Below are 57,671 nucleotides of genomic sequence, written 5' to 3' on the forward strand. Positions count from 1 at the left end.
GCAATCAGCTCATCAACTTGATTTCTTTAGAACGAAAGTCGTCGTCGCCAGCAGCGCCGCCGCCCTCGTTCAGTGAGCGGACTTATAAATCCATCACCTCAAACAAGTCAACAGCACAAATCGGAAATTTCAGAGAAATATTCCAATTAATTGATTTTCCTAAATAATTTCAATTTTCAGTGACGTTCCGCTGCAAAAGACGCCACATCGCTGCCGGTTTTGCACAGGAGAACGGAGCCCGCGACATCAAGTCGAGCCCCGCGCCTTCTTTTGGCCCGGTTCCTCGCTAATTGCTTTGCCAACGAAGCGTTAATGCGGGCATGCGTGCGCGTGTTCTTATGTAGGCTGTTGCGACATATCTTTCGATGCGTCGATCAATTTGACTCATGGCTTTGAAAGTTGCACACCTTCGCCTGAAGTTTCTGGAGAGCGCATGACCGACGGGGCACAGCTGGTATGACTGCGGATCGCAATGTGATCCGGTCGCTAGGCACGGAACCGCCAATTCTGGCGGAAGGGCGCCGTGCACCCGATCGTCGCGAAATTTCGCTGCGATGGCTCTCCGGTACATTTCTGACCGGCATCACTTCTTCCATATTGATGGGTGTGGCTCTGTTTGCAGCTCTGGACGGTCGTCAGCAGCTCGCCATTCCCGCCGAAGCCTTCGCGAAGGCGGACATGGGTAACAATGCGACGGAAGCCGCGCGCCGCGGCACGCGCCTTATCGCCCCGAATATCGCGGCCCGGCCATCCGACCGGTCGATCATGGAAGTCTCGACTGTCATCAATGAAGGCGACAAGGAAGTGGTCCGCAAGGTTCCCTTCTCTCACGTCAAAATTCCGCTGGCAGCGAATTATGCCAAGCAGGATGATTATCCCGCCTTCGATCCCTTAAACATTTTCGCGAGCAACGACGACAAGGACGCAGCCGCGCCTGCACCGAGCCGCACGGGAACGATCTACGGCTCCGAGGTTGAATCCGAAGTCAGCCTGAAGACTGTAGCCTTTCCGGTCCTGCACTCCAAATATGCCTTTGCCGGCTCCTTGAGCTTTGACGAGGTGGAGGAAGCGGTACGATCGAATGGCTCGATCCTGACGGATGGCAATGAGCAAGTTGCCGCGCTTTATTACATCGACCCGCGCCGCTTTGATAATGATGAAGGTGATGTCGATATCACGGCCGGCCTCGCCGCCCGTGTCGTTGAACAGAATATGTCGGTTTCAACCCCGCAATCGGCATCGGTGCCGGTCAAGGAATATGCCGACGACGTGATCCCTGCCCGCCAGACCGAGACCATCGAGGCTGCTTTGTTCGGCGCGGGTTACTCCAAGGTACAATCATCGGAAATCGCCGGGCTGCTGTCACCGCAACTCCAGTCGAACAATGTCGAAAGCGGTGATGTGCTGCGCGTCGGCATTATTCAGGAAGACGAAAAAAGCGACATCGTGCGCGTCAGCCTTTATCGCAAGGGCCGTCACATGGTCACCATGGCCGTCGATGACCGCAAAAACTTCATCAAGGCCAGCGAACCGCCGAAACTCGACGCTGTGGCGACCGCCTTCGACAGTACGCCGGCGCCTGCGGCTGGCCGCGACCTGCCCAGCGTCTATGACGGTGTCTACCGCGCGGCTCTCGCTTACGGCATGAACCAGAGCATGGTTTCCCAGCTTATCAAGCTTCTGGCCAGCAGCGTCGATTTTCAGGCGCAGCTCAAGCCGGCGGATACGCTGGAAGCATTCTTCTCCGTGGAAGACGCCGATGGCAAGGCCACCGACAAGTCGGAGCTGCTCTACGTCAACGCCAAGTTCGGCGACAACGAGACGCGGTTTTACCGGTTCCAGAACCCTGAAGACAACAGTATCGATTATTTCGACGAGAACGGCAAAAGCATACGGCAGTTCCTGTTGCGTAACCCCGTTCCGAACGGCCGCATGACATCCGGTTTCGGCATGCGCCGTCACCCGGTTCTGAAATTCAGCCGCATGCATACCGGCACCGACTGGGCCGCCGCCCGCGGCACGCCGATCATCGCAACCGGTAACGGCACTGTCGAAAAGGCCGGCTGGGCCTCTGGTTACGGCAACCAGACCCTGCTGCGCCATGCCAATGGCTATGTCTCTTCCTATAATCACCAGAGCGCCATCGCCAAAGGTGTCACCGAAGGCGCCAAGGTCCGACAGGGTCAGGTCATCGGTTATGTCGGATCGACCGGCCTTTCGACCGGCGCCCACCTGCATTACGAACTGATCGTCAACGGCACGAAAGTCGATGCGATGAAAGTGCGCCTGCCGGGCGGCAAATCGCTTTCCGGTGATGCGCTCGCACGTTTCTCCGATGAGAGAAAGCGCATCGACAACCTGCTCAACATCGAGGACAAACCAAATCAGGTGGCGAGCCGGTAATCCGCCGGCATTTTGCGGTCCGAAAAGCAGATCAAATGAAAAGGGCTCCGTTTCCGGAGCCCTTTAGTTTTATGCCGCATCGGCCGTTTCGGTTTCGGCCTCGCCCTTCGGAGGCTTGACCTTGAACAGCAGCCGGTCCGTGCCGGACGTCACCTTGACCCGCGAACCATCGGGGATTTCCCCGCCGAGGATCATTTCGGCAAGCCTGTCCTGAACCGACTTCTGGATCACCCGCTTCAGCGGACGTGCGCCGTAAGCGGGATCATAGCCCTTGTTGGCGAGCCAGCTGCGGGCATCCTCATCCAGTTCGAGCGAGATCTTGCGATCACCCAGCAGCGAGACGAGCCGCTTCAACTGAATTTCCACGATCGCACCCATTTCATCACGCCGCAGGCGGTGGAACAGGATGATATCGTCGATACGGTTGAGGAACTCCGGCCGGAAATGCGACCGGACCCGCTCCATCACCAGTTCACGAACCGAATCCACATCGTCATTGTCGCCCATCTGCGTCATGAATTCCGAACCGAGATTCGAGGTCATGATGATGATGGTGTTCTTGAAATCGACGGTGCGGCCCTGGCCATCCGTCAGGCGGCCATCATCCAGCACCTGCAACAGGACATTGAAGACGTCCGGATGCGCTTTCTCGATCTCGTCGAACAGCACGACCTGATAGGGCCGGCGGCGAACGGCTTCGGTCAGGGCACCACCCTCTTCGTAACCGACATAACCGGGAGGCGCACCGATGAGCCGGGCAACGGAGTGTTTCTCCATATATTCCGACATATCGAGGCGAACCATCGCGGTTTCGTCGTCGAACAGGAAGCGGGCGAGCGACTTCGTCAGCTCGGTCTTGCCCACACCGGTCGGGCCAAGGAAGATGAACGAGCCGATCGGGCGGTTCGGATCCTGAAGGCCGGCACGCGAACGGCGAACCGCCTTGGAAACTGCCTGAACGGCCTCGCCCTGCCCGACAACGGACTTGGCAAGCTCGTCTTCCATGCGCAGCAGCTTTTCGCGCTGACCTTCCAGCATCTTGTCGACGGGAATGCCGGTCCAGCGGGAAACGACATGGGCAATATTGTCCGGTGTCACCACCTCCTGAACCATCGAGCCGGCACCGCTGCTGTCACGCGCTTCCGCCGCAGCCAGTTCCTTTTCAAGGCCCGGAATAATGCCATAGGTCAACTCGCCGGCGCGCTGGAACTGGCCGTTGCGCTGGGCAATTGCCAGTTCGTTGCGGGCTTCGTCCAGCCGCTTTTTCAAATCGGCGGCATGGCCGAGCTTCTGCTTTTCCGCCTGCCAGCGTGCCGTCAGCGCATCTGCCTTTTCTTCCGTATCGGCCAACTCGTCTTCAAGCTTTTTAAGGCGATCGACGGAGGACTGGTCCGTCTCCTGCTTCAAGGCTTCGCGCTCGATCTTGAGCTGGATGATACGACGATCCAGTTCGTCCAGTTCTTCCGGCTTGGAATCCACCTGCATGCGAAGACGCGAAGCGGCCTCGTCCATCAGATCGATTGCCTTGTCGGGCAGGAACCGGTCGGTAATATAGCGGTTGGAAAGCGTTGCAGCCGCAACCAGGGCCGAATCCGAGATGCGGACCTTGTGATGCTGTTCGTATTTTTCCTTCAGACCACGCAGGATCGAGATCGTGTCTTCCACGGTCGGTTCATCCACCAGCACGGGCTGGAAACGGCGGGCAAGGGCCGGGTCCTTTTCCACGTGCTTGCGATATTCATCAAGCGTGGTGGCGCCAACGCAGTGCAGTTCACCACGGGCAAGCGCGGGCTTCAGCAGGTTGGACGCATCCATCGCGCCATCGGCCTTGCCGGCACCGACCAGCGTGTGCATCTCATCGATGAACAGGATGATGCCACCATTTTCGGCCTGCACCTCATTGAGTACGGCCTTCAGGCGCTCCTCGAATTCACCGCGATATTTCGCACCGGCGATCAGCGCGCCCATATCGAGCGCCATCAGCTTCTTGTCCTTGAGGCTTTCCGGCACGTCACCATTGACGATGCGCAGCGCAAGCCCTTCGGCAATTGCCGTTTTACCGACGCCCGGTTCACCGATCAGCACGGGGTTGTTCTTGGTGCGGCGCGAAAGGACCTGAATGGTACGGCGAATTTCGTCGTCGCGGCCGATGACAGGGTCGAGTTTACCCTCGCGGGCTTCCTCCGTCAGATCGCGCGCGTATTTCTTCAACGCGTCAAAACCCTGTTCGGCATTGGCGCTATCGGCCGTGCGGCCCTTGCGGATGTCGTTGATGACCTGGTTGAGAGCCTGCGCCGTTGCGCCTGCCTTTTTCAGCGAAGCCGAAGTGGAAGCAGAGCTTTCAATCGCCAACGCCTGCAAAAGGCGCTCGACGGTAACGAAGCTGTCGCCTGCCTTCTTTGCAAGATCTTCAGCAGTCGAAAACACCTTGGCAAGCGGCGCCGTCAGCGAAAGGCCGCCATTGCCGCCGGAAACCTTGGGCAATTTCGCCAACGCGGCATCATTGGCAAGACGCGCTTCTTTCGCGTCGCCACCAGCCCGCTCGATCAGCGATGCCGCCATGCCCTGCTCGTCATCGAGCAAAACCTTGAGAACATGTTCCGCAGAAAACTGCTGATGATTTTCGGCAAGCGCAAAGGTCTGTGCCGATTGCAGAAAACCGCGAACGCGTTCGGAGTATTTTTCAATATTCATAGTCGAACCTCCATTGACCGGCCCGCCCGCTTTCGGCACGGCTCCGGGTGTTAGGGTTGAGGCTCCCTCAAAAGGCAAGCCCCGCTACGACAGCCGTGTTTAAAGGATTTCACGATCGCCGCCTCTCGAATGACGGTTGCCGGCGAATGCGGCTTGCGTCCTTCCTGCACGAATATGGGAGGCATTTTCATCGGTTTAAAGGGGCGCAAAACCGCCATTCGGGAAATTTTCGCCTGTTTTGACAGACGTCAGTTTGCCGGCGCGCAACCACCCTCTTTGCCTGCCAACGGCTCCTGCCATCTGAACCCTAAAAACAAAAAACTCCGGCAAGCCGGAGTTTTTCAATTGCGTGGTTGGCCGCGTGTTTGACGCGGCCTGCCTGAAATCCCTGCTTATTCAGCAGCGTTTTCAAGAGTGGCCGGTGTTGCGTCTTCACCGGCGGGCGCGTCTTCACCTTCAGCACCTTCCGCCGCCGCGGCACGGCGCGGACGACGCGGGCGCGGGGTCGTGGCACGGCGGGTCTTTGGCGCACGTTCGGTTGCGGGTGCTTCCGCCTGCTGCTGCTCTTCCTCGACGGCCACTTCCATGGGCGTACCTTCGATGACGGGCTGCGGTGCCTGGCTGGCGTCATAAACCGGTGGCTGCTGCTCGGCCGAGACCTGCGGCTGGCGCGGCTGACGTTCCTGCCGTTCACGACGGTCGGGACGTTCGCGACGTTCCTGGCGTGGCTCGCTCCGCTCAGTGCGCTCCTGGCGCTCCGGCTGCTGGACGCGCTCTACCTGTTCGGAATGCTGCTGCGATGCAACGACGCCGTCGTCGCCATCGTTTCCATCCATATCGTCGGCATCCGTCTCGGCGGAATTATATTCACCGCGATCGTCGCGCTGGAAACGTTCCTGCATCTGGGCCTGAGCCGTGGCAATGATGCGGTTGTAGTGCTCAGCGTGTTGCAGATAGTTTTCCGCAATCACACGGTCGCCGGAACTCTGCGCGTCCCGGGCAAGGGCAGCGTATTTTTCCGCTATGTGCTGGGCTGTACCACGAATCTTAACATCGGGGCCGGAACTGTCATAAGTCCTGGTGAGCGGATTGCCGCCCTTGCGGTTGAAGTTGTTATTACCGCCACCATTGTTATTGTTGTTATTATTGTTGCTTCCACGCCCCCGGCCGCGCTTGTTTTGCTGTCCTGGCCTCATCAATTGCTCACCTGAATTCTGTTTTGCTGACAATCTGGTTATTTTCATGCAATTCCGGACGGAAAACCGCTGGAAATTTTTCCTGAAATTGTTCCGTCACGCGTCCTGCCGAAGATAACCCCGGACAAGACCTCGCGTGTGACGACCGGTCGCGCAAATGCTGCACCGAGCCGCCTGCGAACAAAGTTTACTGATTCACATGCCGGAAACGCCCAGCCTTTCAGGGCTCTCAAAAGAACCCGCTTCGGGACTGACCCATACCCTGACGAATCTGCGTTCGTCCTCAGCCACCCTGCATGTGGCCGCAAACTATCCCGCTTCCTGCGGAAATCCAAGCCTTTTCTTTTGCTGTGCAAAATATCTCTGCAAAAATCCGCCGCCATATCGCGAAGAACTATCTCCGGAAGATCAAAACTCTGTCGTTGCCGCCATAATCCTTCACGGCCTCCACAAGAGAGAAACCGTTAGAAGCAAATATCGTGGAAACATCAAGCCTTTGATCGAAACCGATCTCCACACCAACGATCCCGTTTTCCACAAGAAAGCAGCCTGCGTCGGCAGCAATAAGGCGGTACGGTGCAAGGCCGTCCTGACCTCCGTCCAGCGCCGCCATCGGATCATGATGACGAACCTCTCGGTCGAGCGTTGTAACGATATCGCTTCTTATATAAGGCGGATTCGACACAATTATGTCAAAGCGGCCGGAGATTTTTTCGAACCAGTCGCTCTGCATGATCTCAAAACGCGTTTCGAGCCCGTTTCTGGATGCGTTTTTCGCAGCCGTCTCCAAGGCACCAGTGGAAATATCGCTGCCGATACCCGTCGCGTCAGGGCATTCCTTCAAAAGCGCCAGACAGATCGCCCCCGTGCCCGTGCCCAGATCCAGAATGCGGGCGCTGCCCTTGTGGGAAACCGCCTCCTTTAACGCCGGCAACAGCGTATCAACCAGAACCTCCGTGTCCGGACGGGGTTCGAGCGTATCCTTCGACAGCAGAAGATCGAGGCCGTGAAATTCCCGGTGACCGAGGATGCGGTGGACGGGTTCTCCCCCGGCCCGCCTTTCGATCATGGAAGCGATGCGGGCCTGTTCTTCCTGCGTAAGGGGCCGATCCGGCTTCATTACGAAATCGGTCAGTGAAAAGGCAATAACCTCACCGATCAGCAGGCGCGCATCGAGAAGCGGATCGGCAACACCGGCCGCCTGCAGCCGTTTGCGGGCAGCGGCAAGTTCGGTCGAAACGGTCCCCTCAGCGCCGCTCAAAGCTGCTGTTCGCCAAGCAGTGCCAGCTGGCCGGCCTGATAATCGGCGATCAACGCATCCACGAGCTCATCAATCTCACCTTCGATCATTCTGTCGAGTTTATAGAGGGTGAGGTTGATGCGGTGATCGGTGACCCGCCCCTGCGGGAAGTTATAGGTGCGGATGCGCTCTGACCGGTCACCCGAACCGACCTGGCTTTTGCGGTCCGCCGAGCGTTCACTATCCACCTTCTGCCGCTCGATATCGTAAAGACGCGAACGCAGAACCTGCATGGCCTTGGCGCGGTTCTGGTGCTGGGATTTCTCCGAACTGGTGACGATCAATCCCGTCGGAAGATGGGTGATACGAACGGCAGAGTCGGTGGTATTGACGTGCTGACCGCCGGCGCCCGAGGCGCGCATCGTATCGATGCGAATATCTTCCGGGCGGATTTCGACGTCGATGTCCTCCGCTTCCGGCAGCACCGCGACGGTGGCAGCGGAGGTGTGAATACGGCCGCTCGCTTCCGTTTCCGGTACCCGCTGCACGCGATGCACACCGGATTCGAACTTCAGCTTGGAGAACACCCCTCGCCCGCTGATCGTGGCGATGATTTCCTTATAACCGCCCGCTTCACCTTCGCTGGCGGAAAGGACTTCGACTTTCCAGCCCTTGGTCGATGCGAAGCGCTCATACATGCGGAACAGATCGCCGGCAAACAGCGCCGCTTCGGAGCCGCCTGTGCCGGCACGGATTTCAAGGATCGCGCTTTTTTCATCCGCCGCATCCTTGGGAAGCAGCAGGACCTGCATGTCCTTCTCTAGCTCACCGATGCAGGCTTCGACCTCCGGCAGCTCCATTTCCGCCAGATCGCGCATGTCCCTGTCGGTCGTCCTGTCGGCGAGCAGCGCCTGGAGATCGGCAGCCTCGGCAATCGCCTTTTCGTAATCGCGGATCTTGTTCACGACCGGCTGCAGTTCGGAATATTCCGAAGCCAGCTTCACATAAACATCTGCCGCCGGGCCAGCCGACATCCGCGCTTCGATCTCTCCGAAACGCCTTTCCAACTCGCGCATTTTTTCGACGGGAAGCTTCGCCACCAGTCACTCCGATAATGAAATAAGTCTTTTAAATGGGAATGGAATGCGCTGCAGCAAAGCGTAACAACACCTCGCGCCCGCTTTCCAGCGAATTATGATCGTCAAGCGCGGCATTCAACTCGTCGGCAAGACGTGCCGCGTCCAGCCCGAGCAGCATGGCCTTGACCGGACCGATTGCCGTTGGCGACATGGAAATCGACCGGAAACCGAGACCGATCAGCGCCATGGCAGTCAGTGGCTTGCCCGCCATCTCGCCGCACAGCGTGACCGATGTGTGGTGCTTTTCGCCGGCGCGAACGATATCACGCAGAATGCGCAGGAATGGCTTGCCGAGATTGTCGAAACGATCCGAAACCCGGGCATTGCCACGATCGACCGCCATGGAGAACTGGAACAGGTCGTTTGAACCGACGGAAACGAAATCCACCTCCTGCATCAGCTCATCGAGCTGCCACATCAGCGACGGCACTTCCAGCATCGCGCCGAATTGCAGCTTTTTCGGCAGCGCATGGCTGAACTTCGAAAGATGCTGCACTTCCTTCTGCAGAAGATCGCGTGCCGCCCGTATTTCGGACACTTCCGTCACCATCGGCAACATCATGCGCAGCTCCGCACCGGACGCGGCGCGCAGCAGTGCGCGCATCTGCGTGCGCATCAGGCCCGGACGGTCAAGCGACAGGCGAATCGCGCGCCAGCCGAGTGCCGGATTTTCCTCTTCCTGGCCGCGCATATAGGAAACGACCTTGTCGCCGCCGATATCCAGCGTGCGGAAGGTGACGCTCTTGCCCTTGGCCTGCCGCAGAACGGAGCGATAGAAAGCCTCCTGCTCCTCGCCCTTCGGCATGTTGGAAGCGATCATGAATTGCAGCTCGGTGCGGAACAGGCCGATGCCGTCGGCGCCGGATTCCTCCAGCTGCGGCAAATCCACCAGCAGGCCCGCATTCATCTTCAGATTGACCTTCTGGCCATCCTTGGTGATCGGCTCGACATTGCGCAGCGCACGGAACTGCTCCTGCCGCTTGGCACGCAGGCGAACTTTTTCTTCATAGGCACGCTGCAGATCCGACATCGGGCGCAGATGCACCTGACCGTCATCACCATCGATGATGATCGGATCGTTGTTTTCCGCCAGCGCGACGATGCCGGCCGCTTGGCCGATGATCGGAATACCCATGGCGCGCGCCACGATAACGACGTGGCTCGTCACCGCGCCGTCTTCGAGCACCAGACCGCGCAGTTTTTCACGCGGGTAATCCAGCAATTCGGCAGCGCCCATGGCGCGTGCCAGAACGATGGCGTCGAGCGGGAAATCCTGCTCCGGTCCGCGCCCGCCAAAACCGATCAGCTGACGCAGCAGCCGGTTGGCAAGATCATCGAAGTCATGCATGCGCTCGCGCAGATAAGGATCGGTCAGGCGCATCATGCGCGCCTTGGTGTCGCTCTGCACTTTCTCGACCGCCGCTTCCGCCGTCAGGCCGTTGCGGATCGCCTCTTCCATGCGCCGCACCCAGCCCTGATCGTGGGCGAACATGCGATAGGTCTCCAGAACCTCGCGGTGCTCACCTTCGGTCGGCACGTCGCGGCGCTGCAACATGTCATCGATCGACAGGCGCAGCGAGCCGATAGCATCGGCAAGACGGCGGATTTCCGTATCCGCGTCCTCGTTCAGCAGGTTGGTGACGACAATGCGGGGATCGTGCAGCACGACGTGACCGAGACCGATGCCTTCGCCATAACCATCGCCATCGATGGTGACGGCGCGCGTCAGGTCCAGCTCCACACCGGGGCGGGTGATCTTTTTCAACTCGCCGCTCGCCACTATTTCAGCGATAAGCATCGCGGTTGTCTCAAGCGCTTCAACTTCATCCTCCCGGTATGTTCGGCTGGCCTTGTTCTGGACCACAAGAACGCCAAGAGTGCGACCGGAGCGCAAAATCGGCACGCCGAGGAAGGAATGATAAATTTCCTCACCGGTTTCAGGAAGATAGCGGAATGCGGGATGCGCCTGCGCATCGGAAAGATTGAGCGGTTGAGCGGAAGCGGCAATGGTGCCGACAAGACCTTGCCCCATTTTCAGCTGGGCAAGATGCACAGCATCCTTGTTAAGACCTTCGGTGGCGTAAAGCTCCAGCACGCTGTCGGAACGCAGCACGTAGACCGAGCAAACCTCCGCCACCATGTTGCTGGCAATCTGACGGACGATCTGGTCCAGACGATCCTGCGGTTCAAGGTGCTCCGCCATCATTTCGCGCAGCCGCTTGAGCAGGACGCGCGGACCTGCGGAAAGGTCTCTCATCGCGTTTGCTCCCCGACGCTTCCGATCCGAATGTCATAATATTCGAGAATCAAAACGTCATTTAAAAAATTTATAGCGCCAGAAGCGCGTCCCGCAAGGGACACGCTTTCAAGAAACGCCACATCGGAAGAACGCAACTCCGAAGAATCGGAGCATCGGGAACCGATGTCTCGGATTTAGCTCTTATCGAGACCGTAGGCCGAATGCAAAGTGCGAACGGCAAGTTCGGCATAGGCGCCGTCGATCAGGATCGAAATCTTGATCTCTGACGTGGTGATGGCCTTGATGTTGATGTTTTTCTCGGCAAGTGCCTTGAACGCGCTGGCGGCAACGCCGGCGTGGCTGCGCATGCCAATACCGATGACGGACACCTTGGCGAGACCCGTCTCGTTCTGGGCAACGTCGAAGCCGATCTGGGCCTTGTTGTCGTCGAGAACCTTGAGCGCCTTGGCAACGTCGCCCGAGGGAACGGTGAAGGTCATGTCGGTGCGCGAGCCATCTTCGGAGATGTTCTGCACGATCATGTCGACATTGATATGCGCTTCGGCCAGCGGACCGAAGATCGCGGCGGAAACGCCCGGACGGTCGGCCACGCGGCGCAGCGAAATCTGTGCTTCATCCTTGGCATAGGCGATGCCGGTTACGACTTCCTGTTCCACGATTTCATCCTCGTCACAAATCAAAGTACCGGGCGGGTTGATGAGGTCGCCCATGCCCGGCGCATCGGGATCCTCGAAACTGGAGCGAACGAAGGTGCGCACCTTGTGTACCATGGCAAGCTCGACGGAGCGAACCTGCAGAACCTTCGCGCCAAGAGACGCCATTTCGAGCATTTCCTCGAAAGCGATTTTCTTCATGCGGCGAGCCTTGGGCTCGATGCGCGGATCGGTCGTGTAAACGCCGTCGACATCGGTATAGATGTCACAACGATCCGCCTTGACGGCGGCGGCAATGGCCACAGCCGACGTGTCAGAGCCGCCGCGACCAAGCGTCGCGATGCGATTATCCGGGCCGATGCCCTGGAAACCGGCAACGACGGCAACCTGTCCTTCCCCCATGCGCTTGACGATGTCGGACCCGTCAATCTCCAGAATACGGGCGGCGCCATGCGCATTGTCGGTACGGATCGGGATCTGCCAGCCCTGCCAGGAGCGTGCATTGATGCCCATGGACTGCAGGGTGATCGCCAGCAGACCTGACGTCACCTGCTCGCCGGATGCGACAACCGCGTCATATTCGCGCGCATCATAGAAGGAGGCGGCGTTGGTGCCGGTCACCTTCGCGGCGTTCTGCACCCAGTCCACCAATTCGTTGGTTTTGCCGGACATGGCGGAAACGACCACGGCCACTTCATGGCCGGCATCCACTTCGCGTTTCACATGCCGTGCGACATTGTGAATGCGTTCGAGGTTCGCGACGGACGTGCCGCCGAATTTCATGACAATGCGAGCCATAGCCTTGACCAGTACATCCCTTTTTTCCGCCAGCCGGTTTTCACCCGGTGTGGACAAGAACAAACCCAGTCGGCCCTTCCTGACAAAGAGCCTCAAGTTGCGGGTCTCTTAGCGAAAAGGCGGGGGGCACGCAATGCCGTTTATGAACCATGCGGTACGCCTTTTGAATGGCGTTTGCGAAGGACGATGGCGGGCTGGAACACAGGGCAGGAGAAAATACCCGTAAAAGAGCGTACCGCAGTGCACTGTACAAACCGGCCTATTCGCAGTATGAGCGCGGGCAATGCAACCGGCCAGATGGCCGAAATGGCCTGTATCGGCTGCCCCGGAGACTTTAGGACCTATTGGTTTCGGGCGGATGCGGGCAGCTTCATATCCGAAAGACGGTAGATGACAGACACCCAGGGTATCGCCCCGGCGATCGCGCAGGCGTTGGAAAAACGCGGCTACAACGACTTGACCCCCGTGCAGAAGGCCATGCTTGCGCCGGAACTCGCCGATAAGGATGCGCTGGTTTCCGCGCAGACCGGTTCCGGCAAGACGGTTGCCTTCGGCATCGCGCTCGCAACCACGCTGCTGTCGGAAAATACCCGCTTCGGTCAGGCTTCCGCGCCGCTCGCTCTTGCCATTGCCCCAACCCGCGAACTGGCCATGCAGGTCAAGCGCGAGCTGGAATGGCTTTATGAATTTGCCGGCGTGTCGATCGCATCCTGTGTCGGCGGCATGGATATCCGCAATGAGCGCCGGGCGCTGGAACGCGGCGCCCATATCGTCGTTGGCACACCCGGCCGTCTCTGTGACCATATCAAGCGTGGCGCACTCGATCTGTCGTCCATCCGCGCCGTGGTGCTGGATGAGGCCGACGAGATGCTCGACCTCGGCTTCCGTGAGGATCTGGAATTCATTCTGGAAGAATCGCCCGAAGATCGCCGCACGCTGATGTTCTCGGCCACCGTGCCGCGCAGCATTGCCAAGCTGGCCGAAAGCTACCAGAAGAACGCAGTGCGCATCGCCACCGCTTCCGAACAGAAGCAGCATGTGGATATCGAATATCGCGCGCTTCTGGTGTCGCCGTCTGATCGCGAGAACGCCATCATCAACGCGCTGCGCTTTTACGAAGCCCGCAACGCCATCGTCTTCTGCTCGACCCGCGCCGCGGTCAACCATCTGACGGCCCGGTTGAACAATCGCGGCTTCTCCGTCGTCGCCCTCTCCGGCGAACTGACGCAGAACGAGCGCACGCACGCGCTGCAGGCCATGCGTGACGGCCGCGCCCGTGTTTGCGTGGCGACCGACGTTGCTGCCCGAGGCATCGACCTGCCCGGCCTGGAACTCGTTATCCATGCCGACCTGCCGACCAATTCCGAAACGCTTCTGCACCGTTCCGGCCGTACCGGCCGCGCCGGGCAGAAGGGCGTCAGCGCCATCATCGTGCCCGTGAGCCAGCGCCGCAAGGCCGAACGCCTTCTTGAAGGCGCCAAGGTCAGCCCCGCATGGGTTCGCCCGCCCTCCGTCGAAGAGATCGTCGAGCGCGACGGCGCAAGGCTTCTGGCAGATCCGACGCTCAGCGAAGCCGTGGCTGAGGACGAACGCGATTTCGTGACGAAGCTGCTGGAACAGCATGGCGCGGAAAAAGTCGCCGCCGCCTTCGTGCGCCTCTATCACGCCGGACGCTCGGCACCGGAAGATATTTTCGAAGTCGCGCTGGATAACACCCGCAAGCCGCGCCGCGACAGTTTCGAAACGGTCGAAAACAATGCACCGCGCCGCGAGCGCTCCGACTTCTCCGACAGCGCGTGGTTCTCGCTTTCCGTTGGCCGCAAGCAGAGCGCCGAGCCGCGCTGGCTCATCCCGATGCTGTGCCGTTTCGGCAAGATCACCCGTCAGGATATCGGCGCGATCCGCATGCAGCAAACCGAGACCTTCGTGGAACTGGCCGCCGATGCCGTCGACCGTTTCACCTCCGCCATCGGCAAGGACATGATGCTGGAGAAGGGCATTCGCCTGAAGGCGCTGGAAGGCAAGCCGGAAATGACCGGCAGTGCCCGTGAAGATACAAGGCCGGCAAAGGCCCAGCGGAAGTTCACCAAATCGGACAATGCAAGCGCCCCGCGCGATGACCGCAAGGGCGAAGACAAGCCCTGGAAAAAGAAAAAGCCCTTCGGCGACAAGCCGAAATACGAAGGCAAAAAGGACAAGCCGTTCGAGAAGCGTGGACCGAAGCCAACGAAGGGCTGAGGGTTACTCCGGTCCCGTTCAGGCGAGACTCTGGATCGCCGACAAAATTTCTGCCGTCATGCCGGCCTTGAGCCGGCATCCAGCCACGGTGCGTCTGCATCGCGAAAAGATTGTCTCGCGATCAAGGACTTGATCGCCCTGGACCCCGGATTAAATCCGCGGTGACAGTGAGAATGCTACGACTTCGCCAAACTGTTCGGTCGAAAAACTGGCCAGCAACAAAAAGCCCCGCTTTCGCGGGGCTTTTATTTTGTCTCAATTTCTCAAAACGTCTGCAATCAGAACTCCAGCGCGCGATCGCCGTTTTCATCCTTGATGCGGTTCGGCAAACCAATCTTGTTCAGAATGTTCAGGAACGGCTTCGGCGGCAGTTCTTCCACATTGGCCATCTGCTTCACGTCCCATTCGCCGGTGGCGATGAGCATGGCAGCGGCGACCGGGGGAACGCCGGCGGTGTAGGAAATGCCCTGCGAACCAACTTCTTCATAGGCGTCCTTATGGTCGGCCACGTTGTAGATGAAGACTTCGCGTTCCTTGCCGTCCTTGATGCCCTTGACGATATCGCCGATGCAGGTCTTGCCGACATAGTCAGGCGCCAGCGAAGACGGATCGGGCAGCACAGCCTTGACGACCTTCAGCGGCACGACTTCCAGACCCTCGGCCGTCTTGACCGGCTTTTCCGAAAGCAGGCCAAGGTTCTTCAGCACGGTGAAGACGTTGATGTAGTGATCGCCGAAGCCCATCCAGAAGCGCACATCGGCACCGTCCATGTTTTTGGACAGCGAATGCACTTCGTCATGGCCGGTCATGTAAGCCTTCTGCTTGCCGACGACAGGCAGATCGAATTCCTGACCGACTTCAAACATCTGGTTCGTCTGCCACTCACCCTTCTGCCAGGAATAGACAACGCCGGTGAATTCGCGGAAGTTGATTTCCGGATCGAAATTGGTCGAGAACCAGCGGCCATGGCTGCCGGCATTGATATCGACGATATCGACCGAGGTGACCTTGTCGAAATATTCGTCCTTGGCAAGGCGGGCATAGGCATTGACCACGCCGGGGTCGAAACCGACGCCGAGAATGGCGGTGACGCCCTTTTCCTTGCACTCAGCGGCGCGCTTCCACTCGTAGTTTCCATACCACGGCGGCGCTTCGCAAATCTTGGTGGGATCCTCATGGATCGCCGTGTCCATATAGGCAACACCTGCGTCCATGCAGGCACGAAGAACGGACATGTTAACGAAAGACGAACCGACATTGATGACGATTTCCACGCCGGTCTGTTTGATCAAGGCTTTCGTCGCCTCGATATCCATAGCGTCAAGCGCATGGGCCTCAAGTTTCACATCTGTCTTGAGGCTCTTCTTTTCGCGTACGGACTCGACAATCTTGCGGCACTTTTCCAAAGTCCGTGACGCAATATGAATGTCTCCCAATACATCGCTGTTCTGGGCGCATTTATGCGCCACGACCTGTGCTACGCCACCGGCGCCGATGATCAGAACGTTCTTCTTCATTTCAGGTGATGCCTCCTTTTCCCCGCAGGGATGAGCTTCGTTGGATGTTGAAACAGGGTTTAAGACAGGCTTTGCTCGAAATCGGCAAAGTCGAATTCACGAACGGCGCGGACCGTGCCGTCCAGTTCCTTGATGGCGATCGCCGGCATCTTCACGCCGTTGAACCAGTTCTTCTTGACCATGGTGTAACCGGCCGCGTCCTGGAAGGAGATGCGGTCACCGACCTTCAGCTCCTTGTCGAAGCGGAAATCGCCGAAAATATCGCCCGCCAGGCAGGACTTGCCGCAGACCATGTAGGGGTGCTCGCCCTCGTTCGGCGAAACCTTCGCGGTTTCGCGGTAGATCAGCAGATCGAGCATGTGGGCTTCGATGGAACTGTCGACGATGGCGAGGTTCTTGCCGTTGAATAGTGTGTCGAGCACCGTCACCTCAAGTGTGGTGCTTTTGGTGATCGAAGCTTCGCCGGGCTCCAGATAGACCTGCACGCCATATTTTTCCGAGAACGCCCGCAGACGCTCGCAGAACTGGTCGAGCGGGTAGTTGTCACCGGTGAAATGAATGCCGCCGCCGAGGCTGACCCATTCGGCACGTGACAGCAGCGATCCGAATTTCTCTTCGATCTGCGTCAACATCCGGTCAAACAGCGAGAAATCGCCATTTTCGCAATTGTTGTGGATCATGAAACCGGAAATACGGTCCATGACCTTGTCGACCTTGGCAACGTCCCATTCACCAAGACGGCTGAACGGGCGCGCGGGGTCGGCAAGATCGAAACTGGAAGAGCTGACCTGCGGATTGAGACGCAGGCCACGCGTTATGCCGGCGGCCTTGTCGGCGAAACGCTCCAGCTGACCGATCGAATTAAAGATGATCTTGTCGGCATTCGCAATCACCTCATCGATTTCGTAATCGGCATAGGCGACAGAATAGGCGTGGGTTTCGCCACCGAATTTCTCGCGGCCGAGACGCACCTCATAAAGTGAGGACGAGGTGGTGCCGTCCATATATTGCGACATGAAATCGAACACCGACCATGTGGCGAAGCACTTCAACGCCAGAAGCGCCTTGGCGCCGGATTTTTCCCGCACATAAGCAATCTTCTCCATGTTGCGAAGAAGTTTTGTCTTGTCGATGAGGTAATAAGGCGTTTGAAGCATGTCGTTTCACATATTGATTGAAGTCAAGGTACGTCTCGATGATGGGCCTTATATGATGCTTGTGACAGGAAAACAAATGTCCGGCACCGAATTCCCAGAAAATTGCCCCCAACCGGAAATGCCTGCGAAGAAAACACGTCACGTTGCGGAACCAAGCCTGCATCGGCGCGTTTGAATGGCGGACAGGCAGGTGTTTCGGTCACCGGAACGGAAGTTTTCGAGCGACAGAAATAGCCTGTAGCGGCAGTCGGGTTGGCCCGCCGCGATTTCCATCAACGATGTTCCAGGAAGGACTTCACCTATGGCAAGCGTGCGTAGCAGCGTTAATGACAAGATCCAGCAATCCCTCGAAAATGGTGATGCCGCCGACGTTGCGGCGCAGCTCGCCCAGCTTCGCGAAGATCTGGCAAATCTTGCCAAGAGCGTTAAGGCGCTGGGCGTCGGTGCCTCGCATGAGCTGAAGGCGCAGGCCGCCCGCGTGGCTGATGACGCGCTCACCGCTTCCGGCGAAATGGCCGACAGCGTCCGAAGCGAAATTTCGTCGCTGAACGACAATCTGACCGATCAGGTTCAGAGAAACCCGCTCCAGTCCCTCGGCATCGCCGTTGGCGTCGGCTTCGTGCTCGCTCTCCTTACACGTCGATAAGGCCGCATCATGCTTGAGGCATTGCTGGTCTATCTGGGAGACACCCAGCGCGAAGGACGCGTGGTGACGCGGCGTCTGCGTGCCACCATCATCCTGTGGGTGCTGACCGGTGTCTTTTTCCTGATCGCCTTCGTCGCCGCCGTGGTTGCAGGGTCGATCTATCTTGCCCGGCATGTCGGCGCGGGTCCCGCCGCGCTCGTCGTCGCGGGCACCGCGTTTCTGCTCGGCGTCATCATGCTGGTGGCGCTGGCAATCGTAAAAAGGCCCAGAGCCTATGCCGCCCGGCCGGTTGCACCCTTGGCGGCTGCTCCGCTGACGGCAGCCCCCCTCGCCTTGCAGTCACTGTTGACGCTGGCGATCCAGGCGCGGCCCTATGCGACACTCGCTGTTGCCATGGCCGCCGGTTTCCTGGCGACGAGAGCCAATACGAGGAAAAAGAAATAAACACGCCTTCGGGCGTGTTTTATGCACTTCCCCGGACCCTTATAAAAGCTGTGCATCCAGATGATGGATGCGCAGTTTTTTTTATGTTACGCGCAATGGATAGACTGGCAAATGGCGTCCCGCGCCATGCCGCCCTTATTTGAACAAAGTGACATACAGTCTCGGCGCGTCCGTATTTATTGAAAGGCGTTTGATGAAGAAGAAAGTCCTTGTCGTTGGCGGTGCCGGTTATATCGGTTCGCATACGTGCCTTCTCCTGTCGGAGCGAGGATATGAACCGGTTGTTTTCGACAATCTGTCCAATGGACATGAGGAATTCGTCCGCTGGGGACCCTTCGAACAGGGCGATATTCGCGACCGGGCGCGACTGGATGAAGTCTTTGCCAAGTACCAGCCGGAAGCCGTTCTGCATTTCGCGGCGTTGATCGAAGTCGGCGAATCCGTGAAGCAGCCCGTCGCCTTTTACGATAATAACGTCATCGGCTCGCTTAACCTGCTCTCCGCTGCGATTGATGCCGGCGTCACCGCCTTTGTTTTCTCCTCCACCTGCGCCACCTATGGACTGCCGGAACAGGTACCGATCGACGAGACGCACCGGCAAGCGCCCATCAACCCCTATGGCCGCACCAAATGGGTGGTGGAACAGGCGCTGAAGGATTACAGCACCTATAAGGGGCTGCGCTCGGTCATGCTGCGTTATTTCAATGCTGCTGGCGCGGATTTCGAGGGCCGTATCGGCGAGTGGCACAAGCCGGAAACCCACGCCATCCCGCTCGCCATCGAGGCCGCACTTGGACGGCGTCAAGGCTTCAAGGTGTTCGGCACGGATTACGACACCCGCGACGGCACCTGCGTGCGCGATTACATTCACATCCTCGATCTCGCCGATGCCCATGTGCGGGCGGTGGATTATCTGCTGGCGGGTGGCGAAACCGTCGAACTCAACCTCGGCACCGGCACCGGCACCACGGTGAAGGAATTGCTGGCGGCAATTTCCGAGGTCTCGGGCCGCCCCTTCCCGGTCGAATATACCGGCCGGCGCGACGGCGATTCCACCACATTGGTGGCCAATAACGACAAGGCCAAAGAAGTTCTCGGTTGGGAACCGCGTTATTCCCTCTCGGACATCATCAAATCCGCCTGGGCATGGCATTCCTCGCGCAACGCCGGGGATTGAGCGGCCCATAGGCCAAAACAAAAAAGACACCGGCCAATGGCCGGTGTCTCTCGCGGGACGGCGGATTTACGCCAGTGCCCGCTCCTGCCTCCCAGGTATGGGATTAAGGCTTGGTGGCAGATGTGGTTGTACTGTCAGGTGCCGCCGGGGTGGCCGCATTCTTTTCGCTGGTCTTCTGTTCCAGCGTCTTGAACTCGGGCGCCGCCTTCAGCGTTTCCGCCGTTTCGGTCGTCGTCAGACGAATGGTGCCGTCCTGCGCATTGCGCGTCATCGTCACCTTGTCCATGGGCACGGCTACGTCCTTCGCGCCGATGCCGAGGAAACCGCCAACGCCGATCACGGCTGCGACCAGACCACCATCTTCTTCCATGATGAGATTGGTGACGTTACCGATGCTCTCATCGGCTGCGGTGTAGACCGACTTGCCAATATAGTCATTGGCGCTGATCTGCGTTTCGCCCTGCTCGGTGATATAAGCACCGCCCGTGGTTGTGGCCGCGCTGTCATTGGCTACAGGAGCCGCAGGCGTCATCGGAGTGGCAGGCGGCGTTACCGGCTCAGTCTGCGCACCCGGATTTGCCGGTGCGGGCTGGGTGGTGCCCTGAGCGATGGCAAGCGGCGCGAAAGCCGTCGTGCCCATCAGGGCGGCGGTGACGAGTATCGTAAGTTTCTTTGCCATTTTCGTACCTTCCTTTCATCGTTCTCAACTGGCCGGGCGGTGATGAATTTCGCTTCCGCTCGCTGGCCGGTTCGTCTTGCAAACGGGCTGGTTGTTGAAATAGTTCCGTTTTTTTCGCGCAAAACGGTGCATTCGCCTGATGTCGCGACAACCGAGGGTAAAAATCAGGCATTGCTAAAGGGGGACAGCGCGGTATTATTCCTGCCGTAACAATGCCATAACTGCCGGAGTTTTTTGTATGCCTCAACCCGGCGACAGACTGAAAGACATGATCTCGACTTTACGTCGGCGCAGCGCGAATTTTTTCCCGACCGCCTCAATCGGCACCTATCTGGTGGTGATGGCAACCGTCATCACCCTGCCGCTCATCCTTTTTGTCGGCTACCTGATGTTGCGCCTCGAAGCCGAAAAACGCGACGACCTGCAAAGGGAAACCATCGAGGATGTCCGGGTCGTCAGTCGCAACATCGATCGCCGCCTGCAGGAAGTCGCCACCTCGCTCAATCTGCTGTCGCAGTTTCCCGAGCTTGAGAGCGGCAATCTCGCAGCGTTTCAGGGTCGCGTCGCCGAAAGCCTGAAGAAGGAGGGCCTCTACGCCCTGCTCGCCGCCAAGGATGGTCAGCAGCGTCTCAATACCCGGGTGCCCTATGGCCAGCCTCTCGGCAAGGTGCCGGCCGAGGCAAATCTGGCCAAGGCGATAGAATCCCGCCGCATCACCGTCTCGGATCTGTTTTTCGGCTCCACCAGCCATGAGTGGGTGTTCAACGTCACCATGCCGCTTGACCCGGAGCTGGGCCTTGCCGGGGACGCCCTGATCCTGACGCAGAATGCCAGCGATCTTGGCCGGCTTATTCCCACGGAAAACCTGCCGCGCAACTGGGCGGTCGCCATCATCGACGGCACCAACCGGGTTGTCGTTTCCAGCGCCCAGGATGAGGCCGAAGTTGGGAAACCCTTTGTCACCCCGGAAATATTGTCGGAAATGCAGGCCTTCAGTGGGAATTTCTTCGACGGCAAGGGCAATCTCTACGCCTATGCCCAATTGCCGGGCTGGCAATGGAAGACGGTGATGTGGGGACCGCTGGCCGCCAGCCAGGCGGCACTGATCGACACCTGGCGGCAGATGATGATCGGCAGCCTTGTGCTGGTGCTGATCGCCATCGGCGGCGCCTATCTGGTCGGCCGACAATTGCGCAGCTCCATTCGCGATCTGACCCATATGGCGGAGCGCATTGGCGAAGGCGAGATCGTCGCGCCGGTGGATACCAAGATAAAGGAAGCCAATCAGGTCGCCATCGCACTCTCCAACGCTTCCTTCGATAGAAGCCAGTCGGAAGAGCGGCTGCAATTGCTGCTGCACGAACTGGTTCACCGCTCCAAGAATATTCTGACGCTGGTTCAGGCGATGATACGGCAATTGGGCCGGGAAAATAAAAGCATTCCGGAGTTCCAGAAAGAGGTCGACCATCGCCTGCGCGGTCTCGGCATGTCGATCCGGGCGCTCGCGGAAGTTCAGTGGCAGGGGCTGCCGATCCGCAAGCTGATCGAGACCCACCTCGAAGTTTTCGGCACCGTATCGGAACGTGTGGTGCTGGCGGGCGACGATTTCATGCTGTCGCCGGAGGCGGCGCAGAATTTCGGGCTTGTGGTGCATGAGCTGACCACGAATTCCATTAAATATGGCGCGCTTTCGGCGCCGCTCGGGAAAATCACCGTCAGCTGGAAGCCGCTCGAAAAAGACGGTAGGCAAATGCTTCATCTGCTCTGGACCGAGACGGGCGGGCCACCGGCAAAGGAGCCGAGCCGCAAGGGTTTCGGCACCACCGTCATCAAACGACATGCGGAAGGCGCATTCGGCGGACATGTGACGACGGAGTACCGGCAAACCGGCTTCGAATGGTCTCTGGAAGCGCCGATACGGTATTTCACGCCGAAGCGGCCGGACCCGGCACACTGAACCGCATCGACGGTGAGAATGGCCACAAATCTGCCGATTGCTAAAAAAATGCATTTTCCGGGAACCGAATGCGGTTGCATGCATTAGTACTGCAGCCAAGCAATTCCCCCGTCCCCGCCTGAAGCTTGGCTGACTATAAACGGGTTTCGCCCCTGAAAACCCGTCATAAAAATAGCACGGCTCTCCTATGGGCCGTGCTTTTTTATTGCGCCTCCACAGAATGAAACAGCCTTTCGGCCTGACCTGCGGTTCGATAACTCTCAGGAATCCGTGCTGTCGCCCGAAGGGAACTTCAACCGGTAAACGATGCGCTCCGGCGTCAGCTGGTATTCGGCACTTCCTCCAAGAGCGGAAGGAACGACCTTTTCCAGCACGACGCTGCCGAAACTGCCGCGCCTTGCCTCTGCCGGCTCTTTCGAAGGCATCATCGGCTCGTTCCATTCAACGATATAAAAATCACCGTCCTGGCGACACTGCAGGGATATAGGCGGATGATCGGCAAGATTGCCGCTATGGCTCACCGTGTTGACGACCAGTTCGTGGAAGGCCAGCCCGATATAAAGCGCCCCGTTCGGGTTAAGCAGCAGGTTTTCCCCCTCCATGTGAATGAGGTTCGGATATTCCGGCACATAGAGATCGAATTGCTGGCGGAGAAGTTCGAATATGCGCGCGCCCCGCCAGTCCGAATCCGTGATGAGATCCTGGCTTTGGGCAAGCGCGTGCAGCCGTCCACGGAACTTGCGCAGAAAATCATCCTTGGTGAGGCTGAAACGGGCTGTCTGGCCCGCAAGGCTCTGGATGATCGCCAGCAGGTTCTTGGAACGGTGGCTGACCTCGCGCAGCAAGGAGCGCAACAGCTGCTCGCGCCGCCGTTCCGCCGTCACCTCGCGGATGGTGGTCTTCATCACCATCTGGTTCGACTGGTTGAAGGTGGAATGGACCTGAAACTGGAAGACCCGGTTCTGGCCGGCATTAACCTCCAGCATACCCCGGCTGCCAGCCGTCACCATGTCCTTTTTCAGCTCGGCCAGCCGGGTGGACAGGTCATTTCCAAACAGATTTTCATCCGTCGGGTGAGAATCCGCCGGCAATTTCCAGACATCCGGCAGATTGGCCACGAATATATATTCGCGCTTCCAGTCCTGCAGCATGACCGTCTCACCCGAATCGAGCAAGGCGAGAACGAGCGAATCGTGAAGCTCGCTCTCGTCCCTCTCCGCGTTATGCCATGCCAGCCGATGCAAATTCGTCTCCTTGCAGAAAGCCGCGGGTCAACCCCACGACCGTAACCGCCAACGCCCGGGCACCACACTGGTTCCCGGCTCGTCTGCGGTTTCGGCAAATTTCACGCCGCGACGCGAGAGCTTTCGTTGAAAAACAGGGCCTGGCTGATAAGCGCTTTCACCATGTCCGGGTTGAAAGGTTTCGTCACAAGGAAGGTCGGCTCAGGCCGCTCGCCCGTCAAAAGACGCTCGGGGAAAGCCGTGATGAAGATCACCGGGAGGGTGGTCATCTGCAGGATGTCCTTCATCGCATCCAGACCGGAGCTGCCGTCTGCAAGCTGGATATCGGCAAGGATCATTTTCGGCTGCGTGCGATGGAAAAGGTCGAGCGCCTCGGTATGCGTGCGGGCAATACCCGTGACGCGGTGACCGAGATCGGTGACCATCTGTTCGATATCCATGGCGATCAGAGGTTCGTCCTCGATGATCATGATATCGGTTGCGACCTGGCGGGCGATTTCGGAAGCCGCCTCATCGATCAGCCTGCCGACCTGGTCTTCAGACACTCTCAGAACCTCTGCGGCTTCCGAAGGTGTGAACTCTTCGACCGTCGTCAGCAGGAAAGCCTGACGGGCAAGCGGCGGCACGGCAGAAAGGTTCGCAGAAGCGCGCTTCTCCCATCCTGACAGGTTTTCATCCGCCTTAATATTGATCGTGACGGAACTAAAGATCGATACGAACAATTGATAGAGCGAAACGCGATCGCTGCTTGTCTGCGGGAAGATGCTGATATCGGCGATCAGAGCTTCGAGTGTTGCCGCAACATAGGCATCGCCCGTGGATTGTGAGCCGCAAACGGCACGCGCAAACCTGCGCAGATATGGCAGGTGCGGTGCGATGCGTGTAGAAACTGACATGGAATTCTCCCCGTTTATGCGGTTTGCAACGCAAACCCAAGATAGCAACGTGCGTATCGCAAAAAAAGTTCCCGAGGGCCGGAACTATTTTTTTCACCACGCATTATTTGCCACGACACAAAAGGAATACCGGACGTTATGAGCATGTTTCAATCGGACCAAGATTCGCCGGACAATTCGGCCGCCCCTCAGGTTCCACATTCCGGGCGGGCGGTGATTTCCCGCAAGCTCAGGGAGCTTTACGATGCCGTTCAGGATGAAGGCATCCCTGACAAATTCCTCGATCTTCTCGAAAAACTCGATGAAGCCGAAAGCAAAGCCAAAATAAAGGCTTCGGAGGAATGATGGCGAAAGAGCCGGAGCAGACAGAATACAATTTCAAGCGGGAAATGCTGGCGGCGCTGCCGAACCTGCGCGCCTTCGCCATTTCGCTCATCCGCTCGAGAGACCGTGCCGACGACCTCGTGCAGGACACGATCATGAAGGCCTGGGCGAAACAGGACAGCTACCAACCCGGCACCAACATGCGGGCATGGCTGGTGACGATCCTGCGCAACGAGTTTTACAGCCAGATCCGCAAATCCGGCCGTGAGGTGCAGGATACGGACGGGGTCTATACCTCGCGCCTCTCGGTGCCGCCCGAGCAGCACGGTTCGGTCGACCTTCAGGATTTCCGCTCAGCACTCGCAAAACTGCCTGATGACCAGCGTGAAGCCATCCTGCTGATTGGTGCCTCGGGCTTTGCCTATGAGGAAGCCGCTGAGATTTGCGGTTGCCCTGTCGGCACGATCAAGAGCCGTGTCAGCCGCGCAAGACTGCGTCTGCAGGAGCTTCTGGGTATCGAAAACGAAAATGAGTTCGGTCCGGATGCGCAGATGAGCGCGGTTACCGCCGCTGCCACGGCGCGCTGAAAGAACTGAATTTTTAAGAACAGCGAACGGGCAGGCTTACGTCTGCCCGTTTTTCCATGTCTGCCCGTGACTTTCATTGCCAGGCAGAAAGCGGGGCATCTCTAGATGCCGGTTTCCTTGACTGACTGCATGACCACGAAGGTCGAAGTATTGGCGACCGATGGCAGGCTCGAGATTTTCTCCCCCAGCACCCGCCGATATTTGCGAATGTCGCTGGTGCGTACCTTTAAAAGATAATCGAAGGCGCCGGCAATCATGTGGCATTCCTCGACTTCCTTGATCTTGCGAACCGCCGTGTTGAATTCCTCCAGTGCCTTTTCCCGTGTATCGGAAAGTTTGACTTCGGCAAAAGCAATGTGATCGACGCCGAGTTTGTGCGGATTGAGCACCGCCCGGAAGCCCAGAATGTAACCCTCATCTACCAACCGCTTCAGCCGCGTCTGGCACGGCGTCTTGGAAAGGCCCACCCTTTTCGACAGTTGCAGCACCGACATGCGGCCGTCTTCGCTCAAGGCCTCGAGGATCTTGAGATCGAAATGGTCCAGATCGTCTGTTTTGTGACTATTTGCCATGTTCTTTCACGCCAATTGAAGAAAACAAAAGTTCATATGGCCTGTTTTATTCCAAAAATAAGGCCATAGCAATTTTCTTGGTGATGGTATTGTCAGCGGCAGGATGAAAAGCGGCGGGCGGAGGACACGCTGCCGCCGACGGCCTTTCTTCAACAGCTTTTTCAGGATTTTCAGAATGGCCAATGGTGCAAGCAACGCCGGTGTAGCAATGAACGGTATTTTCCAGAATTTCGCGCCGCCGGTGCGTGACCAAAGCCCGCTGCGCAAGGCAATCACCGCCGCCTATCGCCGCCCCGAGGAAGAATGCCTGGCCCCATTGATTGAGGCGGCAACGGTGACACCGGAGCAGACGAAAGCCATCCGCACCACCGCCGGCAAGCTGATCGAGGCGCTGCGCGCCAAGACCAGGGGCACCGGCGTCGAAGGGCTGGTGCAGGAATATTCGCTCTCCAGCCATGAAGGCGTGGCGCTGATGTGCCTTGCCGAAGCGCTGCTGCGCATTCCCGACACCGCCACCCGCGATGCGCTGATCCGCGACAAGATCGCGCGCGGCGACTGGAAGTCGCATATTGGCGGCGGGCGCTCGCTTTTCGTCAACGCCGCCACCTGGGGTCTCGTCATCACCGGCAAACTGACCTCGACCGTCAATGACAGCGGCCTTTCCGCGGCCTTGACCAAGCTGATCGCGCGGGCCGGCGAACCCGTCATCCGCCGCGGCGTCGATATGGCGATGCGCATGATGGGCGAACAATTCGTGACCGGCGAAACGATCGGCGAAGCCATCAAACGCTCCAAGCCGCTGGAGGAGCAGGGCTTCCAGTATTCCTACGACATGCTGGGCGAAGCCGCGACCACCGCCAGGGATGCGGAGCGTTATTACAAGGATTATGAAAACGCCATCCACGCCATCGGCAAGGCCTCTGCCGGCCGCGGCATCTATGGCGGTCCAGGCATCTCCATCAAGCTTTCGGCGCTGCATCCGCGTTACGCCCGCGCGCAGGCCGAGCGGGTGATGGCCGAGCTTCTGCCGCGTGTCAAATCGCTGATGCTGCTCAGCAAGAAATACGATATCGGCCTCAATATCGACGCGGAAGAAGCAGACCGGCTGGAACTGTCGCTTGACCTTCTCGAAGAACTGGCGCTCGACAGGGACCTTGCCGGCTGGAACGGCCTCGGTTTTGTGGTGCAGGCCTATGGCCGCCGCTGCCCCTTCGTTCTGGATTACATCATCGATCTCGCCCGCCGTTCGGGCCGCCGCATCATGGTGCGCCTCGTCAAGGGCGCTTACTGGGATGCGGAAATCAAACGCGCGCAGGTGGATGGGCTGGAGGACTTTCCGGTCTTCACCCGCAAGGTGCACACCGACGTCTCCTACATTGCCTGCGCCCGCAAGCTGCTCGGCGCGCGCGACGTGATTTTCCCGCAGTTTGCGACCCACAATGCGCAGTCCATGGCGACCATCTATCATCTGGCCGGTTCCGAGTTCAAACTTGGCGATTATGAGTTCCAGTGCCTGCACGGCATGGGCGAACCGCTTTACAGCGAGGTCGTCGGCAAGAAAAAGCTCGACCGCCCCTGCCGCTTCTACGCCCCCGTCGGCACCCATGAGACGCTGCTTGCCTATCTGGTTCGCCGCCTGCTGGAAAACGGCGCGAACTCCTCCTTCGTCAACCGCATCGCCGATCCCGCCGTTCCGGTCGATTCCCTGCTGGAGGACCCGGTCACGGTGGTCAAGGCTTATGCCGTTCCCGGCGCACGGCACGACCGTATCGCCGCGCCGGAAGGTCTTTTCGGCCCGGACCGAAAGAATTCTGCCGGCCTCGATCTGTCCAGTGAAACAACGCTCTGCGCACTCGACAGCACCTTGAAGGCCGCTGCGGCAACCGAGTGGAAAGCCGCAGCGCCGCAGGCAAGCGGCCAGACACGGCCGGTGCTCAACCCCGGCGACCACACGGATATTGTCGGCCATGTGACCGAACCGACCGAAGCCGATGCCGAAGCGGCGATGCAGCGGGCGGCGGCCTCCACCTGGCCCTCCACCCCGGTTGAAGAGCGTGCCGCCTGCCTGGAGCGCGCCGCTGACGCAATGCAGGCCGAGATGCCTGATCTGCTCGGCCTCATCATGCGCGAGGCGGGAAAATCCATGCCCAACGCCATTGCCGAAGTGCGCGAGGCGATCGACTTCCTGCGTTATTACGCAGCGGAAGCCCGCAAGAATTTCAAGGCTGGCGAAACACCGCTTGGCCCGGTCGTCTGCATCAGCCCGTGGAACTTCCCGCTCGCCATCTTCATCGGTCAGGTGGCGGCGGCACTGGTTGCCGGCAATCCGGTTCTGGCAAAGCCCGCGGAAGAAACGCCGCTGATCGCGGCGCAGGGTGTACGCCTGCTGCATGAAGCCGGTGTTCCGCAGGATGCCGTGCAGCTTATGCCGGGCGACGGCAAGACGGGCGCGGCACTTGTCGGCTCACCGCTGACGGCGGGTGTGATGTTCACCGGTTCGACGGAAGTGGCGCGGCTCATTCAGGGCCAGCTGGCCGGCCGGGTTCTGACGAACGGTCAGCCGGTTCCGCTGATTGCCGAAACCGGCGGCCAGAATGCCATGATCGTCGATTCCTCCGCACTCGCCGAACAGGTTGTCGCTGATGTCATCGCATCGGCCTTCGACAGCGCCGGCCAGCGCTGCTCGGCGCTGCGCATTCTCTGCCTGCAGGAAGATGTGGCGGATCGCACGCTCACCATGCTCAAAGGTGCGCTGCATGAATTGCGCATCGGCCGCACCGACCGGCTTTCCATCGATATCGGCCCCGTCATCACCGCTGAGGCCAAGGGCATCATTGAAAAGCATGTTGATGGCATGCGCGCACTCGGCCACCGCATCGAACAGATCACGCTTGCGGGTGAAACCGGCAAGGGTACCTTCGTGCCGCCGACCATCATCGAGATGAAATCGCTCGCCGATCTGAAACGGGAAGTATTCGGCCCGGTGCTACATGTGATCCGCTTCAAGCGGGATAATCTCGACCGGCTGATCGACGAAATCAACGCCACCGGTTACGGCCTGACCTTCGGCCTGCATACGCGCCTCGACGATACGATCCAGCATGTGCTGTCGCGCGTCGCGGCCGGCAATCTTTATGTGAACCGCAACATCATCGGCGCGGTGGTCGGCGTGCAGCCCTTTGGCGGGCGCGGTCTTTCCGGCACCGGCCCCAAGGCCGGCGGCCCGCTCTATCTCGGCCGCATGACGCAGGCTGCGCCGAAGATCGACCGGGTTGCAAGCCAGCAGGATCAGGCCGCCGTCGATCTTGCCCGCTGGCTGGATGAAAACGGCGAAACCGTTGCGGCCGAAGCAGCACGGCAGGCGGCGGCGCTTTCCGGCCTCGGCTTCGAAACCGAGCTGGCAGGCCCCGTCGGCGAACGAAACGTCTATGCGCTTCATCCGCGCGGCAGCATCCTGCTGGTTCCGGCAACCGAACAGGGGCTTTACCGCCAGCTAGCGGCAGCACTTGCCACCGGAAACACGGCCGTCATCGACAATGCCTCTGGCCTCGAAAAATCGATCTACGGGCTGCCGGCAACCGTCACCTCGCGCATCGTCTGGGCGGATGACTGGGCAAAATCCGGCCCCTTTGCTGGCGCCTTGGTCGAGGGTGATGCAGAGCGTATCGTGACGACCAACAAAAAGATCGCCACCCTGCCCGGCCCACTGGTTCTCGTGCAGGCCGCAACCACGGAGGCGCTTTCCGGTGAAAGTCAGTCCTATAATCTCGACTGGCTGGTCGAAGAAGTCTCCGTCAGCGTCAACACGACCGCGGCCGGCGGCAATGCCAGCCTGATGAGCATCGGCTGAGCGGCACGATTGCCCAAAACAAAATCGGCGCGGAAAAATCCGCGCCGATAAAAGCAATACCACACATCATTATCGCTCCGGACGAGCGACAGGTCACAGATGTCATTCGATGTCGAAGGACACACCCTGCGCCAGCGGCAGCGATTTGGAATAATTGACGGTGTTGGTGGCGCGGCGCATATAGGCTTTCCACGCATCCGAACCGGATTCACGGCCGCCGCCGGTCTCCTTCTCGCCCCCGAAAGCGCCACCGATTTCTGCGCCCGAGGTGCCGATATTAACGTTGGCGATGCCGCAATCCGAGCCTTCCGACGACAGGAAACGTTCCGATTCCTGAATGTCGCGGGTGAAGATCGACGAGGAAAGACCAGCGGCGACAGCGTTATGCGCGTCGATTGCCTGATCGAGATCGCTGTATTTCATGACATAGAGGATCGGCGCGAAGGTCTCTTCGAGCACCGGGCCAACCTGTTCAGGCATTTCGACGAGCGCGGGCTTCACATAATAGGCATCCGCCGCACCGGTATCCACGCGGCCGCCGCCATTCACCACGCCGTCATGGGCTTTCGCCGCCTCGAGCGCCTTCTGCATGCCGTCAAACGCTGCCTTGTCGACCAGCGGGCCGACAAGTGCCGAGCTTTCCAGCGGGTTGCCGACGGAGACGGAGGCATAGGCCTTTTTCAGGCGCGGCACGAGCTGGTCGTAAACGCTGTCATGCACGAAGAGACGGCGAAGCGTGGTGCAGCGCTGGCCGGCCGTGCCCATGGCACCGAAGGCGATAGCGCGCAGCGCCATGTCGAGATCGGCGGACGGGCAGACGATACCGGCATTGTTGCCGCCGAGTTCCAGAATGGCGCGGGCAAAACGCTTTGCCAGGCGCGGGCCGACATCACGGCCCATGCGGGTGGAGCCGGTGGCAGAGACCAGCGGCACCTTGGGATTATCCACCAATGCTTCACCCACGGCACGATCGCCGATCAGCAGCTGTGAAAGACCTTCCGGCGCATCGCCGAAGCGGGCGGCGGCTCGTTCGAAGATGCCCTGAACGGCCAGCGCCGTCAGCGGCGTCTTTTCCGATGGCTTCCAGACCACCGAATTGCCGCAGACAATGGCAAGTGCGGCATTCCACGACCAGACGGCGACGGGGAAATTGAAGGCCGAGATGACGCCGACAACACCGAGCGGATGCCAGGTCTCCATCATGCGGTGGCCGGGACGTTCGGTGGCGATGGTGAGGCCATAAAGCTGGCGGGAAAGACCGACGGCGAAATCGCAGATATCGATCATTTCCTGCACTTCGCCGAGACCTTCGGACGGGATTTTGCCCGCTTCCAATGACACGAGACGGCCGAGATCGGCCTTGAAGGCGCGCAGCTCTTCGCCGAGCAACCGGATCAGCTCGCCACGACGGGGAGCCGGCACATTGCGCCATTGCTTGAAGGCGGCATCGGCCTTGTCGACCACCGCTGCCACGCCCTCGACCGAAACGGTCTTCAGGTTTGCCACCTGTTCACCCGTCACCGGGCTGAAGGACGCCATGTTGCCGCCGGTATAAAGATCGCGGGCAACACCCATCCTGTCGAGAAGGGCGGCTGCTTCCTGTTTCACGTCAAGCTTCGTGGTCGCATCCATGTCCAATTATCCTTTTTGGCTGAAAGGGGAGGAAAGGCCGTTTTTAATACGGCGCTTTCAACTCCCGTCGCTCTTCTTTCCCCGAATTTGTCAACGGTGCCGCCAAGCCGGCAAAACACCATTCCATTCTTTCCCGTAATCATATATGGGCATAGCAACCCTTTTCCAATGAGGAAAGCGGGTAAGTTGATGCGAGAATGGAATGGATCCGCGCAGAAGACTGGTCCCAGATATCGTCACCCTGCAGGCGTTTGAATGCGCGGCAAGGCACGGCAATTTTACCCGCGCGGCGGAAGAACTCAACCTCACGCAGAGCGCGGTGAGCCGGCAGATCGGCGAACTGGAAGCGCAGACGGGAATGCAGCTTTTCGAGCGCATCCGCAGGCGGGTCGTGCTTTCGGAAGCGGGCCGTAAATTCCTGCCCGATGTACGGCGCCTGTTGCAGCAATCCGAACAGCTGATGGTGCGTGCGGTTTCGGCCGGAACATCGCACGCATCGCTTTCCGTCGCAACGTTACCGACCTTTGGCAGCCGCTGGCTTATGCCACGCCTCTCCCGCTTCATCGATGCCAATCCGGATATGGCGATTACGATCGGCTCGCGCTCGCATCCATTCGATTTCGATGAGGAAGGTTTCGATCTCGCCATTCATTATGGCCAACCGGTCTGGGCGCATGGCACCTGCACGTTTTTATGCAACGAGGTGATCGTGCCCGTCGCCAGTCCCGCCCTGCTTGGCCGCGCCAAAGTGAACCGGGTGCAGGATTTGGCCGAACACCCATTGCTGCATGTGACGACGCGGCCGAAACTATGGACGGAATGGCTGGAGATGAACGGGGTGACGGCGGAAAATGCCTATCAGGGAAGCCGTTTCGACCAGTTCTCGATGATCATCGAAGCTGCCGCAAGCGGTATCGGTTTTGCCCTTCTGCCGAAATATCTCATCGAGGCGGAACTTGCCTCCGGCCGCCTCGAAATCGTCTTCGACATCCCCCTGCAGACCGACAAGAGCTATTACGTCGCCCTGCCGGAAGGGCGGCAGGACAATGCACTCGCCCGCGCCTTTCAGGCCTGGCTGCTCGAGCAGGTCGGCAAGCCTGTCTAGTCCGTTATCCGGTCACTTCGAGGACCGGAGGGAGACCTCATCAAGCCCCGGAAGATCGGGGCCGACCGGCACGATCCGGGTCGGGTTGAGCGCCTTGATGGAATAATAACCGCGCTTGATATGGTCGATATTGACCGTGTCGCGCACGCCTGGAACGTTCAGCACCCGTATCATATAGGCCTGCAGCGCGGGATAATCGGCGATGCGGCGAAGATTGCATTTGAACAGGCCGTAATAGGCGGCGTCAAAACGAACCAGCGTCACAAAAAGCCGGACATCCGTTTCGGTCAGAAGATCACCGAAGAGGAAAGGCCCGCCCGTCGCCAACCGCGTCTCAAGCTCATCGAGCGTTTCGAAAACCTCGGCAAAGGCTTCCTCATAAGCCACCTGCGTGGTGGCAAAACCGGTTCTGTAAACGCCGTTGTTGAGACGCGGATAGATATGCTCGTTGAGAGCGTCGATCCCGTCGCGCAGCGCCTCCGGATAAAGGTCGATCGCATTATCGGCGAGATCACCGAACCCGGAATTCAGCATGCGCAGAATATCGGCAGATTCATTGTTGACGATGGTTTTCGTCTTCCTGTCCCAAAGCACCGGGACGGTGGCACGACCGGTATAATGCGGGTCGGCGCTGGTATAGGCCTCATGCACATGGGTGAAACCGTTCAGCATGTCCCGATCCGAACCCGGATAGTCGCAGAATTTCCAGCCTTCGTCCGAAAGCGCCGGCTCGACCACGGAAACGGAAATCACCTCTTCAAGCTTCTTCAGCTTGCGGCCGATCAGCGTTCGCGATGCCCATGGGCAGATCAGCGCGACATAGAGGTGGTAGCGACCGGCCTCAGCCGCAAAACCGCCCTCGCCCGTTGGTCCCGCCGAGCCATCAGCCGTTACCCAGTTGCGGAAACCGGAGGTCTGGCGAACGAAGCCACCCTTTTTGTCGGTTGCCTGCACCGGATGCCATTCGGCGGTCCATTTTCCATCCACGAGCATTTGCGGCTCCCTGTTCATCTAAAGATGAAAGCCTTATGGGCCGGGTCGCCACCTCATCACAAGCCACGCTTCGGTTGACGCACTGTTTCTGATCGGCAGAAGGGTTCACAGGCGATTGCGGAAAAACGGGTTCCAGCGCACGGTGCCAAGCCTTACCTTTTCGCGGATCATCGTCAGAAGTCCCGATCCAGCGATGACCGCTAGACCCAGCACCGCAACGGCGTCAGGATATTCGTGAAAGAAGGTCATGCCGATCGCCACCGCCCAGAGGATTTGCGAATAATGCGAGGGCGCGATCTGGCTTGCCGGCGCGATGCGGGTCGCGACCAGAAGGGTTATCTGCCCCGTCGCCGTGCAAAGGCCGATGAAGGCGAAGGCCAGAAGCTGGTGCAGGTTGGGCATGACGAAATCGGGAATGGACGCGATGCCGTTAAAAGTCAGACCGTAAATCAACAGCACACCCATGATCGAGGTGCGCTTCTCCTTACCCGCCAGCGAGCGCAGCAGCACGATGGTCATCGCCGCCAGGAACGCCACGCCGATGGCGGCAAAATGCCCGAGTTCCAGCGACTTGAAGCCCGGCCGCACCACGAGAATGACGCCGACGATGCCGGCCAGAACCGCCGCCCAGCGCCACGGGCCGATATTCTCCTTCAGCACCACGGCGGAAAGCACGGTGACGAAAAGCGGCGACAGGAAGATCAGCGCATAGGCTTCCGCCAGCGGAATGGTGGTGAAGGCATAGATGCCGAAAATACCGGCGAAGAGGCCGGAAATCGCGCGGCCATGCACGGCGAATGGTCTGCTCATGCGCCAGAATTCACGCCACCTTTCCTCACGCGGCTTGCTGAAGAAGATGAAGATGCCGGAGAAGAGAATGCTGAAGAAGCCGATTTCGAAAACGCTGATCTGCGATCCAAGCGACTTGATGGTGGCATCGCCCATGGAAAAGGTCGCATAAGCGAACAGACCGAGCAGAAAACCCTTTTGCATTTGACTTCCCCGAACACCGACCGCAACGCAAAGCTTCTCCCGGTCGCGTTAAACGCGACCCGGACGCCCCTTTGTGGGACAGACAGTCTGGCAGATTTGATCCTCAGCCCTATGGCTAGACCCGGCTACCTATGAGTGCAAGCCGCAAAAGACGCAAAATTGCCCGATTGGACCCGGCCGGTGCAAATGGCTGCAAGGTGCGGCAAATTTGTCCCGCCGCCGCCATCACATCACCGTCATGGAAAGAGGTTAGCCGGTGTGCATCGTGGCGCTTGGCGACGGGCGTGAAGGCGGCTAAATATTATCGTGTAATTTTCGCCCGCCGATTTCCCCGGCTGGTATTGCCGCGTTAACATGGCCTCGCTAACCGAAAGGAAAAAGAATGCGGATAGTGATGATCGGTTCGGGTTATGTCGGCCTCGTGTCCGGCGCGTGTTTTGCAGATTTCGGCCACGATGTGGTCTGCGTCGACAAGATGCCGGAGAAGATCGAGGCCCTGAAAAACGGCCATATTCCGATCTTCGAACCGGGCCTGGAGACGATCGTCGCCAATAACGCCAGGGCCGGCCGGTTGAGTTTCACCACCGATCTTTCCGCTGCCGTCGCCAATGCCGAGGTCGTCTTCATCGCGGTCGGCACGCCCTCGCGGCGCGGCGATGGCCATGCGGATCTTGGTTATGTCTATGCGGCGGCAAAAGAGATCGCCCATGCGCTGGATGGTTTCACCGTCATCGTCACCAAATCGACCGTTCCGGTCGGCACCGGCGACGAGGTGGAGCGCATCATTCGCGAGGAAAACCCCTCCGCCGATTTCGCCGTGGTGTCCAACCCGGAATTCCTGCGCGAAGGTGCCGCCATCGAGGATTTCAAGCGGCCGGACCGTATCGTCGTTGGCCTTTCGGACGAGCGGGCCCGCCCTGTCATGACGGAGGTGTACCGTCCGCTCTACCTCAACCAGTCGCCGCTGCTCTTCACCACGCGACGCGCCTCGGAACTGATCAAATACGCCGCCAACGCCTTTCTGGCGATGAAGATCACCTTCATCAACGAAATGGCCGATCTCTGCGAAAAGGTCGGCGCCAATGTGCAGGACGTGTCGCGCGGCATCGGTCTCGATGGCCGCATCGGCTCGAAGTTCCTGCATGCAGGCCCCGGTTATGGTGGCTCCTGTTTCCCAAAGGATACGCTGGCGCTTGCCAAGACCGCGCAGGATTATGACGCGCCGGTGCGGCTGATCGAAACCACCATCGCCATCAACGACAACCGCAAGCGCGCCATGGGCCGCAAGGTTATCAACGCCGTGGGCGGCGACGTGCGTGGCAAGAAGATCGCCGTGCTTGGCCTGACCTTCAAGCCGAATACCGACGACATGCGCGACAGCCCGGCGATCGCCATCATCCAGACCCTGCAGGACGGTGGGGCGAAAGTGGTCGGTTACGATCCCGAAGGCATGGCGAATGCCCGCCATCTGATGGAGGATATCGAATACGCAACGGGCCCCTACGAGGCAGCGCAAGATGCCGATGCCGTGGTGATCGTGACGGAATGGAACCAGTTCCGCGCGCTTGATCTGCCGCGCCTGAAGGCGATCATGAAAAACCCTGTTCTGGTGGACCTGCGCAATATTTACCGCACCGATGAAGTTGCCGCGCATGGTTTCATCTATGCCGCCGTCGGCCGCCCGCATGAGGATACCGCCGGCAAGGAACTCTAGCGCTTCGTCGTCTGGAATTTCACTGAAACAATTTTCGCGCTTCGGTTTAACCGCAAACGCACCAACAGATTCGGGATATAGTCATCATGCGTTATCTGGTTACCGGCACGGCAGGCTTCATCGGCTTTTACGTCGCAAAGCGGCTGCTGGATGCGGGACACTTCGTGACCGGCTTCGACGGCATGACGAAATATTACGATGTCAGCCTGAAAGAAAAACGCCACGCCATCCTTTCCCGCTCCAACGGCTTCCGGGCCGAAATCGGCATGCTGGAAGATACCGATGCGCTGAAGCGGGCGGCGGAGGCCGCAGAACCTGAGATCATCATCCATCTCGCCGCCCAGGCCGGTGTTCGTTACAGCCTTGAAAATCCGCGCGCCTATATCGATTCCAATCTCATCGGCTCGTTCAACATGCTGGAGCTCGCGAGAAGCCTTGAGGTCAAGCACCTGATGCTGGCATCGACCTCCTCCATCTACGGCGCCAACGAAAAAATCCCCTTTGCGGAGAGTGACAAGGCCGACGAGCCAATGACGCTTTATGCCGCCACCAAAAAATCGATGGAGCTGATGGCGCATAGCTATGCCCATCTACACAAATTGCCCACCACCGCCTTCCGCTTCTTCACGGTTTACGGGCCGTGGGGACGGCCGGACATGGCGCCGATCAAATTCGTCGATGCCGTCTCCAACGGCCGGCCAATCGACATTTATGGCCAGGGCAATATGAGCCGCGACTTCACCTACATCGACGATCTGGTCGAAGGCATCGTCCGGCTGAGCCAGATCATCCCGTCCGAAGAAAACCGGGTTACGCAGAATGGTGTCATCGACACGCTCTCGCATCACGCGCCCTTCCGCGTCGTCAATATTGGCGGCGGCCAGCCGGTGGAGCTGATGCATTTCGTCGAAACGATCGAAAAGGCAGTCGGCAAGCCGGCAATCCGCAACATGCTGCCGATGCAGCAGGGCGACGTTCCCCGCACCTTTGCCTCACCCGATCTTCTGAGGGCACTGACCGGTTATGTGCCGCAGACCCCGGTCGAAGAGGGCATCAAGGCCCTCGTCGCCTGGTATCGGCAAATGCAATCAGCCGAGTTGCGGGAGTAGTTCAAAGCGTTGCGAGCAACCGGTTGGAGAGGGCCCCGCCCGATGCGGCCTGCATGGAGACTTTGGTTTCCACCGCGTCGATGATCGTATCGCTGAAATCGACATTGGTGAGTTCGAGGATATTCGACAAGCCACCGGGCGAAAACACATTCACTTCCAGTATCTTGTCACCGACGATATCGAGCCCGACCAGAAACATGCCGTCCTCCACGAGCTTCGGCCGCATCATTTCGGCAAGCGCCACGATGTCGTCCGTCACCTTCACGGCTTCTGCCGTGCCCTGGGCATGAATGTTGGAGCGCAGATCGCCTTTCGCCGGCACACGGCGGAGTGCGGCATATTTGCCGTCCCGCATCAGCGGTCGGCCATTCATCATGAAGAAGCGGATGTCCCCGTCCTTGGCGGCCGGCAGATAGGCCTGCGCGATCAGATAACCCTCGAGGCTCACCGCCTCGAAAATCTGGTTGAGATTGGCTTCCTTGCTGGAACCGATCTTGAAGACGTTCTTGCCGCCCGAACCCTGCAGCGGCTTGACGATGACGCCCTTGGGATGCGCATCGGCAAAGGCGCGGATCTCATCGACATTGCGCGAAATGATCGTGGTCGGCCGGACGATTTCCGGAAAGCTCTGGAAATAGAGCTTGTTCTGGGCGAGCGCCAGACCTTCCGGATCGTTCAGAACCACGACGCCGCGCTGTTCGGCAAGCCGCCCGAACAGGATGCCGGCATGCACCGCCCACGGCCGCGTCGTCTGGTCGAGCGACGGGTCGTTGCGCAGCATCAGTGCATCGATTTCCTCGATATCCATGGTCCGCCGCTCCAGCGCCTTATCCTGAAGCGTGGTGTGGAACGTCTCGCCCTTTTTGATTTTCGCCTTCGGCAGCACGGTGGCATGGATGGTCAGGCTGTCATCCGAGCGCAAAGTGAAGTCGCCGGGCGTCAGGTAGACTACCTCATGGCCGCGATTGAGCGCCGCCATGGCCAGCAGGCCGGTGGCGTAATTCGGTCCCTCGGTTTCGATTGAATTGACGAAAAATGCGATACGCATGAAGCCCCTCCTATAATGTTGCCAGTTCGGCAATGGATAATCCCGCCCGTATTTTTTCCAGCCGTTCATTGGCCTTGGCGGGCAGCAGAAATGCGGGTCTGACACCCGGCGGACGCAAAAGGCCGCGCAGGGCGAGTTCCTGCATGACCGGGAAATGTTGAGCGGCGATCTTGCCCATCCAGAATGGATCAAGCGCCCCGCCCCTGCGCAGATGCTCCAGCACCTCGGCCAGCCCGCGCAGATAAATGGCGTCCTTCGACAGGCCGCCGCCGCGATAGATGCGCAGCACCATATTGAAGGCGCCTGCCTCGTCGAAACCGTGATCACGGGTCATGATGCGGAAGGTCTCAACGAATGTCGCGCCATCAAGCATGGTGGCGCAGCCGACGACGCGGCCGGCAATCAGCCGCAGGCGCTCACGCGTCATGCCACCGGCCAGATGTTCCGCCAGCACCGCCAGCCCTTCCTGCACGCCCTCGTAACCGGAAAGGCCGGTGCGGAAGAGCCGCAGGCCCTGAAACGAACCGTTGAAATAGGTAAGAAGATGCACGCCGATCTCATGCGACAGCAGTGCTTCGACACGGCGCTGTTCCATGACGGTGTGGCGGGAAATCAAGAGCTTCTCGCCCGTCACCATCAGGCCGGGCGGCAGGTCGTCGCGGATTTCGACGCGAGCCTTGAATTCCGGCTCTTCCGCCAGATAGGTCTCGACCATCTCGCGCGATTTTCTGGCGACCGCGTAACAGTCCACCATGGCGATTTCGCCGCTTTCCTGGGCGCGTGGGCAATCCTCAAGCACACGAAGCGCCAGCGTCAGAAGAGCGGGTTCGACGGCGCCATAGAGGGCGCGTGAAAAATCGGTGAAGGTGCGATGATGCAGGTTCGCAAGCATCGTCAGTTGCAGGTCGATCTCCTGCTGTTTCTCCCGGTAGAGGTGATAGAGCACCGGGTCTTCCAGATGATCGAAAACGACGGAATAGAGCTTGCGTTTCTGCTCCTCGACATCAACGCCGAGCGGCCGGTAAAGCAGGCGTGGCGCAAACTGAAAGCTGCCATCGCGAAACTCCTCAAAGGCCCGGCGGGCATTGATCGGCGTAACCGACAGAAGAAAATCGAAGGATGAAACGATCTCATCCACCGAGCGGTCGGCACGCCGGACGGCATCGACAAAGGCCTTGCGGCCAAGCGCCCGGTGGCTGGTGACCTTCAGCGCATCCATACCGGCGGAAAATGACGAGAAGGCCTGCAAACCCGCATCGAAAAGATCGGCAATCATCGTTTCGCGCAGGCCGGGATAATCGGCACCGGATTCCGGCTGTCGATAGATCGGCGCGAAGCGCACGCTGATGCAGGGAAAATCCAGACCGGTATTCTGAAACCTGAGGATCGGATCGGCTTCCGGCTCCGGCCGGGTGATACGCGGCGTGCGAAACCGCACTTCGGCATCACAGACGGCCTTGATGAAGACCCGGCGGGCTTTCTGCGTTTCCGGTTCTGAAGTCGCTGAAACGGAAACCTCATAATGCGGCAGAAAGGGGGAGTCGTCGGCCAGTAGAATATCGTGTTCCAGTTCACCGATATCGAGGACTATGAAGGCGCCGAAACGCTGCAGCATGGCGGCGCCCACAGCCTCGATCAGCGGCGCGGCCTCCTGAATGGTGGAAGCGATGAGATAGGATGCATGGGCGGCGGCAATATCGCGCGCGGCAAGATCTTTCGTACCTCCCGTCAGATGCAGGCAGAGGAATGGCAGCGGCCGGTCGATGTGCAGCCTGCCGTTTTTTCCGACATCCCGGCGGATAGCCTTGCCGCCCTTCAGGCAGGCGACGACATCATCCACCAGGTCGACGATGGGAGAAGGCTCGCTGCGGGCCGAAGAAACGCTCATCGCCGCGACCCCAGGCATTTTTCGAGAACCGGCTGAAGGGCAGCGATCGTATCACGGATATCGGATATCACCCGTGTGTCCGGCTTTCCCGTCCACTCATCCATAAAGAATTTCTTGAACTCGATTGCGATCGCGCAGCCGTTTTCGGCAAAGCGTTCGTGGATAAAGCGGGTCTGTTCCCCTTTGCCCTGAAACGCCACGTTTTCGCGAACATCAAGGCGTCGACCGCCGATGGTCGCTGACGCGAAATGATGACCGACAGCGCTGACCACATCGCTCCAGCGGCTGCGATCCATGGAAAATGTACCGATATTGATATCGGGCGCTTCCGCCTGCGCCGTCGCAGGCGCGGCAGCGCCCTGCCGGCGATGATTATAGCTGTGCACGTCCAGCACCACGAAAGCACCATGCCGTCGCTCCACCGTCGACAGAACTGCCTCCAGCATCGCATAATAATCGTCGTGGAAATCGAGCGATTGCCGAAGCGCTAGTTCCGCCGGCTCCTCGTTCCAGACCTCAAGCCCCCAGGATTGTTCGGGCTTCAGGTAGATCGCCTGATCGGCAGCGCGGTTGAGATCGATTTCGAAGCGAGAATGATGAACGACGAGGCGACTTGTCAGCCCCGAAATCATCTCGCCGGTAAAGGGGTCTTCCTCGCGCAGCCTCTGCTCAGGTGAAAGAGCCATGAGCCCCGCCACTTCCGGGCGAATGAAATGACCGTCATGAATGGCCGTGCCGACAACGGGCGAGTTGCCGAAGTCGATCGACCAGAAACCCTTGTCTTGGTTATGACCGTAATGTTCGCCGTCGCTCTGTCTGGCTGCCATGCTGCCTCCCCTGCATCGGGTGTAAAACAACGCGACTTGGCCGTTTGTTCCGATAAAAATTGTGCACGATACATTTGCACCCGGCACAGACACCGCCCGAAAAACTGCGGAACCATACCGGAAAGCTCACGTTGTTCTGGCAGGAGGGCCGCCGTGTCAAACGGACGTGATGGTGCCGAAGAACATCGGGATTTTTCCGTTTTCTCCCGGTGGCCAACGAAGCGGCAGTCGAGCTTCTTACCCATCCGGCGTCCCTCCGTCCCCACTTTCCGCGCACAAGGAGCTGCGACATGGAAAAGACCGAAACGCGCAAACTTGCGGAAGAATATCTGCGACTTGGCGGCACACGTCAGGTGATGATCGACGACAACAAGACCTTCGTGCGCCAATGGGATCAGGAACCGGCAGACGCTGAGACATTCTGGCAAACGTACATCGAAAATCTCGAGGCCGAACGCCGCAAGGACGTGGAGTTTTTCCTGCCTTCCGTAAATTCGGACAAGGACGACTGAACACCGAAGGAGACAGACATGACTTCAATCAACGCTGCAAAAATCGTCATTCTCGCAACCGACGGCTATGAGCGCTCGGAACTCAGGGTGCCCTACGACCAGCTGAAGGCCAGAGGTGCCGATGTAAAGATCGCTTCGATCAAAACGGGCGAAATCAAGAGCTGGGATGAAAAGAACTGGGGCGACAGCATCGCGGTGGATCTTTCCGCCAAGACTGTCAAATCGGATGATTTCGACGCGCTGGTTCTTCCGGGCGGCCAGATCAACCCGGATATTCTGCGCCATGATGAGGATGCGATGCGCGTGGTTCGCGATTTCGTCAAATCCGGCAAGGTGGTGGCCGCCATCTGCCATGCGCCCTGGCTTCTGGTGGAAGCGGACGCCCTGCGCGGTCGTGACGCCACCTCTTACTGGTCGATCAAGACAGACCTGAAAAATGCCGGCGCCAATTGGAAGGACGAAAAGGTGGTGACGGACAAGGGCATCATCACCTCCCGCAGTCCCGAAGACCTCGATGCCTTCGTTGCGAAAATCGTCGAAGAGGTTGAGGAAGGCCGTCACGAGCGCCGTGCCGCATGAAGGCACTTACCACCCCGTGCCGCCGGTTTCCGGCGGCACTTTTATTGGGAGAGACCCATGAAAAGCAGATTGCTGGCGAGCGGCGCGGAGCGCACTTTCATTCTCGTCATCGAGCCGGAGGAAGAAGCCTTCGAGGCCATCCGCCGTTTTGCGGGCACGGAGAACATCAACGCCGCTTCGGTGACGGCCATCGGTGCCTTTGCAACGGCAACTCTCGCCTTTTTCGATCTTTCGACGCGGGAGTACAAGGAAATACCGGTTACCCAGCAGAGCGAGGTTCTGAGCCTGCTCGGCGACATTACCCTTGATGAAAACGATGACCCCAATCCGCATCTGCATGTGGTTCTGGGTTTTGCCGACGGGTCTACAAAAGGCGGCCATTTTTTGAAGGGCGTGGTGCGACCAACGCTTGAAGTGGTCATCCGCGAAACACCCGCGGAATTGCGGCGCAGCTATCGCCCGGAATTCGGTATCGCCCTCATCGATCCCGCCAAATAAACGGCGGAACCGGAAAAACACCATTGCGTTATTCCCCCATGTGAGGGGCGGCATGGCGGCAGCAATCAATCGAAAAGACACCGATAACGATGAGGTCAGACAGTTTCTGACCGGTCTGGCACGTGGCACGGCGGGTGCCCTGCTGTTTGCACTGCCAATGCTGATGACCATGGAAATGTGGTTTCTCGGTCTTTACATCAATCCGTGGCGGCTGCTGCTGCTCTGCATCCTCAACCTGCCGCTGCTGCTGCTTCTCGCCCGCCGCATCGGCTTTGAGAATATTCATTCCCGGGGCCAGGCGCTGCGTGACGCGATCACGGCCTATGGGCTCGGCATAGCCGTCAGCGCCGCTGTGCTGCTGTTGTTCGGTATCCTGAACGACCAGATGACCGTCTCCACCATCATCACAAAGATTGCGCTGCAATCCGTTCCGGCGAGCATCGGCGCGCTGCTCGGCCGCAGTCAGCTCGGCCAGCATTCGGATGCGCAGGACGAAGAGGAAGGCGAATATTCCGGCAAGACCGGTTATCTGCACGAACTGTTCATGATGATGGTCGGAGCGCTCTTTCTCAACCTCAATGTCGCGCCGACGGAAGAGATGATCCTGATCGCCTACAAGGTGACGCCCTATCACATTCTGGCGCTTTGCCTACTGTCGATCGCCATCATGCACGGCTTTGTCTATGCGCTTCATTTCAAGGGCTCTCACCAGCTGCATGATGGGCAGCATTGGTGGCAATCCTTCATCCGTTTTACCCTGCCGGGCTATGTCATCGCCATCGCCATCAGCATCTACACGCTCTGGACCTTCGAGCGTCTCGACCATACGTCGCTGTCGCAGATCATGAGCGCCGCCGTCATTCTGGGCGTCCCGGCTTCGATCGGCGCGGCCTCCGCCCGATTGATCCTGTGAGGACAAGATGACGACATCGAAGGGTAACAAACACACCGAAAGTTCCGATCCCCACTGGATAGAATGGGTAACAGGCGCGATCTGCACGCTTCTTGTTGCGGCCATGCTCGGCTGGATCGCCTACGATATCTATCGTTACCAGCCGGAGGATGCCCGTTTCGAAATAGCCGTCACCAGCGTGGAGGGGCAGTCCGTTCCGTACCGCGTGAAGTTCGATATCCGCAATCTCTCGATGACGACGGCAGCGCAGGTGCAAGTGCGCGGCGAGCTGCAGCAAGACGGCACGATGCAGGAAAGCGCTGATGTGACATTCGATTATGTCGCCTCGGAATCAAAGGACGCCGGCACGCTTTTCTTCCGCAACGATCCCCGCCGCGGAACACTCAATCTCAACGTATCCGGCTATACCGAGCCATGAGACCTTTCAGGACTATTTCATGCCGACATCCAAACTGACGAAAGAACGCGATCTCAGGGATTCAAAGCCGCTCTGGGCCGATAGCCCACGCATCGGCATCCGCAGCGGAACGACGCCAAAATCCGACCGTTACGACACGATCGTCGTCGGTGCTGGCATAAGCGGCGCGCTGGTGTCGCACGCGCTGCATCGCCCGGGGCAATCCATGCTGATCATCGACAAGAGAGAACCGGTGATGGGCAGCAGCGTGGCCAGCACCGCGATGATCCAGCACGAGATCGACACGCCGCTGACGGAACTCAGAAAGATGATCGGCAAGGATGCCGCCGACAGGGCATGGCAGCGCTCGGCCCGCGCCGTCTTGCGTCTCGAAGAAATCGTCACGTCGCTTGGCATCTCCTGCAGCATGGCGCGCAAGCAGGCACTTTACCTTGCCGGAGATGAAATGGGGTCGCGTGCGCTGAAGGCGGAAGCGGCCGCGCGCGGGGAGGCCGGCATCGAGGCCAGGTTCCTCAGTGCTGCGGAACTGAAAGAACAATATGGCCTGGAGCGGACCGCCGCCATTCTCAGCGACATCTCGGCCTCCGCCAACCCCGCGCAGCTGACAGCCGGCCTGTTGCGCCACACGGCGGGTGCAGGCGCTGAAATTGTCTCACAGCTTGAAATTACCGATCTTAGAAATCTCGGTGACGAGGTGGTCCTTGCGACGGCTGAGGGCAAAATCCTGTCTGCCCGCAATGTCGTCTTCTGCACCGGATATCAATTCCTGAAAATGCTTGAAAGTCCGCAACACCAGATCATTTCCACCTGGGCCCTGGCGAGCAGGGAAGGACTTGAGCTGCCGGACTGGCTGGAGAACCACATCGTCTGGGAGGCTTCCGACCCCTATCTTTATCTGCGCACCGACCGAAACGGACGCATGATTGCCGGCGGCGAAGATGAGGAAAACCCTACCTCCTTCCAGTCGGAGCGCAAGCTGGCCTCTAAAACGAAGATTATCCGTAGCAAGATCGAAAAACTGCTCGGCGTCGATATCGGCGAACCGGAATATCGCTGGGCAGCGGCGTTTGGCACCACCACCACGGGCCTGCCGCTGATCGGCGCAGTTCCCGGCATGAAGAATATCTATGCCGTCATGGGTTTTGGCGGCAACGGCATCACCTTCAGCCAGATCGCCGCCGAAATCGTCGCCGCCGCCGTTAATGGCGGCAAGGACCCCGACGCCGATCTTTTCCGCTTCGGTTGATGCCCGGTCAGTCTTCCTTGATACCGGCGGCCACCTGCATGCGGCGAAGCGTCCAGAGAATGATAATGCCGACGCCGGAGGCTAACAGCGCAAGCGGCCACATGCCGAGCCCGGCAGAGAGGCCGATCGCGGCCGAAAGCCACATGCTCGCCCCCGTCGTCAGGCCTTTGACATCGCCCTTGGTATAAACGACCACACCCGCCGCGAGAAAGGCGATGCCCGCCGTCACGGCCTCCACCAGCCGGATGGGATCGAGCCGTGCGGCCTCATGACCTTCCGCCATCGTCTCCATCATGTGGATGGTGATGACACAGAAGGTGACGGCGGCAAGGCCGATCAGCATGTTGGTGCGCAGACCGGCGGTATTCTTGTGAAATTCCCGCTCCAGACCGATCAGGCCGCATAGAATGACCGCGCCAAACACGCGCACCAGCAGCACCTCGAAAGGCATGGAAACATTCATGGAAAATTCTTCTGCAAGGCTCTGGGGCATGGTCGCGTCTCCTCCCGAAATTTCATCACCAGTAAGTTCGGGAAGGCCGGTTGGTTCCGCGCGGCAATATAAACGTTGCGCGCAACGGAGCCGGAACCATAGGGGCGGCGAAAGGTTTGCCTCCCGTGCGCATGGGCGCACATCCTGCATTTTCATACCATGGGAGAAGGAACAATGGCCGAGAAGAAACTCGACGACCTGTTTTACGACACGCTGAAGGATATCTATTACGCCGAAAGGCAGATCCTCAAAGCCCTGCCGAAAATGGCCCGGGCAGCGACAGACCCGAAGCTGAAACAGGCGTTTGAAAAACACAAGGAAGAGACGCAGGGGCACGTGGAGCGCCTGCAGGAAGTGTTCGAAGTCATCGGCAAGCGGGCGCAGGGCAAGACCTGCGAAGCCATCCAGGGCATTATCGCCGAAGGCGAAGAGATCATTGACGAGTTCAAGGGCACTGCGGCGCTCGATGCCGGTCTTATTTCGTCGGCCCAGGCCGTCGAGCATTATGAAATCGCCCGTTACGGCACGCTGAAAGCCTGGGCGGAAAAGCTTGGCCACACCAAGGCGGTTTCACTGCTGGATGCCACGCTCAAGGAAGAAACCAAGACCGACGATGCGCTGACCTCGCTCGCCAAGACCTCGATCAATGCTGCGGCTCAGAAAAAGGCGGCATGATCACCGCTTCGACCGCACAAGCAAAAACCGGAATGGTCTCCCATTCCGGTTTTTTATTTACCTGAAGCTGTCGCGTTTTACGGCAGCGTATAAGCGATCACATAGTCGCCCGGCTTGGTGCCGACGGAACCATGGCCACCCGCAACCATCACCACATATTGCTTGCCGCCTTCCAGCGCATAGGTCATGGGCGTTGCCTGGCCACCGGCCGGTAGACGCGCTTCCCACAGCTGTTTGCCGGTGGTGAGGTCGTAAGCGCGCAGAAAGTTATCGACAGCGGCACCGAGGAAGGCCACGCCGCCCTTGGTGATCATCGGCCCACCAATGCCGGGCACGCCAACCTTGAAGGGCAGCGGCAGCGGCGTCATGTCATAGACCGTGCCATTCTTGTGCTTGTAGGCGATATCGCCGGTGCGCAGATCGGCACCCGCGACATAACCCCATGGCGGTGCCTGGCAGGGGATTTGCAACGGGCCAAGGAACGGCCCCATGAACACGCCATAAGGTGCGCCATCATTGCGGTTCAGGCCCTGCTCGCTGCCCTTCTCATCCTGTCCCTTCGGGGGAATGTCGGCGCGCGGCACGAGCTGGGAGGTGAAGGCAAGATATGTCGGCATGCCGAACATGACCTGACGTTCCGGATCGACCGCCACGCTGCCCCAGTTGAACGTGCCGAAATTGCCCGGATAGATGATCGAGCCATTAAGCGAGGGCGGCGTATAACGGCCCTTGTAGTCCAACTGATGGAAGCGAATGCGGCAGGCGAGCTGGTCGAACATGGAGACGCCCCACATGTCCTTTTCCTTCAGCGGCTCCGGCTTGAAAGACAGGGCCGTCGTCGGCTGCGTCGGGGAGGTGAAGTCTTCAGGGATCGCACCGCCCGGCGCCGGCTCTTCCGTAATCGGCAGAAGCGGCTCGCCGGTGCGCCGATCGAGAACGTAGATGTCGCCCTGCTTGGTGGGTCCGACAAGGGCCGGCACGTTCTGGCCGTCCTTGGTGATGTCGAGCAGCACCGGTTGCGCCGGAACGTCCATGTCCCATAAATCGTGATGGACCGTCTGGCGAACCCAGCGGTCCTTGCCGGTGTTGATATCGAGCGCGACAATGGAGGAGGAATATTTCTCCACATTCTCGCTGCGGCCCATGCCAAGCTGGTCCGGCACCTGATTGCCCAGCGGGACATAAACCAGGCCGAGGCCTTCGTCATAGCTCAGCACTGACCAGCTGTTCGGCGAGTTGGTGGTATAGGTCTCGCCCGCCGCAATCGGCTCGGTCTTTTCCGGATTGCCGGAATCCCAGTTCCAGATCAGGGCACCGCTGTTCACATCGAAAGCACGGATGACGCCGGACTGTTCCTGCGTGGAATAATTGTCGTTTACCGCGCCGCCGATGATGATCTTGCCCGCCGCGATGACGGGCGGCGAGGTCGAATAATAATAACCGGCAGGATTGTACTTCATGCCCTGTTCGAGATGCAGAACACCCTGATCGGCAAAGGAGGTGCAGACCTGACCGGTCGCAGCATCAAGCGCGATCAGCCGCGCATCCGACGTCGGCAGGTAGACGCGCTCTGCGCATGCCGTGCCTTGAGCCGCATTCGGCTCGGCATAATAGGAAACGCCGCGGCACGTCTGGTGCTGGCGGTCGGGATTGAGACCGACATTCGGGTCGTATTTCCACTTTTCCTTGCCGGTTGCCGCATCGATGGCAATCGCCCAGTTATGCGGCGTGCAGATATAAAGCGTGTTGCCGACCTTGAGCGGCGTCACCTGATAGGTGGTTTCGCCGACATCGTCGGGTAGCTTCACGTCGCCCGTCTGGTAACGCCAGGCTTCCTTCAGCTGCGAGACATTGTCGACATTCACCTGGGTCAGCGGTGAGTAACGCTGGCCAAAGGGCGTGCGGCCATATTGATGCCAGTCCGCATCCGGCACGTTGCCGCCCAAATCGGGCGTCGCCAACGCAATTTCCTGAGGCAGGGAACCTGCCTGGTCGTGCGGATCCTGCGCCATCGAGTATCCGGCCACGGCCATGGAAGCGAGAACCGATAACACAAGCGGCCAGGCATTGGGGCCGTAGCTGAGCCCGGTCGGGCTTGAAAAACCAAGCGGCTTTCTGACCCAGGGCACCAGCATCCAAACGCCGATGAGAATGATGATACCGCCACGTGGGCCGAGCTGCCACCAGTCGAAACCGACTTCCCAGACCGCCCAGGCAAGTGTCGCGACAATGAAGACGGCATAGACGTGGAGTGCTGCGCGATTGCGCTGAAACAGCAAAATAGCCGTCAACAGAAAAGCCAGCCCGGAAAGGACATAATAAAAACTGCCGCCCAGCATCACCAGCTGGGAGCCGAAACCAAACAGCGCAAGGCCGATCAGCGTGAGAATAACTGCAGTGACGGTGACTGCCATGAATGAAACCCCCGATTCCTGTCACTTTGGGTGAAATGAAATCGGGGCCAATCTGGTTCCACACAAACTATTCATTTGTCGTGAAAAATTTCACGTCATGGTCGTCAGGGGTTTTGTGGCGCTCCCGTCGAGTCCTGACGCGTCGGATTCGTATCCGTCGAAGCGGGAGGTGCAGCACCGCCATTTGCAGGGTTGTTGTCGAAGCTGCCGGAGCCGGAAGGCTGCTGCGGCACGGGTGCCGTCTCGGTCTGCGTGCTTTGCGGACGGTTTTCATCCGGCTCAAAAACCGAATATTCCACAACCGCCCAGACGACCAACGCGAGAAGAACACTGACAATCAGTATGACAAGAACCGGCCGTCCTCTGGACCCCTGCCGCGCCTGGGTTGCCGTCTCCGTTTTCGGAGCGTCCCGACCGTGGAGATAGCTGGCATTTTCTCTGGCCATATCTTTTACTCCCTGTAACCTGTGAATTTAATCCGCAGGGTCACGGTTTGGTTCCAGAGAGAAGAGAGAGCCTTCAGTTACACTCGGCTGGACAAGGCATATCGAGATCCGGAGCGGCCGCCGTCTCGATTTCACTGAAGCTTTGCCTGAGCCCCAGCCAGGAGGTTGTCCGCCGGGCATCCACCGTTTCGCCCGGCTTGTCCGGGACGGTTCCAGCGCTCGCAGTGTCGGGGGTCTGGTTCAACCGCGCAGGCGGTCGCACCCCACCAAATTCGGAATGACCGCCGGCAGCCCGATATTTTTTTGCCTCAAGGCGACGGCTGCGCCATACCGGCAGAATCTCCAGAAAAGTAAAAATTCTCAACATCATAACTATCAGAAAAATAGATCAATTAAAAACAATGCCCTCACTGTGGCATGTTCGCCGTTAATGTGCACCCCCTATTGCGCTACAACCGCAGAGAATAGTCAGATTGTGCTAATAATACGCCACAAAGCGTCAGTTCAGCAGCCTGTATCTTCGCGTTTCAGCGCCCCACACAGCTATAAAGTGGAAAATCGCAGAATAAAGCCGGGAGGAAGCGAAGCGGCTTTGCGGGACATGCCGGCAGAAACTACTTCGCGGTCCAGCCGCCGTCGATGGAAATATTCGTTCCGGTGATCGACCGCGCCATGTCGCCGGCAAGATAAAGCGCCATTTCCGCCACTTCTTCCGGTTGCACAAATTGCCGGGTCGGCTGCGGCGCAAGCATCACCTTTTTCACCACATCCTCCTCGCTCATGCCATGCACCCGGGCCTGATCCGCGACCTGCGCAGCAACCAGCGGAGTCCAGACATAACCGGGGCAGATGGCATTACAGGTGATGCCGAGTTCGGCCACTTCCAGCGCCACGCTTTTCGTCAGCCCCACCACCGCATGTTTGGTCGCCACATAGGGCGCCTTGAAGGGCGAGGCGCGCAGGCCGTGGGCGGAGGCGATGTTGACGATGCGGCCCCACCCACGTTCCTTCATGCCCGGCAGGGCTGCGTGGATGGTGTGAAAGGCACTGTCGAGCGAAATGGCAACGATGCGGGAAAAATCGGCGAAATCGAACTCGTCGATCGGCGCGACCTTCTGGATGCCGGCATTGTTGACGAGCACATCGATGTGGCCGAATTCGGCGATGACGGTTTCCGGCAGATGGGCGCTTTCGTCGTAGTTTGCGAGGTTGGCCGAAAAATAGACCGGCCTGTACCGTGCCACCTTCGCAACCATCTCCAGGGCCTGCGTCGCCTCTTCCGGCGTCTCTATGCCATGCACCGCGACCAGATACCCCGCCTCGGCAAAACGTTTGGCGATAGCGAGCCCGATGCCGCTGGTGGAACCGGTGACGAGCACGGTTTTCGGTTGGTCCTCCATCGGCCTAGTCCTTCAGCTGCGGCAGATTGCGGAAAAGCTCGAGCGATTCCGGGTTGGCAAGCGCATCGACATTCTTCACCGGCCGGCCATGGATGGTGTCGCGCACCGCGATTTCGGAAATCTTGCCGGAGCGTGTGCGGGGAATGGCGCTGACGGCAATGATCCTTGCCGGCACATGCCGCGGCGTGGCGCCCGAGCGAATGCGACTGCGGATGGTCTTTTCCAGCTCTTCCGTCAAGGCCGCACCACCCTTCATGCGCAGGAAGAGGATGACCCGCTGGTCGCCGTCGATATCCTGCCCGACGGCAATGGCTTCCTCGACTTCAGGCACGGTTTCCACCTGCCGGTAGATTTCGGCCGTACCGATGCGGACCCCGCCGGGATTAAGCGTCGTGTCCGAACGGCCGTGGATGACATATCCGCCGGATGGGCGCAGTTCGGCGAAATCGCCATGCGCCCAGATGCCGGGGAAACGGTCGAAATAGGCGGCCTGATACCGCGAGCCATCCTCATCGCCCCAGAATTTGACCGGCATGGAGATATGCGCATTGCGGCAGACCAGCTCACCGGCAACGCCGCGAACGGAACGACCTTCATCGTCAAGCGTATCGATATCCATGCCGAGCATCGCGCCCTGCAATTCACCGCGATGAACCGGCTGCAGCGGATTGCCGCCAAGGAAACAGGCGCAGATGTCCGTGCCGCCGGAAATGGAGGCGAGATGCACATCCGCCTTCCAGTCGCGATAGATATAATCGAAGGATTGCGGGATGAGCGGCGAGCCGGTGGAAAGGATCGTCCTCAGCGAGGGCAGGTCATGACTTTCACGCGGTTTCAGCCCGGCCTTCAGGCAGGCATCGATGAATTTTGCCGAGGTGCCGAAGGTGGCGATCCGTTCCGCGTCGATGAGGTCGATCAGCCGCGCAGGGTTGGGGTAACCGGGATTGCCGTCATAGGTGACGAGCGTTGCGCCAAGCGCCAGACCGGAGATCTGCCAGTTCCACATCATCCAGCCACAGGTGGTGAAATAGAAGAAGCGCTCCCCTTCTTGGATATCGCATTGCAGCTTCTGCTCCTTCATGTGCTGAAGCAGCAGCCCGCCGCCGGAATGGGTGATGCATTTCGGCTTGCCTGTCGTGCCGGAGGAATAAAGGATCGCCAGCGGCGCCTTGATCGGCAGACGGTTGAAGGCAATCTCCCCCGCCTTATATGGCGCGACGAAATCCGGGAGCGTCACGCAGCCGAGATCGGCAAGGCCGGAAGGAACCGCATCACCGATGAGCACGATCTTTTCGGGCCTCGCACTTTCCGCCACGGCACGGATGGTCGGGCCAACATCGATGCGTTTGCCGGCATAACCATATTCCGGCACGGCGATCAGGATTTTCGGGTCGATCTGCGACAGACGGTCTGAAGCGCCCGCCGGGCCGAAATCCGGCGAGCAGGACGACCAGATCGCACCGATGGCGCTGACTGCGAGATAGCTGACGATCGCCTCGATATCATGGGTAACGATGGCTCCCACCCGGTCGCCTTCCTTGACGCCCGCATGGGCGAGCGCCTGTACCAGACGGGAAACATCGTCGTAAAGGTCTCTTCGGCTTATTTCGCGCCGCGTTCCGTCATCCCGATGGGCGATGATGGCCAGCCTCTCGTCGGCATCGCGCAGCAGGTTTTCGGCATAGTTGAGCCGCGCACCCGGATAAAATTCGGCCTCACGCATCGTCGCATCAGCCTTGAACGCTGTTTCGCCGCGCGTACCGATAATCCCAAGTTCATCCCACAGAGCATCGTAAAAAGCGTCCGGTGCATCGATGGACCAGCGCAGCAGGCCGGCATAATCATCGGCGGCCACCCCGTGCAGTTTTGCCGTTTTCTCTGCGAAGGAAAAAAGCGCCGAGCGCGCCAGCCTTTCCCTCGTCGGCACCCACAAAATATCGGAAGGCGCGGCGTCCGTCATGCTTCGCTCCCGCGCAGCATCTCGACGATGGCGGAAAAATCGCGCCCGCCACCGCCCTCGCCGACGAAGTTCTCGTAAAGCGCCGATGCCGCAGCACCAAGCGGGGTCGAAGCCCCGGCTCCATTGGCGGCCTCTTGCGAGAGCTTCAGATCCTTGAGCATCAGGGCCGCCGCAAATCCGGGCTGGTAATCCTTGTTGGCGGGCGATGTCGGCACCGGCCCCGGCACCGGGCAATAGGTGGTGAGCGACCAGCACTGCCCTGAAGAGGTGGAGGCAACATCGAACAGCGCCTGATGCGAAAGACCGAGTTTTTCGCCAAGCACGAAGGCTTCCGAAACCGCGATCATGGAAATGCCAAGGATCATGTTGTTGCAGATCTTCGCCGCCTGGCCATTGCCACGCTTGCCGCAATGGACGATCTTTTTGCCCATTGCCTCCAGCACCGGCTTTGCCGCCGAAAAGGCGTCGGCCTCGCCGCCGCACATGAAGGTCAATGTGCCGGCGGAAGCCCCACCCGTGCCGCCGGAGACAGGCGCATCGACGGAGGGGCAACCGGCAGAAGCGGCCAGCTCATGCGCCTTCAGCGCGCTTTCCATATCCACAGTCGAGCAATCGATAAGGAGCGTCCCGGCGGAGACTTTTTGTACCAGATCACCATAGACCGAAACCACATGTTCGCCCTTCGGCAGCATGGTGATGATCACATCAGCCGCTGCCGTCGCCTCGGCGGAATCCGCAGCAATGGGAATACCGGCTTGCCTCGCTTCCGCACGGCAGGTTTCGGAAAGGTCAAAACCCTTCACGGTATAACCCGCCTTGACGAGATTGGCGGCCATCGGCAGGCCCATATGTCCAAGTCCGATAAAAGCGACGGTCTTCATGGGAGCGTTCCTCTCAACGATTATCCGCAAGGATCATGTCGGCAGCCTTTTCGGCAATCATGATCGTTGGCGAATTGGTATTTCCGGATGTGATCCGCGGCATGATGGAGGCATCCGCGACGCGCAGCCCCGCAAGCCTGCGGAACTTCAGCCTGTTATCGACAACGCTTTCCACATCCGACCCCATGCGTAACGTGCCAACGGGATGAAAAATGGTGGTGCCGATATCGCCCGCCGCCCTGGCGAGATCATTATCGTTTTCAAAGGACGGGCCGGGCCGGTATTCCTGTGGCTTGAACCGGGCAAAGGCCGGCTGGGCGACGATGCGGCGCGTCAGCCGCATGGAATCGATGGCCACCTGGCGGTCGCCTTCCGTGGAAAGATAGTTCGGGCGGATTTCCGGCTGCATGGCGAAATCCGGTCCTTTCACATGCACTGAGCCACGGCTTTCCGGCCGCAGATTGCAGACACTTGCAGTAATGGCAGGAAAAGTGTGAACCGGATCACCGAACTTGTCGAGCGAAACCGGCTGGACATGATATTCCAGATCGGCAGTTTCCTTTTCCGGCGAAGAACGGGTGAAGACGCCGAGCTGGCTCGGCGCCATCGACATCGGCCCGGAGCGGGTCAGCGCATATTCAAGACCGATCCGTGCCTTGCCGAACAGGGTGGAGGCCCGTTCGTTCAGCGTCAGAACACCGGAGACCTTATAGACCATGCGCAGTTGCAGGTGATCCTGCAGGTTTTCTCCCACGCCCTGAACCTCGGCCACGGTGTCGATACCGGCGGCCTGAAGCACATCGCCACGGCCGACACCGGAAAGCTCCAGAACATGCGGCGAGCCGATAGCGCCGGCGGAAAGCACCGTCTCGCGCCGCGCCCGCATCTTTTTCAGAACGCCGTCATGGTGCAACTCGACACCCGTAACCCGACCTTCTTCGATGATAAGCCGTTTGACGTGAGCTTTGGTCAAAACCGTCAGGTTTTTACGACCAAGCGCCGGTTTCAGGAAGGCTTTCGCCGTGTTCCAGCGCCAGCCAGAGCGCTGGTTCACATCGAAATAACCGGCACCCTCATTGTCGCCCCGGTTGAAATCGTCAGTCGCGGGAATGCCGGCCTCGCCCGCCGCCTTCTGGAAGGCATCCAGCACATCCCAGCGCACCCGGGCTTTTTCCACCCGCCATTCGCCGCCGGCGGAATGCAGATCGCTCTTGCCGCGATAAAAATCCTCCGACTTCAGGAAATAGGGCAGGATATCGTTCCAGCCCCAGCCCTCGCAGCCAAGCTGCCGCCAGACGTCATAGTCCCGCGCCTGGCCGCGCATGTAGATCATGCCGTTGATGGAGGAACAGCCGCCCAGAACCTTGCCGCGCGGATAGATCAGCGCGCGGCCGTTAAGGCCCGGCTCTTCCGCCGTCTTGAAACACCAGTCGGTGCGCGGGTTGTTGATGCAATAGAGATAACCGACCGGAATATGGATCCAGTGGTAATTGTCGTTGCCTCCCGCTTCCAGAAGCAGCACGCGGTTGTTCGGGTCTTTCGAAAGGCGGTTGGCGAGAACGCATCCGGCACTCCCCGCTCCGATGACGATATAGTCATATTCGCCCATGCTCTTCTCCATACGCCGCCCTTGCCGCGTCGTCCCGGACGCGGGGGAGGCCTCTCAAGTGTTTTTCAAAAATGTCTAGCCGCGGTGCTGGAAGCCGAGTTTTCTCCCGAGCCGCGACGCATAAAATTCGCCGATCAAACCGCGCCGGAACACCAGAACGCAGGCCATGAACACAAGGCCGGTAATGATGGTGACCGGGAAATCCGATGTCGCGAGATAGTTCTGCAGGGTGACCACCAGGCCCGCGCCGAAGATCGGGCCGATCATGGTGCCGATGCCGCCGAGCAGCGTCATCAGGATCACTTCGCCGGACATCTGCCAGGTCACATCGGTCAGCGTGGCGAACTGGAAGACCAACGCCTTCAGACCGCCCGCAAGCCCGGCAAGCGCCGCCGACATGACGAAGGCGCCGAGCTTGTAACGCTGCACGCTGTAGCCCAGCGAAATGGCGCGCTGCTCGTTTTCGCGGATGGATTTCAGGATCATGCCGAAGGGCGAGTTGACGAAACGCCAGATGACCAACAGTGCAAGCACAAAGGCCGCCAGCACCGTGTAATAGATGTTGAGTGGCGCGTTGAGATCGAGAAGGCCGAAGAGATGGCCGCGCGGCACGCCCTGCAACCCGTCCTCGCCATGGGTAAACGGCGCCTGAAGGCAGAAGAAATAAAACATCTGCGACAGCGCGAGCGTAATCATGGCGAAATAGATGCCCTGACGACGGATGGCGAAAAAGCCGATGACGAGGCCGAGAAGGGCAGCACCCGCCATACCGATCACAAGACCGATCTCCGGCGTCACGCCCCATTCCTTCACCGAATAGGCCGTGAAATAGGCCGCACCGCCGAAAAACGCCGCATGGCCGAAGGACAGCAGTCCCGTGTAACCGATCAGCAGATTGAAGGCGCAGGCAAACAGTGCAAAGCACAGGAGCTTCATCAGAAAGATCGGGTAAACGAACATCGGCGCGGCGATGAGCACGGCAAGCCCCGCCAGAATGAGCACGGTCTTGATGGTTCCGGCAGTCGTCGAAACTTCCGTCTGCGGCATCGTACCGGCGGTGGTATGGGTGGCTTTGGACATATCAGGCGTCCTTTCCGAAAAGTCCGGCGGGGCGGATGAGCAGCACAAAGGCCATGATGACGAAGATGACGATGTTGGAGGCTTCAGGGTAAAACACCTTGGTCAGCCCTTCGGCGATGCCGAGCATGTAACCGGTGACGATGGCCCCCATGATCGACCCCATGCCGCCGACGACGACCACGGCGAAGACCACGATGATGAGGTTGGTGCCCATCAGCGGCGAGACCTGATAGATGGGCGCCGCCAGCACGCCGGTGAAGCCTGCAAGGCCGGCACCCAATGCGTAGGTCAGCGTCAGGAGCACCGGCACGTTGATGCCGAAAGCCTGCACCAGCGTCGGGTTTTCCGTCGCCGCCCGCAGATAGGAACCGAGCCGCGTCTTTTCGATCAGCGCCCAGGTGGCAAGGCAGGCAACCAGCGAAATGACGACAACGAAGGCGCGATAATTCGGCAGGAACATGAAGCCGAGATTGGTGCCGCCGGCAAGCTCACGCGGCACCGAATAGGGCTGGCCGGCAGCGCCGTAAAGCCAGCGGAACGTGCCTTCCACCACAAGCGCCAGGCCGAAAGTGAAAAGCAGCCCGTAAAGCGGATCAAGATCATAAAGCCGCGACAGCAGAAGGCGTTCGACGATCGCACCGAAAAGAGCAACGACGAGCGGTGTCACCACCAGTGCCGCCCAGAAATTGATGCCGAAATATTGCAGGCCGAGAAAGGCGACGAAAGCGCCGAGCATATATTGCGCCCCATGGGCAAAATTGATGACGCGCAGCAGGCCGAAAATGACGGCCAGGCCGAGCGACAGCAGGGCATAAAAAGAGCCGTTGATAAGGCCGATCAGCAATTGCCCGAGCAGGGCCTGAATTGGAATGCCGAAGATCATTGTCATCGTTAAACCCCCAGCACTTTATTGAGTTCGCCCATGCGGCCGGAAAGCTCGCCCACCGGAAAATTGCTGACCATCTGGCCATGATCCATCAGGTAGAAGCGGTCGGCAATGCGGCTTGCGAAACGGAAATTCTGCTCCACCAGAACCACGGTCATGCCGCGGCTCTTCAGCTTTTGCAGCACTTCGCCGATGCGCTGCACGATGACGGGTGCAAGCCCCTCCGTCGGTTCATCAAGCAGCAGCACCTTCACCCCGGTGCGCAGGATGCGCGCCATGGCCAGCATCTGCTGCTCGCCACCGGAAAGCTTGGTGCCGGGGCTCATGCGGCGCTCATGGAGATTGGGAAACAGTTCGTAGATTTCATCGAGCGTCATGCCGCCGGATGCGACAACGGGCGGCAGCTTCAGGTTTTCCTCGACACTCAGCGTTGCGAAGATACCACGTTCTTCCGGCACGAAACCGATGCCGTATTTTGCCGTGCGATGCAGCGGCACCGGCATCATATCCTTGCCGCCGAGCTTAATGACGCCCTTGCGGTTGCGGATGATGCCCATGATGGTGCGCAGCGTCGTGGTTTTGCCCACGCCGTTGCGGCCGAGAATGGTGATGGTTTCGCCCTCGCCGACCGTCAGATCGACGCCGTGCAGGGCCTGGCTTTCGCCATACCAGGATTTCAGG

Annotated in this window: 47 protein-coding genes (1 of these 47 running past the window's edge); 19 read left to right on the top strand and 28 right to left on the bottom strand. The window is 59.3% G+C overall.

Going from position 1 to position 57,671, the window contains the following annotated elements; all coding sequences use genetic code 11:
- The first annotated feature begins 456 nt into the window (after positions 1-456).
- Positions 457-2,403 carry a M23 family metallopeptidase gene (locus M0412_RS18950; RefSeq protein ID WP_142842389.1) on the top strand — a complete coding sequence of 649 codons (1,947 nt, stop codon included), beginning with the start codon at positions 457-459 and terminating at the stop codon, positions 2,401-2,403.
- Between the two features lie 69 nt (positions 2,404-2,472).
- On the opposite strand, the gene clpB is transcribed toward M0412_RS18950, so the two are convergent.
- The 6 genes from clpB to M0412_RS18980 all read right to left on the bottom strand — a co-directional run bounded on the left by clpB (position 2,473) and on the right by M0412_RS18980 (position 12,383).
- Positions 2,473-5,097, bottom strand: a complete 2,625-nt coding sequence (clpB, locus tag M0412_RS18955) for an ATP-dependent chaperone ClpB (protein WP_046802091.1) — start codon at positions 5,095-5,097, stop codon at positions 2,473-2,475.
- A gap of 392 nt (positions 5,098-5,489) precedes the next feature.
- A complete protein-coding gene (locus tag M0412_RS18960) occupies positions 5,490-6,293 on the bottom strand; it encodes a DUF4167 domain-containing protein (protein ID WP_142842390.1) in 804 nt (267 codons plus the stop codon).
- A gap of 394 nt (positions 6,294-6,687) precedes the next feature.
- On the bottom strand, positions 6,688-7,554 hold the full coding sequence (gene prmC / locus M0412_RS18965; RefSeq protein WP_269701781.1) for a peptide chain release factor N(5)-glutamine methyltransferase: 867 nt from the start codon (positions 7,552-7,554) through the stop codon (positions 6,688-6,690).
- Complete coding sequence (gene prfA / locus M0412_RS18970; RefSeq protein WP_269701779.1) at positions 7,551-8,633, bottom strand: peptide chain release factor 1; 1,083 nt, start codon at positions 8,631-8,633, stop codon at positions 7,551-7,553. Before prfA ends, prmC begins: the two co-directional genes overlap by 4 nt.
- Before the next feature lie 28 nt (positions 8,634-8,661).
- Positions 8,662-10,929, bottom strand: a complete 2,268-nt coding sequence (ptsP, locus tag M0412_RS18975; protein ID WP_142842393.1) for a phosphoenolpyruvate--protein phosphotransferase — start codon at positions 10,927-10,929, stop codon at positions 8,662-8,664.
- Positions 10,930-11,105: 176 nt separating this feature from the next.
- Positions 11,106-12,383 carry an aspartate kinase gene (locus M0412_RS18980; protein ID WP_046802096.1) on the bottom strand — a complete coding sequence of 426 codons (1,278 nt, stop codon included), beginning with the start codon at positions 12,381-12,383 and terminating at the stop codon, positions 11,106-11,108.
- Between the two features lie 390 nt (positions 12,384-12,773).
- Between M0412_RS18980 and M0412_RS18985 the strand changes: the two genes are divergently transcribed.
- A complete protein-coding gene (locus M0412_RS18985; protein ID WP_142842394.1) occupies positions 12,774-14,621 on the top strand; it encodes a DEAD/DEAH box helicase in 1,848 nt (615 codons plus the stop codon).
- Positions 14,622-14,899: 278 nt separating this feature from the next.
- Here M0412_RS18985 and M0412_RS18990 read toward each other — a convergent pair whose 3' ends face one another.
- Both M0412_RS18990 and nspC read right to left on the bottom strand, forming a co-directional pair.
- Entirely contained in the window at positions 14,900-16,138 is a 1,239-nt protein-coding gene (locus M0412_RS18990; RefSeq protein ID WP_046802098.1) for a saccharopine dehydrogenase family protein, read from the bottom strand.
- Positions 16,139-16,197: 59 nt separating this feature from the next.
- Entirely contained in the window at positions 16,198-17,295 is a 1,098-nt protein-coding gene (nspC, locus tag M0412_RS18995; RefSeq protein ID WP_142842395.1) for a carboxynorspermidine decarboxylase, read from the bottom strand.
- Positions 17,296-17,596: 301 nt separating this feature from the next.
- On the opposite strand from nspC, the gene M0412_RS19000 reads away from it, so the two are divergent.
- The 3 genes from M0412_RS19000 to galE all read left to right on the top strand — a co-directional run bounded on the left by M0412_RS19000 (position 17,597) and on the right by galE (position 19,562).
- Positions 17,597-17,941 carry a YqjD family protein gene (locus M0412_RS19000; RefSeq protein WP_142842396.1) on the top strand — a complete coding sequence of 115 codons (345 nt, stop codon included), beginning with the start codon at positions 17,597-17,599 and terminating at the stop codon, positions 17,939-17,941.
- A gap of 9 nt (positions 17,942-17,950) precedes the next feature.
- A complete protein-coding gene (locus M0412_RS19005; protein WP_137087460.1) occupies positions 17,951-18,385 on the top strand; it encodes a hypothetical protein in 435 nt (144 codons plus the stop codon).
- A 193-nt stretch (positions 18,386-18,578) separates the two neighbouring features.
- The gene (gene galE, locus M0412_RS19010) at positions 18,579-19,562 is read left to right on the top strand and encodes a UDP-glucose 4-epimerase GalE (protein WP_269701771.1); all 984 of its coding nucleotides are present in this window, start codon (positions 18,579-18,581) and stop codon (positions 19,560-19,562) included.
- A 103-nt stretch (positions 19,563-19,665) separates the two neighbouring features.
- Here galE and M0412_RS19015 read toward each other — a convergent pair whose 3' ends face one another.
- Positions 19,666-20,241: a PRC-barrel domain-containing protein gene (locus M0412_RS19015; RefSeq protein ID WP_269701769.1), complete on the bottom strand. Its 576-nt coding sequence runs from the start codon at positions 20,239-20,241 to the stop codon at positions 19,666-19,668.
- A gap of 238 nt (positions 20,242-20,479) precedes the next feature.
- Between M0412_RS19015 and M0412_RS19020 the strand changes: the two genes are divergently transcribed.
- Entirely contained in the window at positions 20,480-22,198 is a 1,719-nt protein-coding gene (locus M0412_RS19020; RefSeq protein ID WP_269701767.1) for a sensor histidine kinase, read from the top strand.
- 260 nt (positions 22,199-22,458) lie between these two features.
- Here M0412_RS19020 and M0412_RS19025 read toward each other — a convergent pair whose 3' ends face one another.
- The gene (locus M0412_RS19025; protein WP_269701765.1) at positions 22,459-23,442 is read right to left on the bottom strand and encodes a sensor histidine kinase; all 984 of its coding nucleotides are present in this window, start codon (positions 23,440-23,442) and stop codon (positions 22,459-22,461) included.
- A gap of 101 nt (positions 23,443-23,543) precedes the next feature.
- Positions 23,544-24,338 carry a response regulator gene (locus M0412_RS19030; protein WP_269701763.1) on the bottom strand — a complete coding sequence of 265 codons (795 nt, stop codon included), beginning with the start codon at positions 24,336-24,338 and terminating at the stop codon, positions 23,544-23,546.
- Positions 24,339-24,476: 138 nt separating this feature from the next.
- Here M0412_RS19030 and M0412_RS19035 point away from each other — a divergent pair, with 138 nt between their 5' ends.
- Both M0412_RS19035 and M0412_RS19040 read left to right on the top strand, forming a co-directional pair.
- Positions 24,477-24,683 carry a NepR family anti-sigma factor gene (locus M0412_RS19035; protein ID WP_142842402.1) on the top strand — a complete coding sequence of 69 codons (207 nt, stop codon included), beginning with the start codon at positions 24,477-24,479 and terminating at the stop codon, positions 24,681-24,683.
- Positions 24,683-25,249, top strand: coding sequence for a sigma-70 family RNA polymerase sigma factor (locus M0412_RS19040; RefSeq protein ID WP_142842403.1), 567 nt, complete (start codon positions 24,683-24,685; stop codon positions 25,247-25,249). The genes M0412_RS19035 and M0412_RS19040 overlap by 1 nt, the downstream gene beginning before the upstream one ends.
- 101 nt (positions 25,250-25,350) lie before the next feature.
- Here the strand turns inward: M0412_RS19040 and M0412_RS19045 are convergent, their stop codons facing one another.
- Complete coding sequence (locus M0412_RS19045) at positions 25,351-25,821, bottom strand: Lrp/AsnC ligand binding domain-containing protein (RefSeq protein WP_142842404.1); 471 nt, start codon at positions 25,819-25,821, stop codon at positions 25,351-25,353.
- 175 nt (positions 25,822-25,996) lie between these two features.
- On the opposite strand from M0412_RS19045, the gene putA reads away from it, so the two are divergent.
- Entirely contained in the window at positions 25,997-29,671 is a 3,675-nt protein-coding gene (gene putA / locus M0412_RS19050; protein ID WP_269701758.1) for a trifunctional transcriptional regulator/proline dehydrogenase/L-glutamate gamma-semialdehyde dehydrogenase, read from the top strand.
- Positions 29,672-29,773: 102 nt separating this feature from the next.
- Here the strand turns inward: putA and M0412_RS19055 are convergent, their stop codons facing one another.
- Positions 29,774-31,303, bottom strand: a complete 1,530-nt coding sequence (locus M0412_RS19055) for an aldehyde dehydrogenase family protein (RefSeq protein ID WP_269701755.1) — start codon at positions 31,301-31,303, stop codon at positions 29,774-29,776.
- 202 nt (positions 31,304-31,505) lie between these two features.
- Here M0412_RS19055 and M0412_RS19060 point away from each other — a divergent pair, with 202 nt between their 5' ends.
- Positions 31,506-32,408: a LysR substrate-binding domain-containing protein gene (locus tag M0412_RS19060; RefSeq protein WP_269701753.1), complete on the top strand. Its 903-nt coding sequence runs from the start codon at positions 31,506-31,508 to the stop codon at positions 32,406-32,408.
- A 12-nt stretch (positions 32,409-32,420) separates the two neighbouring features.
- On the opposite strand, the gene M0412_RS19065 is transcribed toward M0412_RS19060, so the two are convergent.
- Both M0412_RS19065 and M0412_RS19070 read right to left on the bottom strand, forming a co-directional pair.
- Positions 32,421-33,401, bottom strand: coding sequence for a glutathione S-transferase family protein (locus M0412_RS19065; protein ID WP_269701751.1), 981 nt, complete (start codon positions 33,399-33,401; stop codon positions 32,421-32,423).
- Between the two features lie 105 nt (positions 33,402-33,506).
- The gene (locus M0412_RS19070; RefSeq protein ID WP_142842410.1) at positions 33,507-34,394 is read right to left on the bottom strand and encodes a DMT family transporter; all 888 of its coding nucleotides are present in this window, start codon (positions 34,392-34,394) and stop codon (positions 33,507-33,509) included.
- A gap of 382 nt (positions 34,395-34,776) precedes the next feature.
- Here M0412_RS19070 and M0412_RS19075 point away from each other — a divergent pair, with 382 nt between their 5' ends.
- Together M0412_RS19075 and M0412_RS19080 are read left to right on the top strand one after the other, a co-directional pair.
- On the top strand, positions 34,777-36,108 hold the full coding sequence (locus M0412_RS19075; RefSeq protein WP_269701749.1) for a UDP-glucose/GDP-mannose dehydrogenase family protein: 1,332 nt from the start codon (positions 34,777-34,779) through the stop codon (positions 36,106-36,108).
- 86 nt (positions 36,109-36,194) lie between these two features.
- On the top strand, positions 36,195-37,217 hold the full coding sequence (locus M0412_RS19080; RefSeq protein WP_269701747.1) for an NAD-dependent epimerase: 1,023 nt from the start codon (positions 36,195-36,197) through the stop codon (positions 37,215-37,217).
- A gap of 1 nt (position 37,218) precedes the next feature.
- Here M0412_RS19080 and M0412_RS19085 read toward each other — a convergent pair whose 3' ends face one another.
- The 3 genes from M0412_RS19085 to M0412_RS19095 are packed head-to-tail and all read right to left on the bottom strand — an operon-like array spanning position 37,219 to position 40,980.
- Positions 37,219-38,265: a glutathione synthase gene (locus M0412_RS19085; protein ID WP_269701745.1), complete on the bottom strand. Its 1,047-nt coding sequence runs from the start codon at positions 38,263-38,265 to the stop codon at positions 37,219-37,221.
- 10 nt (positions 38,266-38,275) lie between these two features.
- Positions 38,276-40,153 (bottom strand): flavohemoglobin expression-modulating QEGLA motif protein, encoded by a 1,878-nt coding sequence (locus tag M0412_RS19090; protein ID WP_269701744.1) that lies wholly within the window; start codon positions 40,151-40,153, stop codon positions 38,276-38,278.
- Complete coding sequence (locus M0412_RS19095) at positions 40,150-40,980, bottom strand: N-formylglutamate amidohydrolase (RefSeq protein WP_269701741.1); 831 nt, start codon at positions 40,978-40,980, stop codon at positions 40,150-40,152. Before M0412_RS19095 ends, M0412_RS19090 begins: the two co-directional genes overlap by 4 nt.
- A gap of 290 nt (positions 40,981-41,270) precedes the next feature.
- On the opposite strand from M0412_RS19095, the gene M0412_RS19100 reads away from it, so the two are divergent.
- The 6 genes from M0412_RS19100 to M0412_RS19125 are packed head-to-tail and all read left to right on the top strand — an operon-like array spanning position 41,271 to position 45,146.
- A complete protein-coding gene (locus tag M0412_RS19100; RefSeq protein ID WP_269701739.1) occupies positions 41,271-41,492 on the top strand; it encodes a hypothetical protein in 222 nt (73 codons plus the stop codon).
- 18 nt (positions 41,493-41,510) lie between these two features.
- Complete coding sequence (locus M0412_RS19105; RefSeq protein WP_142842416.1) at positions 41,511-42,071, top strand: type 1 glutamine amidotransferase domain-containing protein; 561 nt, start codon at positions 41,511-41,513, stop codon at positions 42,069-42,071.
- 57 nt (positions 42,072-42,128) lie between these two features.
- Positions 42,129-42,569 (top strand): PPC domain-containing DNA-binding protein, encoded by a 441-nt coding sequence (locus M0412_RS19110; RefSeq protein ID WP_269701737.1) that lies wholly within the window; start codon positions 42,129-42,131, stop codon positions 42,567-42,569.
- 52 nt (positions 42,570-42,621) lie between these two features.
- On the top strand, positions 42,622-43,482 hold the full coding sequence (locus tag M0412_RS19115) for a TIGR02587 family membrane protein (RefSeq protein ID WP_269701735.1): 861 nt from the start codon (positions 42,622-42,624) through the stop codon (positions 43,480-43,482).
- Between the two features lie 7 nt (positions 43,483-43,489).
- Complete coding sequence (locus tag M0412_RS19120; RefSeq protein ID WP_142842419.1) at positions 43,490-43,900, top strand: TIGR02588 family protein; 411 nt, start codon at positions 43,490-43,492, stop codon at positions 43,898-43,900.
- Between the two features lie 19 nt (positions 43,901-43,919).
- A complete protein-coding gene (locus M0412_RS19125) occupies positions 43,920-45,146 on the top strand; it encodes an FAD-binding oxidoreductase (RefSeq protein ID WP_269701733.1) in 1,227 nt (408 codons plus the stop codon).
- 7 nt (positions 45,147-45,153) lie between these two features.
- Here M0412_RS19125 and M0412_RS19130 read toward each other — a convergent pair whose 3' ends face one another.
- A complete protein-coding gene (locus M0412_RS19130) occupies positions 45,154-45,639 on the bottom strand; it encodes an MgtC/SapB family protein (RefSeq protein ID WP_269701732.1) in 486 nt (161 codons plus the stop codon).
- Between the two features lie 174 nt (positions 45,640-45,813).
- Here M0412_RS19130 and M0412_RS19135 point away from each other — a divergent pair, with 174 nt between their 5' ends.
- Entirely contained in the window at positions 45,814-46,314 is a 501-nt protein-coding gene (locus M0412_RS19135; protein ID WP_142842422.1) for a ferritin-like domain-containing protein, read from the top strand.
- A 77-nt stretch (positions 46,315-46,391) separates the two neighbouring features.
- Here M0412_RS19135 and M0412_RS19140 read toward each other — a convergent pair whose 3' ends face one another.
- The 9 genes from M0412_RS19140 to M0412_RS19180 form a co-directional block, all read right to left on the bottom strand.
- Positions 46,392-48,728, bottom strand: coding sequence for a glucose/quinate/shikimate family membrane-bound PQQ-dependent dehydrogenase (locus tag M0412_RS19140; RefSeq protein WP_269701729.1), 2,337 nt, complete (start codon positions 48,726-48,728; stop codon positions 46,392-46,394).
- Between the two features lie 104 nt (positions 48,729-48,832).
- The gene (locus tag M0412_RS19145; RefSeq protein ID WP_142842424.1) at positions 48,833-49,174 is read right to left on the bottom strand and encodes a hypothetical protein; all 342 of its coding nucleotides are present in this window, start codon (positions 49,172-49,174) and stop codon (positions 48,833-48,835) included.
- A 614-nt stretch (positions 49,175-49,788) separates the two neighbouring features.
- Positions 49,789-50,574, bottom strand: a complete 786-nt coding sequence (locus tag M0412_RS19150; RefSeq protein ID WP_269701727.1) for a 3-hydroxybutyrate dehydrogenase — start codon at positions 50,572-50,574, stop codon at positions 49,789-49,791.
- A 4-nt stretch (positions 50,575-50,578) separates the two neighbouring features.
- Positions 50,579-52,534: an acetoacetate--CoA ligase gene (locus M0412_RS19155; RefSeq protein ID WP_269701724.1), complete on the bottom strand. Its 1,956-nt coding sequence runs from the start codon at positions 52,532-52,534 to the stop codon at positions 50,579-50,581.
- Positions 52,531-53,415 (bottom strand): 3-hydroxyisobutyrate dehydrogenase, encoded by an 885-nt coding sequence (mmsB, locus tag M0412_RS19160; protein WP_269701722.1) that lies wholly within the window; start codon positions 53,413-53,415, stop codon positions 52,531-52,533. The genes M0412_RS19155 and mmsB overlap by 4 nt, the downstream gene beginning before the upstream one ends.
- Before the next feature lie 13 nt (positions 53,416-53,428).
- Positions 53,429-55,024: a GMC family oxidoreductase gene (locus tag M0412_RS19165; protein ID WP_269701720.1), complete on the bottom strand. Its 1,596-nt coding sequence runs from the start codon at positions 55,022-55,024 to the stop codon at positions 53,429-53,431.
- A 75-nt stretch (positions 55,025-55,099) separates the two neighbouring features.
- Positions 55,100-56,104: a branched-chain amino acid ABC transporter permease gene (locus tag M0412_RS19170; RefSeq protein WP_269701718.1), complete on the bottom strand. Its 1,005-nt coding sequence runs from the start codon at positions 56,102-56,104 to the stop codon at positions 55,100-55,102.
- Between the two features lies 1 nt (position 56,105).
- Positions 56,106-56,993, bottom strand: coding sequence for a branched-chain amino acid ABC transporter permease (locus tag M0412_RS19175; protein ID WP_269701716.1), 888 nt, complete (start codon positions 56,991-56,993; stop codon positions 56,106-56,108).
- A gap of 2 nt (positions 56,994-56,995) precedes the next feature.
- Positions 56,996-57,671: the 3' portion of an ABC transporter ATP-binding protein gene (locus tag M0412_RS19180; protein WP_142842431.1), read on the bottom strand. The gene runs 26 nt beyond the window's last position; the window shows 676 of its 702 coding nt (coding positions 27-702); its start codon lies beyond the right edge, outside the window; the stop codon is at positions 56,996-56,998.

Source organism: Agrobacterium sp. O3.4 (assembly GCF_041414895.1).
Taxonomy (GTDB): Bacteria; Pseudomonadota; Alphaproteobacteria; order Rhizobiales; family Rhizobiaceae; genus Agrobacterium; species Agrobacterium cucumeris.

What these genes read in the sequence shown, in the direction of transcription:
- M0412_RS18950 (WP_142842389.1), top strand. Translation starts at nt 457, where the DNA reads ATGACTGCGGATCGCAATGTGATCCGGTCGCTAGGCACGGAACCGCCA.
- clpB (WP_046802091.1), bottom strand. Translation starts at nt 5,097, where the DNA reads ATGAATATTGAAAAATACTCCGAACGCGTTCGCGGTTTTCTGCAATCG.
- M0412_RS18960 (WP_142842390.1), bottom strand. Translation starts at nt 6,293, where the DNA reads ATGAGGCCAGGACAGCAAAACAAGCGCGGCCGGGGGCGTGGAAGCAAC.
- ptsP (WP_142842393.1), bottom strand. Translation starts at nt 10,929, where the DNA reads ATGAGAGACCTTTCCGCAGGTCCGCGCGTCCTGCTCAAGCGGCTGCGC.
- M0412_RS18980 (WP_046802096.1), bottom strand. Translation starts at nt 12,383, where the DNA reads ATGGCTCGCATTGTCATGAAATTCGGCGGCACGTCCGTCGCGAACCTC.
- M0412_RS18985 (WP_142842394.1), top strand. Translation starts at nt 12,774, where the DNA reads ATGACAGACACCCAGGGTATCGCCCCGGCGATCGCGCAGGCGTTGGAA.
- M0412_RS18990 (WP_046802098.1), bottom strand. Translation starts at nt 16,138, where the DNA reads ATGAAGAAGAACGTTCTGATCATCGGCGCCGGTGGCGTAGCACAGGTC.
- nspC (WP_142842395.1), bottom strand. Translation starts at nt 17,295, where the DNA reads ATGCTTCAAACGCCTTATTACCTCATCGACAAGACAAAACTTCTTCGC.
- M0412_RS19000 (WP_142842396.1), top strand. Translation starts at nt 17,597, where the DNA reads ATGGCAAGCGTGCGTAGCAGCGTTAATGACAAGATCCAGCAATCCCTC.
- M0412_RS19005 (WP_137087460.1), top strand. Translation starts at nt 17,951, where the DNA reads ATGCTTGAGGCATTGCTGGTCTATCTGGGAGACACCCAGCGCGAAGGA.
- galE (WP_269701771.1), top strand. Translation starts at nt 18,579, where the DNA reads ATGAAGAAGAAAGTCCTTGTCGTTGGCGGTGCCGGTTATATCGGTTCG.
- M0412_RS19015 (WP_269701769.1), bottom strand. Translation starts at nt 20,241, where the DNA reads ATGGCAAAGAAACTTACGATACTCGTCACCGCCGCCCTGATGGGCACG.
- M0412_RS19020 (WP_269701767.1), top strand. Translation starts at nt 20,480, where the DNA reads ATGCCTCAACCCGGCGACAGACTGAAAGACATGATCTCGACTTTACGT.
- M0412_RS19030 (WP_269701763.1), bottom strand. Translation starts at nt 24,338, where the DNA reads ATGTCAGTTTCTACACGCATCGCACCGCACCTGCCATATCTGCGCAGG.
- M0412_RS19035 (WP_142842402.1), top strand. Translation starts at nt 24,477, where the DNA reads ATGAGCATGTTTCAATCGGACCAAGATTCGCCGGACAATTCGGCCGCC.
- M0412_RS19040 (WP_142842403.1), top strand. Translation starts at nt 24,683, where the DNA reads ATGGCGAAAGAGCCGGAGCAGACAGAATACAATTTCAAGCGGGAAATG.
- M0412_RS19045 (WP_142842404.1), bottom strand. Translation starts at nt 25,821, where the DNA reads ATGGCAAATAGTCACAAAACAGACGATCTGGACCATTTCGATCTCAAG.
- putA (WP_269701758.1), top strand. Translation starts at nt 25,997, where the DNA reads ATGGCCAATGGTGCAAGCAACGCCGGTGTAGCAATGAACGGTATTTTC.
- M0412_RS19055 (WP_269701755.1), bottom strand. Translation starts at nt 31,303, where the DNA reads ATGGATGCGACCACGAAGCTTGACGTGAAACAGGAAGCAGCCGCCCTT.
- M0412_RS19060 (WP_269701753.1), top strand. Translation starts at nt 31,506, where the DNA reads ATGGATCCGCGCAGAAGACTGGTCCCAGATATCGTCACCCTGCAGGCG.
- M0412_RS19065 (WP_269701751.1), bottom strand. Translation starts at nt 33,401, where the DNA reads ATGCTCGTGGATGGAAAATGGACCGCCGAATGGCATCCGGTGCAGGCA.
- M0412_RS19070 (WP_142842410.1), bottom strand. Translation starts at nt 34,394, where the DNA reads ATGCAAAAGGGTTTTCTGCTCGGTCTGTTCGCTTATGCGACCTTTTCC.
- M0412_RS19075 (WP_269701749.1), top strand. Translation starts at nt 34,777, where the DNA reads ATGCGGATAGTGATGATCGGTTCGGGTTATGTCGGCCTCGTGTCCGGC.
- M0412_RS19080 (WP_269701747.1), top strand. Translation starts at nt 36,195, where the DNA reads ATGCGTTATCTGGTTACCGGCACGGCAGGCTTCATCGGCTTTTACGTC.
- M0412_RS19085 (WP_269701745.1), bottom strand. Translation starts at nt 38,265, where the DNA reads ATGCGTATCGCATTTTTCGTCAATTCAATCGAAACCGAGGGACCGAAT.
- M0412_RS19090 (WP_269701744.1), bottom strand. Translation starts at nt 40,153, where the DNA reads ATGAGCGTTTCTTCGGCCCGCAGCGAGCCTTCTCCCATCGTCGACCTG.
- M0412_RS19095 (WP_269701741.1), bottom strand. Translation starts at nt 40,980, where the DNA reads ATGGCAGCCAGACAGAGCGACGGCGAACATTACGGTCATAACCAAGAC.
- M0412_RS19100 (WP_269701739.1), top strand. Translation starts at nt 41,271, where the DNA reads ATGGAAAAGACCGAAACGCGCAAACTTGCGGAAGAATATCTGCGACTT.
- M0412_RS19105 (WP_142842416.1), top strand. Translation starts at nt 41,511, where the DNA reads ATGACTTCAATCAACGCTGCAAAAATCGTCATTCTCGCAACCGACGGC.
- M0412_RS19110 (WP_269701737.1), top strand. Translation starts at nt 42,129, where the DNA reads ATGAAAAGCAGATTGCTGGCGAGCGGCGCGGAGCGCACTTTCATTCTC.
- M0412_RS19115 (WP_269701735.1), top strand. Translation starts at nt 42,622, where the DNA reads ATGGCGGCAGCAATCAATCGAAAAGACACCGATAACGATGAGGTCAGA.
- M0412_RS19120 (WP_142842419.1), top strand. Translation starts at nt 43,490, where the DNA reads ATGACGACATCGAAGGGTAACAAACACACCGAAAGTTCCGATCCCCAC.
- M0412_RS19125 (WP_269701733.1), top strand. Translation starts at nt 43,920, where the DNA reads ATGCCGACATCCAAACTGACGAAAGAACGCGATCTCAGGGATTCAAAG.
- M0412_RS19130 (WP_269701732.1), bottom strand. Translation starts at nt 45,639, where the DNA reads ATGCCCCAGAGCCTTGCAGAAGAATTTTCCATGAATGTTTCCATGCCT.
- M0412_RS19135 (WP_142842422.1), top strand. Translation starts at nt 45,814, where the DNA reads ATGGCCGAGAAGAAACTCGACGACCTGTTTTACGACACGCTGAAGGAT.
- M0412_RS19140 (WP_269701729.1), bottom strand. Translation starts at nt 48,728, where the DNA reads ATGGCAGTCACCGTCACTGCAGTTATTCTCACGCTGATCGGCCTTGCG.
- M0412_RS19145 (WP_142842424.1), bottom strand. Translation starts at nt 49,174, where the DNA reads ATGGCCAGAGAAAATGCCAGCTATCTCCACGGTCGGGACGCTCCGAAA.
- M0412_RS19150 (WP_269701727.1), bottom strand. Translation starts at nt 50,574, where the DNA reads ATGGAGGACCAACCGAAAACCGTGCTCGTCACCGGTTCCACCAGCGGC.
- M0412_RS19155 (WP_269701724.1), bottom strand. Translation starts at nt 52,534, where the DNA reads ATGACGGACGCCGCGCCTTCCGATATTTTGTGGGTGCCGACGAGGGAA.
- mmsB (WP_269701722.1), bottom strand. Translation starts at nt 53,415, where the DNA reads ATGAAGACCGTCGCTTTTATCGGACTTGGACATATGGGCCTGCCGATG.
- M0412_RS19165 (WP_269701720.1), bottom strand. Translation starts at nt 55,024, where the DNA reads ATGGGCGAATATGACTATATCGTCATCGGAGCGGGGAGTGCCGGATGC.
- M0412_RS19170 (WP_269701718.1), bottom strand. Translation starts at nt 56,104, where the DNA reads ATGTCCAAAGCCACCCATACCACCGCCGGTACGATGCCGCAGACGGAA.
- M0412_RS19175 (WP_269701716.1), bottom strand. Translation starts at nt 56,993, where the DNA reads ATGACAATGATCTTCGGCATTCCAATTCAGGCCCTGCTCGGGCAATTG.